This is a genomic window from Leisingera sp. XS_AS12, from assembly GCF_041224635.1.
In the GTDB taxonomy this organism is placed as follows: domain Bacteria; phylum Pseudomonadota; class Alphaproteobacteria; order Rhodobacterales; family Rhodobacteraceae; genus Leisingera.
Map to the genome: position 1 here is coordinate 1 of NZ_JBGFGM010000120.1, position 57,671 is coordinate 57,671.

Below are 57,671 nucleotides of genomic sequence, written 5' to 3' on the forward strand. Positions count from 1 at the left end.
CCGACGCGTAGATCTCGACGCCCAGCGATTTGAGAAACGAATTTGTAGCACACATTGCGAAACGCACTCCCCATCATGAGATGGAGATCACTTCGCAGCCGAAGCCATCAGCAGCAACGTGGGGTCGAGACGCCGCTTACCCTGAACTGCAGACCGGCCCGGCCGCGCGCCGGTTCCGGTCCGGGCGCCGCCGCCTGCAGGTGCGGTTTCAGAACAGGAAGTCATCCGCGCTCAGCTGGTCCGGGCGCAGCTCCTCCAGGAAGATGCGGCCCGATCCGGTGAAAATAAGCGTGCCGCCGTCTTCGGCCTGCAGCTCCAGGTCCCGCCAGTGCCCGGCGGCCGTGCCGCTGAGGTCCAGCAGGTCGCTGCCGGGAGTGAAATCCGCAACCGTGTCCTGGCGGTGGCGCTGGCCGAACACAAAAACATCCGCGCCGGCTCCGCCCTGCAGCCAGTCCGCCCCGCGGCCGCCGTCGAGCCGGTCGCCGCCGCCGTTGCCGCTCAGCGCGTCGCGCCCGCCGCCGCCCTTCAGTGTGTCGCCGCCGCCGCCGCCCTTCAGCGTGTCGCGGCCACTGCCGCCCTTCAGCGTGTCGCGGCCACTGCCGCCCTCCAGCGTGTCGCGGGCCGCGCCGCCGGCCAGACGATCGTGCCCCGCCAGCCCCCAGATGCCGTCACGCCCCTCGGTGCCCACGATCCGGTCGCTGCCTGCACTGCCGTGGAAACTGCCCCCCGGCCGGGTCTCGCCAGAGGCCAGCCGTTGCGGAAAGTCAAAGCGCAGCGCCGCGCCGAACACATCCTCCAGCTCCAGCCGCCCGCCCCCGGCCTGCGCCACCGCGATGCGGATGCCGCCTAGCTCCAGGTCAATCCCGTAGCTGCGCCCCCGGCTCGCAAGCTGGCCGGGCCCATACAGCCCCTCGAACAGCGACAAATCCAGCCGGTCTTCGCCGGGCGTGAAATCGCGCAGCGTGACCGCTCCCGTCCCCGGGCCGACGACAAAGACATCCGCCCCGGCGCCCCCCGCCTGGGTGCCGCCACCGGCCCCCGCCACCAGCACGTCATCACCGGCATGGCCGTAGAGATCCACCCGCGCCGCACCGCCTTCCAGCACGTCATGGCCGCTGCCCCCCTCCAGCCGGTCCTGTGCGGCCGCCGCCTGGCGCAGTACCCCCAGATCGTTCAGCGGCAGGGTGAACTGGCTGATGCCCGCGGTGGTGGCGGAACTGGCAAAAACCTGCACCTGCGCGCCCAGCACCACCGCCTCCAGCGCGGTCACGTTCTGCAGCCCCAGCCCCGGCTGATGCTCGAGGCTGCGCAGGTGGATCAGCGCGCCACCCGGCGTCAGGGTCAGCAGGCTGAGGCCGCCGTCATTGCCCGCCGCCAGCACCAGGAGATGGCCCTGCACCTCCACCACCTCCAGCGCCGAGAGGCCGCCAAAGCGGGTCATCGCGCTGTCCTGCAACTGCGCCTCCAGTGTCAGGCCACCATCGGCCCCGACCCGAAACAGGCACAGGCTGCCGCTGCCCGCCGCCCCCAGCAAAGCCCAGGCGCTGCCGCCGACGGCAAAGCCTTCCAGCACGCTGACGCCGCCCACCGACAGGCCCTGCTCGGCCCCAAGCGTGCCGCCCGCGCGCAGCCCGCCGTCTGCCTCCACCACGAAGCCATGCACCCCCTGGCCATCCGCCGCCAGCAGCACCGCGCCGCCCCCCGGCAGCGCGACCGGTGCCAGCAGCGCCGCGGGCTCCAGCCGATAGGCCTGCTCGCCGCCGCCCAGGGGCAGCGCATCACCGATGCCGCCCGCCGCCTCCAGCCGCCAGCCCCGCAGCTGCCCGCTGCCGCTCTCCACCGCGTAGACCACCGGCTGGCCATCCGCCAGCGCCAGCCCCGCCACCGCGCCAAGCGCCTTGCCCGCGGCAGCGTCCGCCGGGGGCAGACGGTCCTGGGTGCCGGGCGCGCCCGCGGCGTCCAGCCGGTAGACGGTCAGCTCCGGCTGCGCCTGCAGCAGCCGCAGTTCCCCCTCCACCTCGACCAGTTGAAAATCCCCGGTGCGCAGGGTCGCATGGTCATGCAGCTGCCGCCCCGCCAGCTGCGGCAGGCTGCCATCCCCCGCCAGCTGCCAGCGGCTGAGCCCGCCATTTATCCCGTTCATTGCGAACAGCACCGCGGTCCCCCCCTGCACCGCGATTTCCAGATCCCGCAGATCCGGGCCAAAGATCTCGTCCCCGGCCCCGAAACGCCCGCCGAAATCCAGCTCTGCCACCAATGTCATGCCCTGCACTCCCCATGCCGCCACCGACGGTCAGCCTGGCTGCGCCGCCGGGCAGAAGACGGGAAGCAAAACAGGCAAAATCAGGGAGATTGTTTACGAATTGACGACAATTGCGCGAACAAGGCGCGAACAAAGAGGGTGTTGCGCGGGCGGCGTACGCTGCCTTAGCGGCGTCTTGACCTCGCTGTGACAGGCTGGCGCGCAAACCGGACCCCAGCCACAGGAGCCACAGATGAGCAACCAGCCCTCGGCCCAGACTTCCGCCGTTCTTGCCCTGCCCTATCTGATGCCGTCCCAGGCACAGAAACACGTGACCCACAACGAGGCGCTGCAGATACTGGATGCGCTGGTGCAGCTGCGGGTGCAGGCGATCGGCGCCGAGACACCGCCCGCCAGCCCCGCAGAGGGCGAGGCCTATGCGCTGGGGGCCGCCCCGGCCGCGGCCTGGGCAGGCCAGGCGCAACAGATCGCCGTCTGGCAGGGCGAGGGCTGGCTGTTCCTGGCGCCGCGCCCCGGCTGGCGCGCCTGGGACCTGGGCGCGGGTGAGCTGCGGGTCTGGGACGGCAGCGCCTGGCAGCTGCCGCCGGCGCAGACCCAGAACCTCGGCCCGGTCGGCATCGGCACCACCGCCGATGCCGCCAACCCCTTGTCGGTCTGCGGCCTGGCGACGCTGTTCACCCATGCGGGCGCCGGCCATCAGCTCAAGCTGAACAAGGCGGCGGCCTCCGACACCGCCTCGCTTCTGTTCCAGACCGGCTGGAGCGGCCGCGCCGAAATCGGGCTGGCCGGCAATGAGGATGTCTCGGTGAAACTGTCCGCCGACGGCAGCAGCTGGACCACCGCGCTGGCCTTGCAGGCCAATGGCCGTGCCGGCCTCGGCACCGCCAGCCCCACCGCGCATCTGGAGATCCAGGGCGGCAGCGACGACTACCTGCTGGCGGGCAGCGGCAGCGCCGATTTCCGGCTGGGGTCGGATGGCAACGGCAGCTGCTCCGGCGCCTGGAGCGGCGGCGGCGCCGATTACGCCGAATGGTTCGAATGGGCCGACGGCAACCCGGCGGGCGAGGACCGCCGCGGCCTGTCGGTGGTGCTGGACGGCGCCAGGATCCGCCCCGCCCGCCCGGGCGAGCCGCCCCTCGGGGTGATCAGCGGCAACCCGGCAGTGATCGGGGATGGCGACATCGACGGCTGGAAACACCGCTGGCTGCGCGACGACTACGGCAGCCTGCTGCGCGATGCCGATGGCCAGCCACGGCCCAATCCCGCCCATGACCCTGACCGGCCTTACGTGCCGCGCAGCCAGCGCCCGGAATGGGCGCTGGTGGGGCTGCTGGGCAAGCTGCGCCTGCGCCGCGACCAGCCGACAGCGCCGGGCTGGCTCCGCATGCGCAGGATCTCGTCGCAGGTGGAGGAATGGCTGCTGCGCTGAAAGGAGCCCCGAGCGGTCCTAGCCCTTTGCCCCCTGGCCGCGGGCATAGACATCCTCGTAGCGGATGATGTCATCCTCACCCAGGTAGCTGCCGGTCTGTACCTCGATCAGCACCATCGGCACCTTGCCCGGGTTCTCCATGCGATGCACCGCCCCCAGCGGGATGTAGACGGACTGGTTCTCGGTCACCAGCTGCACCTTGTCATCCACCGTGACCTTGGCGGTGCCCTCCACCACGATCCAATGCTCCGAGCGGTGATGGTGGCTTTGCAGGCTCAGCGCGGCGCCGGGATGCACATGGATGCGCTTGACCTGGAAACGGTCGCCGACCGCCAGGCTCTCGAACCAGCCCCAGGGCCGGTGATCCTTGGGGAACTCGGTGGCCTGGCGCGCGCCCTTGGCCTTCAGCGCCGCCACCGCCTGCTTCACGTCCTGGGCGCGGGAGGCATCCGCCACCAGCACCGCATCCGGCATCGCCACGGCGATCACGTCTTTGAGGCCGATGCCAACCACCTCGAGGTTTTCATCCTCCGAGCGCAACAGGCTGTCGGCGCAGTCGATCGCGGTCGCATTGCCGCTGGTGGCGACGCCATCCGCGTCCCGCTCGGTTTCGCGCCACACCGCGTCCCAGCCGCCCAGGTCCGACCAGCCGCCGTCAAAGGGCACCACCGAGAGGTTCTCCGCCTTTTCCATCACCGCGTAGTCGATGGAAATATCCGCCGCCCCCGCCCAGGCCTGCGGATCCAGCCGCAGGAACCCGAGATCCGGCTGCCCCTGCGCCACCGCCTGGCCGACCGGCGCCATCAGCTCCGGCGCATGCTGCCGGAAGGCGGCCAGAATGGCCTGCACCGAGAACAGGAAGATGCCCGCGTTCCACAGGTACTGCCCCGAGGCCAGCATCGCTTCGGCGCTGGCCTGGTCCGGCTTCTCGACAAAGCGGCGCAGCTGCAGCGGCCGGGGCGCGAAATCCTCCGGCGCTTCGGTCAGCTCAAGATAGCCATAGCCGGTCTCCGCCCGCTCCGGCCGGATGCCAAAGGTGACCAGCTGCCCCGCGCGCGCGGCCGCTTCACCCGCCGCCACCGCGGCACGGAAGGCCGCGGCATCGGGCACCACGTGATCCGAGGGCGCCACCAGCATCATGCCGTCGGGATCGGTCTGCTCCAGCCACAGCGCCGCCGCCAGCACCGCAGGCGCCGTGTTGCGCCCCTCCGGCTCGATCAGCACCGCACCGGGATCCAGCCCTGCCCCGGCAAGCTGCTCGGTAACGATGAAGCGGAAGTCGGAGTTGGTCAGCACCAGAGGATTGGCAAACCCCTCCCCCGACAGCCGCCGGGCCGAGGTCTGAAACAGCGTCTCCTCGCCGGTGAGCGGCACGAATTGCTTGGGGTAGCTCTTGCGCGACAGCGGCCACAGCCGGGTGCCGGAGCCGCCGCAGAGAAGAATGGGGGTGATCATAGACATCCTATTTTCTTTTCCTTAGGAACTGTTCTTTGTAAGAAAGTGCCCAATATAACCTGTGCGGACCCCTTCGACGGGCTTCCCTTTGTGCAAGTCAATAAGCGGGCGGCCTTTGTGCTGGTAGAAAACCGCCCAATTGCTACGGTATGCTCCAAACTCCGTGAAAGACAAGCGCTCATAATAACTAAAGCTGTCGTATGCACCCCGTTCGCTATCTCAACAAACGAATGTTCGGCGACCACACTGAAACCGATTACCAGAACAGGACTTGTTTTCCGCTCAAAAAAACCATTCCCACTGTTTATCCCTATGAACGTTCCCATGAAAGCGTTGAGTTTCTCAACTTTCGACCAATTCGAAACTTTTGATATATTCGCTAGCCGTCAGCCGCTTGGGATCCACGCCCAATCGATGCACCATTTTGCAGTGTATGATGTGAATATCATTCCACCGGCCTTGCTTGTATAACTCGTGCAGGATCTTGCATTGGGCGTTCCATTGAGTATTCGATAGAACAGCACGCGGCATTTCGGGAAATGCCTTCAGCGTCTTATTCAGCGCGCTTTGATCGCACAGACGGGACCAATTGCTCGTAGCCGGTGCATTGGCTTGTTCAAGGAATGCGGATACCCAGAAATCATCGACACCATATTCACGAACGGTGTCCCGGAACGCGAAAACGCCAGAATTGAAAAAGTTTGGATTGGACAGCTTCTGCAGCCCCTGTGCTCTCGGCCGGTCGGCGCGCCCCATATTCTCATACTGATCCTTCGGATAGTAGGCGACGGGCTCGTTCGTTAGAACAATCTGCGTATCTCCTGAACGCAGCGTTTCGAACATAGGAAGCAACGTTTTTCGTACGTAGGTATCCGTATCCAGAAACAAAGTGTATTTATAAGGTGAATATTTTAGAGTGTTTATTTTTACGCCGCGGCTACGTTCCATGCCGTCAGCCATATTCAGCCCCGTAGCTTGCACAACTTTGGTTAGGTCAAGGTACTCTATTCCTGAGATGCCCGTCAGGAGCTCCCGTGCCAGTGCCCCTTCCCAGGAATAGGCGACCGTGATCGGAAGATCCGGATGCACTGCGCGAATAGACCGGATGGATGTGCGCATTTCCTTGAAAAATATTTCTCCGGTCGCTGCGTAGATGACACCGCAATCAAGCAAATTGCCTTTCTGCATGACGTTCTTCCTGCTTTGGTTAGATCTAGTTGCGAACCGAGGCCTGCTCGATAAACCACGCGTAAGTGCTGCGGACCCCCTCTTCCAGCCCAATGGAGGCCTCCCAGCCCAGCCGCGCGAGCCGCGAAACGTCCATCAGCTTGCGCGGGGTTCCGTCCGGTTTCGACGGGTCGGTCAGGATTTCCCCTTTGAACCCGGTCACCTCTGCTACCAGCTGCGCCAGTTCCAGGATCGACACATCCTCGCCGCAGCCCACGTTGATATGGCTGAGCATCGGCTCCGTCTCGCGCTGGTAGATGTCCGCGTCCAGGTCCATCACGAAGAGCGAGGCCTCGGCCATGTCGTCCACATGCAGGAATTCGCGCCGTGGCGTACCGCTGCCCCAGATCGTGACCTCCTCCGCTCCATCCCGCGCCGCCTCGTGGAAGCGGCGGATCAGGGCGGGCAGCACGTGGGAGTTCTCCGGGTGGAAATTGTCGCCCGGCCCGTAAAGGTTGGTCGGCATCACCGAGCGGTAGTCGACGCCGTACTGCCGGTTGTAGCTCTCACAGAGCTTGATGCCGGCGATCTTGGCAATGGCATAGGGTTCGTTGGTGGGCTCCAACACGCCAGTCAGCAACGCATCCTCGGCCATCGGCTGAGGGGCCATCTTGGGATAGATGCAAGAAGAGCCAAGCTGCAAGAGCTTGGTAACACCGGCCTCATAGGCCGCGTGGATCACATTGCACTCGATCATCAGGTTTTCGTAGATGAACTGCGCCGGGTAGGAATTGTTGGCAACGATACCGCCCACCCTGGCCGCCGCCAAGATTACCTGATCGGGTTTCTCCGCCTGGAAAAACGCCCGCACCGCAGCTTGGTCGGTCAGGTCCAGCTCGGCGCTGGTGCGGGTCACCAGCTCCAAGTCCTCCCCCGCCGCCTGGCGCGCTTCCAGACGGCGCAGAATCGCACCCCCCACCATGCCGCGGTGGCCTGCCACATAGATCCGGGTCATTGTGTCAGCCTTCCACGCTAACCGGCAGTTCGTAGCCATGCTCTTTCAAAAGCGCATGGCGGCGGGCAGTCTTGAGGTCCTCGGCGACCATCTCGGCGCACATTTCCTGGGTGGTGATTTCCGGCACCCAGCCCAGCTTTTCTTTCGCCTTGGCCGGGTCACCCAAGAGCGTCTCCACCTCGGCCGGGCGGAAGTAGCGCGGGTCGATACGCATGATGACATCGCCCGGCTTCAACGCCGGAGCCTTGTCGCCGTCGATCGCGGCAACAGTGGCGATCTCGTCCACGCCCTTGCCGGAGAACTCCAGATGCACGCCCAGTTCGGCCGCCGACCACTGGATGAACTGGCGCACCGAATACTGCTTGCCAGTGGCGATCACGAAGTCTTCCGCCTCGTCCTGCTGCAGCATCATCCACTGCATCCGCACGTAATCCTTGGCATGGCCCCAGTCGCGCAGCGCGTCGATGTTGCCCATGTAGAGGCAATCCTCCAGACCCTGCGCGATATTGGCCAAGCCACGGGTAATCTTGCGGGTCACAAAGGTCTCACCGCGGCGCGGGCTCTCATGGTTGAACAGGATGCCGTTGCAGGCATACATGCCATAGGCCTCGCGGTAGTTCACGGTGATCCAGTAGCTGTAGAGCTTGGCCACCGCATAAGGCGAGCGCGGGTAGAAGGGGGTGGTCTCCTTCTGCGGCACTTCCTGGACCAAGCCATAGAGCTCCGAAGTCGAGGCCTGGTAGAAGCGGGTTTTCTTTTCCAGCCCCAAAAAGCGGATCGCCTCCAAAAGCCGCAGTGTGCCAATCCCATCCACATCAGCGGTATATTCAGGGCTCTCAAAGGAAACCGCCACATGGGACTGAGCGCCCAGGTTATAGACCTCGTCCGGTTGCACCTCCTGCAGAATGCGGGTCAGGTTCGACGTGTCTGTCAGGTCACCATAATGCAGCTTGAAGCGGGCGCGATCCGTGTGCGGATCCTGATAGATATGGTCAACCCGTTCAGTGTTAAACAACGAGGCTCGGCGCTTAATACCATGCACCTCATAGCCTTTTTCCAAAAGGAACTCTGCCAGATAGGAACCATCCTGACCGGTGACGCCGGTAATAAGAGCTTTTTTCATAACCAACCTATTCTTTTGCCTGCCGCAGACCTACACAGCGACTATCGAGAGAACAACGATAAATATATCAGTCTCGCCCCTCGGTTTCTCAGTTCTGGTGCAGCTCTGCAAGCTTACCCGATGAATCTGCGTCCAGAATACGCGTGACTGCATCATGAAAGAGAGGGGCATGCTCCTCCAGATGAGATGTGATCTTGTCTACCGGCCCTACAAAGGCACTGCTGCGCGGAGTGAATGCCTTCAGCCCGCTCTCTCGAAACCGGTCAAGACGTCGACGCGCTCCCTCATCAAGCTTATCTTCCCAGGGCTGTAAAAGCTCCAGCACGACTTGGGGCATCTCTACATAGTTGACAGTCCGAGTATTGGGCAGACCGCCCCATTTTTGCATGAAGGCCACCATATAAGCCTGTTTCTGCTGCAACCAGGTCCGCAGTGTCCCGCTCGTGGGCATTACTGCATGTTTTTCCAGAATCCTGTATGTCTTCTGGGTCACCGATTTTTCATGCTGATAATAGATCTTTTGAAGAGCAATGCCGTGATCCGATAGAAGTTTCTGATTGAGTTGCAGCAGATGCAACGTCCACCAAGATGTCAGGATAGCCAGAGGATCACGGATCAGCACCAGCCTCTGCATTGCTCCCGCAACCGGGAGAACCGGGTCAGCCATCTCGAAATCATGCGACTTCAGCAAGCGCAAATGAAATCCGCCTGTCTCGGCATAGCTGGTCATGGCACACGGCATGGCGCGACAACATCCCGGCTCATTATACCACTCGCAAAAACTGAACCCTTCGGCCAGAATCCCTCTCAAGGTATTACGCAGATAATGCAGCCCAGAGCGCGGCAGAGACTTGGTCTCGACATAAAGAAATTCCTCTGGCACCCCATCTGTCTCACCGCTGTAATGGCGGAATGCCCGCTCATCAAAGAGTGGGTTCTTCAGCAATTGAACAGGCAGCTCTGGTTTATGCTCCTCCTCCGGGGTAGCGAGATGGGGCTTTTCCTGACTGAGAATGGCAATCCTTTCGGCGATCGCCTGCGGCCAAGCAGGAAGCTCCGGGCTACGGCCCTCCTGCTGGATGGTCGCAAGGTCTTTTTCGACCAGATCTCTGGCCTGCTGCAACATGCCACAGCGGGCCATTTCCCGGATCTGCCGGGTCTTCGCCAACAACCCGGCATCAGCCTTTGCCTCAACCAACGAGACCGCAGACTGAAAAAAACCGAGCGCCTGATCTTCCGCACCCAGCTGCAGCGCAGCCCGCCCCAAACTGTTTTCGACAGAGGATACCATCACTCGCGCAACGATCTCTCGGCTGCACCCCCACTCCAGCGACAGAGCGATGTATTTGGAGGACTGATCCAGGTGCCCCAACTGCCCATGCGCTGCGGCCACCAGAACAGCAATCTTTTCCCGATCCGGGTCTCGACTGATCTCCAACTCGCCAAAGGCCGCCAAAGCGGTCCATTCGCCATGTCGCCATTTGGTCCGGCAGCTCTCCAGCAAACCTGCTGTATCAAAAAGCCCCTTGCCTTGCGGTTGCAACTCTACTGCGGCAGTAGTTTTCGGCGTAGCAGGCTTCACTGCGCCGACCTTTTCCTTCGCCTTAGCCGTCACGACCGCGCCCCATAAAGCAATAGCTCCTTAATCAGGCCAATCTGGCCTTCCGCACGTTTCAGCTCGCCTTGCCCCATACGGGTGCTTTGCTCTAGCTCCGCCACCTGCGCGGCTAACTTCTCCACTTCAGCTTCAGCACGACTGCGGGCGGAGGCAGCCCGCTCCAGCTCCTGCGCCTGCTGCACCGTTTCAGCCTCCAGCTCAGCCACCCGCGCCACCAGGCTTTCAGCTTCGGACCGGGCACTGTCCCGGGCGGTTGCAGCCCGCTCCAGCTCCTGCGCCTGTTGCACCGTTTCAGCCTCCAGCTCAGCCACCCGCGCCACCAGGCTTTCAGCTTCGGACCGGGCACTGTCCCGGACGGTTGCAGCCCGCTCCAGCTCCTGCGCCTGTTGCACCGTTTCAGCCTCCAGCTCAGCCACCCGCGCCACCAGGCTTTCAGCTTCGGACCGGGCACTGTCCCGGGCGGTTGCAGCCCGCTTCAGCTCCTGCGCCTGCTGCACCGTTTCAGCCTCCAGCTCGGCCACCCGCTTCTCCGCATCAGCCCCAGCGCTGCCGCGGTATGCAACAACATACGGGCGATCAGGATCAGCTGCATCTCCCTCTACCCAAGAGTCGTATCCGAAAGCCCTCAGCTGCACGCAGATGGCCGCCAAACCTGACGCACCATCATGGAGCAGTTCCACCCCCTCTTGGATCCGGATCACAGGAAACTGCGTTAACCGTCCCGCTTCCGCCAGCGCAGCAAGAATACCAGTTGTCTCCCCAGGTGCCTCTAACACCAGCAATCCGACGCCATCCTGAGGGAACTGCAATTCATCCAAAAGCTGCAGCGGACTGACCGGTTCTACAGGCTCCTCGGCCAGTATTGTCAGCCCCGGGAACAATTCACGCAATTGATCCGGGCGCGACAAACTGTTCAATTCCGAGAAGTTAGTACGAAAAAGCAACTGAGCGTCCTTACGGGTTGATACTGCAGCCTGCACCACCCGAACCGCCGACAGCCCGCCTGTCCGTGTCTGCAGATGGGCAACAACCTCGGGATCCGCGTCCACCAAGACAACCGGATCCAACCCCGCAGTCGTATACCCGTCGACATCTACACCGCAGCCTGCACCGATATGCAGAACATGGGTCACAGGCACGGAAAGAGTGAATTCCATCACGCGTACCCCTTTAAGCTCATGATCTGCCGCAAACGCCGCAAAGGCGCCGTGATCCGGAAAGACTTCGACGTCTCGAAGCGGCGGATCTGCTCCTGCAAATCTCGCACCTCACAGGCCCGTATCTCGGCCGTGCTCTCCAATTCAGAGATCTTGCCAACAGCCTCCTGAAGCTGAGCTTGTGCATGGGCAAAATCACCCCGCAACTTGTCTCGCTCTGCTCGCACCTCGCAGACCCGAATCTCGGCCGCGCTCTCCAATTCAGAGATCTTGCCAACAGCCTCCTGAAGCTGAGCTTGTGCATGGGTAAAATCGCCCCGCAGCTTGTCCCGCTCTGCTCGCAGAGCATCAACTTGCTCTTGATAGCTATCGAGGCCATTTCGCATCTGCTGAAGCCGCTGCTCAGCTTGCCGCTCCGCCTCCTCCAGCTGTCTTTCCACTGCCAGCCTTTCGGAATAGAGCGTTTCGACCTGCTCATACATGCTACGCTGCTGATCCTGCAGGAGGCGCAATTCCAGCAAAACCTCCTGTTTCTCAAGATAGGCCTCCAGTGCAACATCCGTTTGAATACACTTAGCCAAAGGCACTGTGGAAGCTATGAATTCCCCAGCCAGAGCCCCCAACTCACGGTCCGCCCGGAACCGTTCTGAGGCCAGCGCCAGCAATACCGGATCAAGTTCGCCCAGCTCTGTCGGCCGCCCCTGTTCCACTGCTTGGCCACTGAGGCCGAAATACCTCCCGAAGGTCTCCGGCGCCTGACTGACTTGCCTCACGTCAAAAATATGGACTTGGCGGCGCTTCTTACGCTTCAACGTCAGAACAGACCGTGCCTGCACCTGCCATTCACGCAAGGCCTGCCCGGGTTCCTGCCCCTGTAGCAATAGCTGACACAGAGACTCGGCAGGTGAGCGGCACAGCACCACCACCACCTCATCAGCCGAGATCTGCGGCAATTCCCCGGCAACCTCGACTGCATAGAGGCTATTCAACTGCTTCTGTACTGGCGCGACCAGAGGCTCCCCTTCAGGGCTCCAAAGTATCAGACGTCGGCCCGGTTCAAACGCCGCCTGCACGTTCACACTATCCGTCATAAATACAGCACCTCACAAAATGCATTTACCGCTCAACTAGAGCAATTCAGGATCGAAGGCCCCAACGTACACGCAACCCCTGCGCGCTCTTCGCGCCTCATCTCGATGCATTCTTATGAGCCTCCACTCCCGAATGGCAAGTTGCAAACCCAACGCACACTCTTTTGAGCAGGACAGTGTCCGATGAGCTCTGCTATATCCACCGCTGCGACGGAATGAAACAGCAGGACAGAAAGAGAATGATACGAGTTTTCCGGACGGGCGCGCATGCACACCGCACACCGCTAAGCTATTCAGCACTCGCCCCCCTGTTTTCCGACGAGATCACCCACACCCAACGCCCCGACCAGGCAGATATCTACGTGTTTGCCCACTCCTTGGATATCGAGAACGCACCTCTCGAGCTAGTTGAGGACTGGCGGCAACGGCAACGCCCAATCGTTCTGCTTTCCGAAGAGCCGTTTTGGGATACCATCTGGGGCCGTCAGCCTCTGGCTCGACGCCGCACAATCGACAGCCGCTACGGCTTACTTCCAGTCTACCAGCTCAACCATTGCACTTCATCCATCTTCCGGTTCACAAAGATCCCGTACTATCTGCTGACCAATCATCGTTTCGCCAACGCCTATGCAGCGCGCCTCAAGCGCAACTGCGAATTATCGGAACAGGACTGGCAAAACGCCTTTGCCAGCCGACCTACCCGCCTCTCTTTTATGTTTGAACGTCGCCCCGAACCGTTCCATTCAATCAGCTGGCCCGAAGCAGGACTTGCCGGGCTATGCAATTGGCGCACCAAAGTAGCTGAGCACTGCCGAGCTGGGCCCATCAAATGCTTTGGACGCAGTTGGAACGGCGCTAGCCCAGACCGCCGTCAGCTCTACGACTGGCACTTGGACAAGCTGGCTCTTCTGGACAACCACCAACAAACCCTGATGGCATTTGAAAACACACACCACCCTGAATACATTACTGAAAAGATCTTCGACGCCTTTGCTTGCGGCGCCCTGCCTGCCTATTGGGCTGCACCGGAACACCGACTACACGAATTTGGTCTGCCCGAAGGCTCTTGGCTGAACCTGCATGGTCTCACCCCGACCGAAGCCGCAACGCGGCTCGACGGGCTGGCGTGGGACAGCCCCAGCTGGGTCCGGGATTTTTGCGCGGCTTATACAGCGGCACAGCACCGCCTCGCCGCACTGCTGTGCAATCCCAGCCACTGGCTACACGAGCGCCAACGCCTAAAAACCACTCTTCTAGCTGAGCTTACCGAAATTCTGGATGGGAACTGAACCGCCCCCTTAACGCATCATCAGGATAGTTGACTTTCCACAGCCAACTAGAGGCTAGAGCAGCGCCGGTGAAGTGGTCCCAGAAAACTGGACAACGAGTTAAGGTGTATCCCAAACCTTTGAAGGGATACGAGAATGGCGAAACGCCGGAAGTTTACGGACCAGTTCAAGGCGAAGGTGGCGCTGGAAGCGCTGCGTGGCGACAAGACGATCCAGGAGATCGCGGCGAAGCACCAGGTACATCCGAACCAGGTCAGCACGTGGAAACGCCAAGCGGTCGAGGGGATGGCTGATGTGTTTGCCCGTGGCGGCAAGCCAGAGGGGCCGACCGAGGCCGAGATCAAGGAACTCCATGCCAAGATCGGGAGGCTGGCCGTCGAGAACGATTTTTTGTCCGAAGGGCTGAAGCGGTGAGCCCGGAGAAGAAACGCGCGATGATCAAACGGGAAAACCCTGAACTGAGCATCAGCCAGCAATGCAAGCTGGTCCGGCTCAGCCGGTCTGCGTTCTATTACACGCCTGTCGGCATCGATGCTGACACTCTGGCGATGATGAAAGAGATCGATCGGGTGTTCACCAGATACCCGTTCTTCGGGTCGCGCCAGATCGCGGCCTATCTGCGAAGAGAAGGCACGGTCGTCGGGCGGCACCGCGTCAGGCGGCTGATGGCCAAGATGGGCCTGGAAGCGATCTACAAACGTCCCAGAATCAGCCAGCCGCATCCCCAGCATCCGGTCTATCCGTATCTGCTGAGAAAGATGCAGATCGATCGGCCGAACCAGGTCTGGTGCGCCGACATCACCTTTGTGCCAGTGCGCAACGGCTTCCTGTATCTGGTGGCGATCATGGATTGGGCGTCGCGTAAGGTTCTGAGCTGGCGGCTCTCGAACACGATGCACGCCGACTTCTGCGTCGATGCCCAGAACGAGGCCATCGCCAAACACGGACCGCCCGAGATCATGAATACGGATCAAGGCAGTCAGTTCACCGGTTCGGCCTGGAGCACGACGCTGACCGAGGCGGGTGTGCGCATCTCGATGGACGGTCGAGGCCGCTATCTCGACAACATCTTCATCGAACGGTTGTGGCGGTCATTGAAGCAAGAGGCGATCTATCTCGAGGAGATCAGCGACGGCTTCCAGGCCAGACGTGTCGTTAAGAATTGGATGGCATTTTACAACGCCGAGCGACCCCATTCCGCGCTTTGATCGGCAAACGCCGGACGACGCATATTGGTCCGGCTCGCAAGAGCAAAGAGCAGCGTGAAACCTAAAACCGATACACCTCAGCGAAGCTGCAAAACTGTCCGAAATATTGGGACCACTTCACCGGAGCGCGCCACTTCACGGAACGCTTCAAGATCACTTTCACGCATCACCTTCAGGCAAAATCGCCCACTGCGCTCCCCACGTCGCCATGATTGTACGCTCCTATTTTCAGTGTTAAAGGGGTGCATCATCTTTCCCAGACACGATTTGATTGCTGAGTGCCATGCTTCCCACCATTTCGATCACCACCCCTTGCCTGAACGCAGTCGCGACTCTGGATCAGACCATTCTAAGCGTCATCACCCAAGTTGGCGACTTTTACATTCGATATCATGTACAGGACGGCGGATCTGACGACGGCACTGCTGAACGGCTGGAATGGTGGCAAAAAGAACTGGCTGCAAACCGCATCCCACTAAGCTGCGCCGGCCTAAAATTCAGCTACAGCTCAGAACCAGATGCCGGTATGTACGATGCTCTGTACAAAGGCATCTCTGCGCTGGACGCTTCTAAGAACGATTTCCTAACCTGGATCAACGCAGATGACATGCTGTCGCAAGGCGCACTCGCCTTCATTGCTAGCGTAGCCAACCAGTTTCAGCCCAACGAAGTCTCTTGGGTCGGTGGCGCGGCCACAGTCATGCGCAATAATACACCTCTAGTTCAATTCGACAGCCCAATTCCCACCCGTGCCTTGCGTGACGGGCTTTGTGACGGCCAACATTGGAACTTCCTTCAACAGGAAGGAACTTTTTTCCGCAAATGGCTTTGGGACGCAGCCAAGCCGCAGAAAACAATTTGTCCCATGAAACTAGCTGGAGACTGGAACCTATGGCGACTGTTTGCTCAAAACGCCACTCTGGTGCAAACAAAGTTCAGCCTTGGCATTTTTCGGATTCAAGAGAACCAACTTTCTTCGCGCTTCCGCGATAAATATATGGCGGAAATTGAAACTATCGTGCCTGTGGAAGATCGCCGTCAAGCCTTGCAAAAACTGACCGACAACGGACCGGTCTTTCGGCGCCATCTTAAATTACGTTATGAAGACGGGCTGATGACTGTCATGGAAGACGATCAGGCTGCATTATTCAGCCACAACAACATTAAGGTGTTTGGCGAGGCCCCAAAAACAAAGCCCAAAGCCCCTTCCAAAACAATTTTTACAGGGATTCCAGCGCCAGCACAGAAAATTCAGCCTGCTGCCGATAAGAACCCCATCTCTTTCAAAGATAACATCTTAGCATTTGACAAAGAGTGGCAGTTTCCTGCCATCACCGAGCAACATGCCTTCCATCAGCTGCGCGACCTCGGTGCGGTACCGCAAGGGGTCACATATATTGCATATCCTTGGGCAACCTTGATCGACAAACTGCAAACCAAGGCACCAGACGCGCCGGCCTACTTGCAGAAGTTCCACGACTTCATAAAACGCATTCCAGCAGATACGATCAAGATCACTGTCTGCCAGCATATCAAAATGAAAGAGTATATGGACCTCTTTGAAGAATCTGGAATTTCTCGCATATTCTGGAGTCATTGCACCCATGAGGATTTGAAAAGCGCAGGGGGTCCTGATGTCTGTCCATTCCCTCTGTACCCTGTACAGGTAACTAAAATGACTGAGGAGTATACTCAGTCTGAACGCCCTTTTCTTTTCTCCTTTATTGGAGCCAAGTCCAACAAATATTATTTGACCGAAGCCCGGGCATGGATATTGGAGTTACTATCAGACTGCCCTGAAGGACTGATCATCGGTCGCGACAGCTGGCACTATAACAAGGTAGTCTACGACCATCAGGTTTTTAGAAAGTCAAAAAAGAGCGACGAACTAATCAACCAGTCCGCGTCTGAGCAGTTCAAAGCCTCTCTCGCACAGAGTGTTTTCTCTCTGTGCCCCTCCGGATCCGGCCCCAACTCCATTCGCCTGTGGGAAAGCCTAGGCGCTGGTGCCATCCCAGTGATCTTGGCGGATACTTATGCACCGCCCGGCAACCCGGAGCTTTGGGAACAGGCTGCCGTCTTCTGCCGTGAAACCCCAGAAGACATCCGAAACCTGCCCGCACGTTTGCAAGAGATTGCAAGTGATCCTGAGGCTTTGGCACGAATGCGTCACGCGGGGCGACAGCTATGGGCGCTCTATGGTCCCCATTCATTTATCTACGACCTGCAGAAGTTCATGCTGGAAACTGCAGGCCGACCACAAAAAGAACCTCAAAAAGCAGATAGGCCGACCTTCCTCACGACTTTGCAGGATGACTTGGCACGCAAGCAACAACTAAGCCGGAGCGATGCCGCTTTTCTGTTGACGAACCTCACCACGAATCTACTGCTTGGCGGCCCCGAGGCTCTACTGGCGCATGAACAGAACCCTCGCGCTGCGGATATGGAACAGACCGCTCGTGGCCTACTGTCAGCAGACGCCCCCGAACTGCATCAGCTGGATCGGGTTCAGGAACTGTTGCGGCGGCGCGCGGCCCGCAAATCAATAAGCGCCCCGGCGTTGAGCGCAAGCCGCGGCCTGCGGGTCTGCCTTTTCGGTCGCCACTCCAACCGCACCCCGCTTGCCTATGCGCCCTTCCAGAAGCTGGTACAGGGTAAGGTAGACTTCGTCCAAGCCCCCGATACCGCGGATGTGGTGCTGACAGGTTTCAACTTGGATCTGCGAGAAAATGCGAAGATCTTACAGCAGGCGACTCGTCTAAATCCACAGCTGCGGCTGGCGGTGATCTCGGAAGAACCCTTGTGGGATTCTATCTGGAGCGATGGCTTTGCCGAACGAAAAAGGCTGCTACAGCATGACGGAGCAGAACTTGGCTACAGCTTCTTCAACCATTCGAACTCCGAAATCTTCGATTTCCAAAACATCCCCTATTTCCTGCTAACCCACGAGGATTTTCAGGCTCGCTACGGGTTACTACTGGCTCGCCACACTGACTTGACCCCGCAAGCGCTCTGCCACCACTGGCAAAATGCCGCCGTACCCGCAGCCTTCTATGCCGAGGTGCGCGACAGTGACCCCTACCGCAAATCTTGGCCCGAACAGGGCGTGCATGGCCTCAGCGTGTACCGCACCGAGGTGGCCCAACAAGTAGGGCTGCCAGGCACGATTCGGGTTGGTAAAGGCTGGCGCTCGGACGCACCACGCCAGGCTCTGCCTGACTGGCACCTAGATAAGATCGCCGCCCTAGACATGCAGGCTCGCATCGTCTCGGCCTATGAGAACACCCACCAGAATGCCTATATCTCGGAAAAGATCTTTGACGCCTTCGTCGTCGGCGGCATCCCTACCTACTATGCCGGGTCCCAGCACCGAGTACTGGAACTCGTCCCAAACAGCTGCATGATCAACACCTACGGCCAAGATACTGCAGCGGCAGCCGCCCGGATTGCCGATTTCACACCCGACACGGCCTTTGCAGAAACCTGGCTCGAAACCGCTCGCACTCTGCAAAAGCGGTTTACGAACCTAGAGGCAATCGCCTTCGAAAGACAGCGGGTAGCCGATGCCGTTGTGACGGCATTGGAGGCCTGTATGCAAGCGCCCCCTGCCGCTGCACCAGACATCCAAGAGGCCTCCGCAGCTTGACCAAGTCGCTACATCTTGATCATAACCACATCATGTAACCAAGCCGGAAGCAGAACAGAGCGGGACGGGACTGCACGCATCCAGTAGATGCTGCCGCCCGCCCTGTAATACAAACCAAAGGTTGAATAACACCTTACGCCCCCGGATACCTTCCTATGCCCCCCTCCCTTCCGCTTCCGGAACTGACTCGTTTCCACAACAAAGATAGCGCTGGTACGCTAACGGCGGAGACCACAGAGCTGGCGCCAGGGCTGTTCCTGAATGCCGATCCAAGCTTGGAGTTGTCCGGCCAGTGGCGGTCACCGCCAGGTCGGCTTCTTGAGCTGCAGGTCGAAACCACAGGCCGCGGTGCATGGATGGCGCTACATGTGGCGCTACCGGTGAGCGGACTGCAAGACATCACCTATCTGGGCTATGCTTGCCGCACCGCAAGTACCTCACCTTGGATGATCCGCCCCTGCCTGCGTTCAGGGCTGGAAGACGGTAGCTTCATCGACACGTTCTTCCGAAAGCACATCCTCACCACCGCGCGTCCTGTCAGCCATCTGGATGCGCTCTACCTTGACAGCTGCCAAGAGTTACCACTGACCGCCCTATGGCGTGAGCTGGTATTTTTTTTCCCTTGCGAGGATTTTCGCATTCATCTGCATCATCTTTACATTTTTGCGCTATGAACTGCTTCCATGACGCTTGACCTGACCATTGCTATCCCGGTTCGCAATGACACCAACCACCTGCTTCACCTGCTAGCCAGCCTCGCGGCGCTTGATATCGCACGACAGGTCATCATTGCAGACGACGGCTCGGATCCGCCAGTGGAAGCCTCCGCGCTAGCTGGTGCTACCAGCTTTCCCACAGAACGGCTGACCGTGCTGCGCCTAGACAGCTCCCGCGGCGCCGGAGCCGCTCGCAACTTGGCCCTCCGCGCAGTCCGCACCCGGCACCTATTGTTTCTCGATGCTGATGACCGCCCCACCCGCGAACTGCGCAGCCTCTGCGCCGGACTAGCACATGCTGGGAAATTCGACTTCTGCATATTCCAGCACCATGACAGCCGCCTAGACAAGGACCGCCTATTCGGCCAGATGCCTTTTGACCAAGCGTTCTGGGAGGCAGCAGACCTTGCCCGGGGGGCCTTGCGCCCGGTCACTCGCGAAACCGCGGCAGAGTTGGTGCAAACCGCAAACTACCCCTGGAACAAGATCTACCGGACGGAATTCCTGCACAGCCGAGGCATCACCTGCACCGAGATTTCGGTGCATAACGACGTCGAGCTGCACTGGATGAGCTTCCTCAAGGCCCGCCGCATCCTAGCCAGCGACCACGTCGGGGTGGTCCATTTCGTCGATGCCACCGGACAGCGTCTCACCAACCGTTTCGGCCCGGAACGGCTGCAGGTCTTTCGAGCCTTCGAGGCTGTCGCGCAAGAGATCCGCCGCCAACCCCAGTGCGGCCTCCACTTACCCTTTTATGCTTTTACTCTCGGGTTAATCGCCTGGATACAAGGGCGGATGCAACCCGGCATGCATCCGCGCCTGGCCGCGTCAACTGTCTCATTCCTAGGGCGGAACCTGACCGCTGCGCAGAGGAAAGAACTGCGCAGCCTGCATCCAGAAGCCTACGAGCGGATCCTGCAATTGGTTGCCACCCATGCACCGGCCAATCTGCCCACCCTACGGGCTGCACCTGTCGCGAAGCAGCTCCAAGCTTGACATCTCCCCCGGCTCCCCGCCACGACAAGTCTAGCTGCACATCAGCTTACCCAGTTGCGGTTGAACCACAATCCAACGCCAAATAGCACATAGTGTGACATAATGGGATGAACTGCCTTCCTCGCTTTTTGAACCTAGGCTACGCCCGCATGCCCTCGGCGCATTTCTCGCCCGAAGCAATGACGCTGCGGTCGCTCCAATCTAAAGTCTCTCTCAACCGGGCATGCTGGCAGATCTCTACAACCTGATGGACCTGTCAATTTCCCGCAGCGCCACCCTCAAAGCGGCGCGCTGAAAAACGCGGGCGCCGCCTCGCCCTTCTCCAGACACGCGGTGAAGGCGCGTGCGGCGTCCAGCGCCTCGCGGATGGTCACGTCCATGTCGAGATAGCGGTAGGTCGCCAGACGCCCGACGAAGGTGACGCCGCGGGTCTCTTGTGCCAGCTTGACGTAATCCGCCAGGAGCGCCTTCTCCGCCACCTGGCGGATCGGGTAATAGGGGATGTCGCCCGGCTCGGCGAGGCGCGAGAACTCGCGGTAGAGAACCGAGCCCTCGTGCTCTTCCCAGGGGCTGAAATGCTTGTGCTCGGTGATGCGGGTATAGGGCACCTCTTCCTCGCCGTAGTTCATCACCGCGCAGCCCTGGTAGTCGCCCTGATGGGTGAAGCGCTCGAAATCCAGGGTGCGGTAGCCGAGGCGGCCGAGCTCGTAGCCGAAATAGCCATCCAGCGGCCCGGAATAGAACACGTGGTCATACTCCGCCCCCATCTCCGCGCTGAACTCGGTCTCCAGCTCAACGGTGATGTTCGCATGATCGAGGATCTTCTCGATCATCGCGGTATAGCCGTTCTCCGGCATGCCCTGGAACTGGTGGAAGAAGTAGTTGTCGTCGTAGTTGAAGCGCACCGGCAGCCGCTTCAGGATGCTCGCGGGCAGCTCGGACGGATGCATGCCCCACTGCTTGATGGTGTAGCCCTTGAAAAACGCCTCGTAGAGATCCTTGCCGACAAAGCGCATCGCCTGCTCTTCGAAGGTCTGCGGATCGGTGATCGAGGTATCGGCCTGCTCATTGACGATGAAGTCATGCGCCTCTTCCGGGCGCAGGGTCTTGCGGAAGAACTGGTTGATGGTGTGCAGGTTCACCGGCAGCGAGAACACCTCGCGCTCCCCCGAGAGCCCGCGAGTGGTGGATTTCACCCGGTTCTTGTAGGGTTTGAAGGTCTCGAAGGCGTTGACGTAGTTCCACACTTCTTCGTCGTCGGTGTGGAAGATATGCGGCCCGTAGACATGCACCATGACCCCGGTCTCCGCATCGCGCTCGGTGTGGCAGTTGCCGCCGATGTGGCTGCGGCTGTCGATCACGGTGATCTCATGCCCCGCCTCCGCCAGATGCCGCCCGATGACGGCCCCCGAGAGGCCTGCGCCAACGCATAGAAATTTCATGTTCCCGCCCTGTTCCGTTCCGTTTTAAGATCCCAGCCGAACCTAGGGTCGTTAAACTACATCACCCTTTGTGCCGCAAGGAGAAGCATCTAGACCTCCCCTTGTTCCTCCTCCGCCGCTGGCAAAATTTTCCTGCTCAGGACCTGCGGCTCTTCGAACCGTTTCAGGTTCACGGGATTGAAGTTTCCGGCCGCTATTCTCTTGCCGACCCCCCCACGCACGCCACTTTTGTACAGCTCGCTGCGCCAATCCTGCCGCCGCGGTGGCAGCCCCGGGATATCCCGGATGCCCTTCCAGACCAGTTCCTGTATCTTGACATAATCGGCATGGTGATTTCGTTTGGCCCGGTGGAACTCGGGTTTCAGAACTCCGTGCTCATCCGCCAGAACTGGCGTCAGGTCCCGCCGATCGCAAACGTCGCTGATCAGCTGGTTGATTCGGTTCAGCAGTTGCGCCTGGTAGCGCGCAGGCAGCCCGTGTAGCTGGAAACGCTTACGGAAGTACCGTGCGGGCACCTTGCAAGGCGCGCCAACGGCCACCGTGTAAATATTGCTGAACCCCGCGCCGCGCAGATCCGCAACCAGCATCTTGATCCCTTCGGCCGCCTCCCGGCAAAACCCTTCAGGATCCAGAAAATCCCCACGATCAACGCGGTAGCCCGCATTGAAGACCGCGTCCACCACGCCAAAATGCAGGAAGATGATATCCTGAGGACGGGCGTTCTCCAAACATTTCAGAACATAGCCACGGTTCGCTTCCTTGCGCAGTCCCCGTGCAGACCAGCCTCCGGCCCAATAGCTGCGATAGCGCGGCGTCGCGCCAAAGATATAATCGAAAACCTCCGAGGAAGAGGAGCCGAAGACGTACAACCGCGCCGGAGCCGTTTCTGCTTCGGCTTTCCAGTCGATTTTGCCCGCCAGAGGACGCAGGCCACCCTTCAAAATTTGTAATACCATTGTCAAATTACCTGAACATTTCGAAGCCGGTTTAAAGCTGTTCAAACAGCCTGAGGCAATGCGCCATCACCTGCACAAGTTTCCTGCATTCCGCAACCCGCCAAACTCGCGGTGCCGATTGGTTCCAATTGCACCGCATCTGCCATTCTGCAGCAAGGGACAGGAGGGCGCGCGAAGGGCGAGCAATCCCGGAAAACCGCCGCTTGGTCGGCCGAAGCGATTGTTCCGCCAACCAGAATGCCCTAAAGCAGGCAGGGAGTGTTTTTTCAACGAAGGTCCGCCGCCAAATGCCAAACCGCAAGACGCTTATCTTCCACATTGGCGATCACAAGACGGGATCCACATCGATCCAGCTGGCCTTTGCCAAACGATTGGTTACGATACAGGGCCACAGCGTCTTTTATCCGGCCAAGCTGGCCCGCAACGCGCTGGGGGACCAATGCCTGGCTTATGGCAAGGCCCAAACGCCTGAGACCAGGCAAGCCACGGCCAAACCAATTGCAAAACTGGCGGAACTGATCCGTGACTCAAAAGCAGATTTCACCCTGATCTCAGCGGAAGCCTTTGAAAAAGTTCCAGCTGCACTACTGCGTGAGGTGATTGACACGTTCTTTGCCGGTACCGCCGACGACATCCGGATTTTCGGCTACGTACGCCCACATGCCGCCCGTCTGACTTCCAGCTTTTCCGAACGCACTAAAGCGGGGGTTCCGAAAACGCTGAGGATGAACCTTGACGATTTTACCAAGCTTCGCCAGAAAAAGAGAGAATTCATTTACCTGCCGCGCTTTACCGCTTGGCAGGAGCAGTTTGGAGACGCCTTCACTCTGCGTCCGATGATCCGCAGCCAGCTGCACAAGGGAGATGTGGTCAGCGATTTCGTGCATCATGCCTTTGGCGGCCTCCCCTTCACCATCACCGGGGACAACGCAGCGAATGAATCGCTCTGCTTGGAAGACCTGATGCGGCTGAAGGTGCTGCAGTCACATCTGAAGGTGCTGCCGTCACGCCCAAAGGCTTCCCACGACCTCCGGCTCAAGATCGGCTGGGAATTTTCCCGCCTTACGGGGCAGCTCCCACCGCCGCCGCAACGCACCAAGCTGCAACTGCACAAGAGCTTGGCCGAAGATATCCGCGATACCTACCTGGACGATGCCAAAGCCATGGACCGGGAGTTTTTCGGCGGCGAACCGCTGCTGGAAAACGAGTTGCACGCGGCAGTGGAGAAAGCCCTCGACACCCCGCAATCGGTGGAGCCTGCCGATTACCTCTCTGCAAGCGAGCTGCGCTCGCTGGAGCTGATGTCCGGCATGATTGCAGGCATGCTGGAAGAGCCAACCGTGAACTGGCCGGCCTTTTTCCATGCCAAACGCGTGCGCGACGTGGAACAGGCCCGTAAAGCTCAGAAAAAACAGCCCTCCGCAGCTGCCGAATAGCCCCCCGCGCAAGAAATCCGCACCCGATGAAAGTCATTCTCTACTTTGGCCACCACAAGGTCGGCTCTACCGCGTTGCAGGCCTACCTGGCCCGCAATGCGCTCACGCTTTTAGGACACGGCATTCTCTACCCTGCGGTCGAAAGCGAAGGCATGTCGCATCTGCTGGCGCAGGCCTTGGGCAAACACAAGAAACCGGCCTTGGGCTGCATGAATGTGCGCGAACCCCACAACGCGCTAGCCTTCCGGATGCTGGCAGGCAAAACCGGCGGCAAGCCCCCCCCGTGGCATGGCACCCTGCCGGGGTTGCCCGCGATGCTGAACACGATCCGCCACCAGGTCGAGATCCTGCAACCGCATACTCTCATCCTGTGCTCCGAGGTGTTTTCCAACTTTGGCGCGGGGCATGAAGATCTGATCGCCAAGCTGCACGGTTTATTCCCAGAAGGCGATTGGGAGCTCTATTGCGCCTTGCGGCGGCCCGATGAATATATGACCTCTTGGTTCGGGCAACGGCTGCGCTTCGGCGACAAGCTGAAACCGCTGTCCAGCCCTGGCGGTGTCCAGACCGGCTCGATCCATTTCGACTACCGCCGCATGGTCGAACCCTGGCTGCGAGAATTTTCAGAGGCGCCGCTGCATCTGCGCAACTACAGCGATATCCTCGCTGTTGGCGGATCGGTGCAGGATTTCATCGCCCAGGTGAACTGCGGCTTTCCCAAGGGGCTTTCCCTCAAAGGGCCGTCCAACAAGGGGCTGCCACGGGCAGCCTATGAAATCATCCGGCGCGGCAACCACGACCTGCCGCCTGAGCAAGCGCAGGCTCTGCGGGAATTCTTTCTGACCGCCCCGGACACCCTCAGCCCGGTGCGCAACAGCGACGTCGAATTGTTCGGCGCGGAGCAGAGAGAAGCGCTGGCAGACGCGTTCACCCCGATACATGACTATCTCACGGGGCTAACCGGACAGGCTGCATTTTTCCCGGATATAGAAGAAATGCGCACCCCCCGCCCGATGAACGCAGCTGAAGCCACGGAACAACTGCTCGCCAAGCTTGATCCCACAGCTCTCCCCCGGCCGGAGCTGCGGGACTTTATTGCAGGCCTGCAGCCCTTAAATTGACCGCTATCTCCGCTTTCGAGGAAAGGTACTTCATGTTAACCCTTCAATCTCTGCTCAACCCCGAGCAAGAAATCTGTACCGAGCACAATCTCTACTTTCGCACCGAAGGCGGCTTTGGTTTTTCGCAAAGCAGTGGGCACCTTTTCTTGGACCATAACGCCCTGGCACGCTTTGACACCTACTTCAACTTATTCAGTCTGGAGAAGTGGCATTCCGCGTGCCATCTGGACGGTCTGTTCGCCGAATTCCGTGGCCAAGGCCGCGTTGAGATACGGATCATTCAGGCCTTTGCCAACCGTTCCTGGGAAATCTGCTTCTGTGAGATCACCGAACTCGATCCGCAGTCTCCGTTCGTGGCCGATCTAAGCACCTGCCTGGAAACCGGAGGGAATGGGGTCCTGTTTGCGGAAGTCAAAGCCCTGGACGAAAATGGTGCGACGCTCATGGGTGGCCGTTTCGCCACAAATCTCAGCGCGCTACCGGAAGTGTTACCAAAGTTGGCGGTGTCCATCACAACCTTCAAACGAGAAAGGGAAGTTCAGCACACCGTCGCGCGACTTGAAGACTTCCTGACAGATTTTGCCTATGGCGATCAGATCCGCGTCCAAGTTGTCGACAACGGGCAAAGCGCGGACATTACCGCGACGCCCAACATAATTCCCTACCCGAACCGCAATCTTGGCGGCGCAGGTGGTTTCGCGCGCGGCCTGCTGGAGGCGGAGGAGGATGGCTATAGTCATTGTCTTTTCATGGATGACGATGCCGCCTTCCATATGGAAAACATTGCCCGCGCCTACACCTTCCTGGCATTGGCTCGCGATTCCAGGACCGCCCTGGCGGGGGCGATGATCAACAACAGCCATAAGTGGTGCATGTGGGAAAACGGCGCCCTCTTTGACGGCTCTTGCCACCCTCTTTACAATGGCGCCGACCTACGAGACCCGGCCCAAGTGCGCGGGATTGAATTCTCCTCAACTCATACCGCACCTCCAACGCTCTACGGCGGCTGGTGGTTCTTTGCCTTCCCAATCGCCCATGTCACCCACCACCCTTTCCCCTTCTTCGTGCGTGGCGATGACATCAGCTTTTCTCTGGCCAATGATTTCCGCATTTTCACCCTGAATGGCGTGGTTTCCTTCCAAGATGACTTCACGGAAAAGGAAAGCCCACAAACGCTTTATCTGGATTTGCGGAACCATCTGATCCACCATCTGGTGTTTGACAAGCTCGAGCGCAGCCCGCTTGGCACCGCCAAGATCGCCATACGTTTCATGCTGCGGTCTCTGCTGCGGTTCAAATACGAAAGCGCAGAAGCGCAGTTGCTGGCTTGGCAGGACGTGATGAAAGGCCCCAAATTCTTCGATGAAAACATCGACATGTCGCAGCGTCGGGCCGACATCAAGGCACTGATGAAGGATGAAGTGTGGCAGGATGCCGCCGAGGCCCCCGCCCCCGGACGCGCCCGCTTCAGCAGGCTGCCCCGCCGGTTGCGCCATTATCTGGGGCTGTTCACCCTGAACGGCCACCTGGTTCCGTTCTGGAAGACGATCGGCGACCGGATGCAATTGGATATCGGGGATCGCGGCCTGGTTTTCCCTGCCTTTGGCGGCGCCCGGCTGACTTACTTCAACACCCGTAAGGACAAGGCCTACACCGTGACCCAGTCCAAACGACGCTTCTTCAGCCTCGCGTGGCGCATGACCCAAACCCTGTCCGAGTTTTACCGCAATTACGACAGCCTGAAGCAGGCGTACCGCCAAGGCTATGCGGACATGGCAAACAAGGGGTACTGGGAAAAAACACTGAAGCCGGAGCAGGCGGCCTGACCGCTAGTCCAGCATCGCTTCATGCAGGGCGATGGCCTCTTCCAGGTCGTCGAAATAGCGGATCCGGCCGCCTTCCAGCACCAGGCCCGCATCACAGAACTTGCGCACCTGGTTCATCGAGTGGTTGACCATGATGGCGCTGGAATGCGTCATCCGGTCCGCAAACACCTTCTGGCTCTTGCTGCGGAAGGCGCGGTCGCCCACCGCCGTCACCTCGTCCACCAGGTAGGTGTCGAACTTGATCCCCATCGACGCCCCGAAGGTCAGCCGGGAGCGCATGCCGGAGGAATAGCTGTGCATCGGCATGTGGTAGAACTTGCCCAGCTCGGCAAAATCCTCGACGAAGGCCACCAGGTCGTCGGTGTCCACCCCGTAGATGCGGGCGATGAAGCGGACGTTTTCCGCCCCGGTCAGATCGCGGTGGAAAGAGCCGCCGAGCCCCACCGGCCAGGAGATGGTGCCATCGGACACCACCCGGCCATAATCGGGCCGCAGGGTGCCCGCGATGATCTGCAACAGCGTCGACTTGCCCGCGCCGTTGCGCCCCAGGAGCGCCAGCGACCGCCCCGACGGCAGCGTCAGGTTCAGGTTGTCGATCACCACCTTGCGCTCCCCCCTGAGCCGGAAGCTCTTGGTCAGGTTCTCGAACCGGATCATCGCCCGCCCCTCAGCTGCGGTCGCGGATCGAGTAGTAGACCAGCGCCAGGATCGCCCAGCCCAGCAGCAGGAACAGCCCCACCAGGCCGGACAGCACGAAGCGGCGCGGATATTCCGCCTCCTCGGCCAGGTCGGGCTTGATGTAGGTGGCCAGGTAGCGGCTCTGGCGGGCCGCATCGTCACGCGCCACTTCCAGCGCCGTCAGCGCCGCCCGATAGGCTTCTTCGGCAAACTCGCGGTCCACCGTCAGCCGCTCGAACTCGGCGATCAGCGAGGGGTAATCCTCGCCCACCGCGCCGGTGTCGGTGTTGCTGGAGGCAAAGGTCTGGCGTTCGATGTCGATGCGCTCGCGGATCACCTCGATCTGCTGCTGCGCCTTTTTCAGCCGCACGTCGCCCGGCGCCACGCTGCCGGTGAGCAGGTCATATTCGATCAGCGCCTCGGCGAGCTGCTGTTGCAGGTTGTTCATCACCCCCATGCGGCCCTGGATATCGGCCGCCGGATCGACGATGCGGGTGCGGGTGCGGAACTGGGTCAGTTCTTCACGCGCGGCCTTGAGCCGCTCGACGGCCTCCTCCAGATCGGCCTCGGCATAGCGCATCGCATCGGCGCGGGCCTGGTCGTTCAGCGCGTTGATGCGGATCTGGCTCTCCTCGACGATGGCCTGGGCGATGTCGCGGGCGGTCTGCGGATCAAAGGCGGTGACCTGCACCTCGGTCAGCCCCGAGCCGCTGTCATAGGCGATGCTGACCACCCGGTGCCAGAACCAGACCAGCTCCTCCAGCGTGGCATCGGGCCAGAGCGCGAACACCCAGTCGCCCGGCCAGTGCTGGCTGTAATGGGCGCGCAGATCGATCCGCTTGTTGACCGCCGCGGCCATTTCCTTGCTCTGGATGAATTCATAGAGGATATCGCTGTCGGAGGCGGCGCTGTTGCCGGCGAAATTGGCCAGCCCGCCCAAGAGGTCATTGGCGCCGGAGCTTTCCTGGCTGCGCACGGTGAAACCGGCGGTGGCGGCATATTGGTCTTCGGCCACCGCAAACAGGTAGAACACCGCCAGCGCCAGCGGCAGCAGCACGAGGGCAGTGAAACTGGCGATCAGCCCCCAGTGGCGTTTCTTCATATGCGCGGCGCGGGCCACCGGAAAGGCCGGGGTGTCGGCGAGCTGCGCTTCCAGGCTTTCGGCCTTCGCCTGCAGCGCCGCATGGGCGGCTTCGGCCTTGCGTGCCTTGCGGCGCAGCTTCCTCAGCTTCTTGCCGCTGACCTTGTTGCCGCCTGCCGGGCCGCGCTGACCAGCCTCGCTGCCGGGCAGTTTTTCGACGTTCCCTGCCGCGTCCGGGGTCTCGTCCTGCCGCGGTTCTGCCGCGTCGGTGCCAGCCGGTTTGCGACCAGTGCGAAATTGGGCTGCAGCCTTGCGCCGCGCCGCCGGGCGGTTCTGAGTCATATCTGCTTTTCCCGGCTTGCAGCCGTTTGTAATTGCCTCGTCTTTCTTTCATAGTATCGCCTGCACAGCGCATATTCACAATGGGGATTCATGACCAGAACCACGCCTGCGGCGCCCCCCGCCCTGCCCCCGGCCCAGCTCCCCACTGCCGGGCGCAACCGCCGTTTTGCCAGCCTGCGTACCATCGCAGCACTGGTGCTGCGCGAGATGTCGACCCGCTACGGGCGCACCCCCGGCGGCTACCTCTGGGCCATACTCGAACCGCTGGCCGCGATCCTGTTTCTCAGCCTCGGATTTTCGCTGATGGTCCGCAACCCTTCGCTGGGCACCAGCTTCCTGCTGTTCTATGCCACCGGCTACCTGCCGTTTGATCTCTACAACACGATTGCCAACACCACGGCCCGGGCGGTGAATTTTTCCAAGCCACTGCTCAAGTTCCCGGCCGTGACCTGGCTCGACGCAGTGGCGGCACGCTTTCTGCTCAACAGCCTCACCGGTGCCCTGGTCGCGATCCTGCTGCTCACCGGGGCGCTGGCGGTCATCGACAGTCGCGCGCAACTCGACCTGCCGCCTGCGGTGCTGGCGATGTCGCTGACAATGCTGCTGGGGCTGGGCGTAGGCACAGTCAACTGCGTGCTGATGGGGCTCTATCCCCTGTGGGAGATGGCCTGGTCGATCTTCACCCGGCCCCTGTTTCTCGCCTCAGGCGTGTTCTTCCTTTATGAGGACATGCCCCCCCTGGCGCAGGACATCCTGTGGTACAATCCGCTGATGCATATCACCGGGCTGATGCGCACCGGCTTCTACCCCACCTATACCGCAGCCTATGTGAATGTGCCCTTCGTGCTGTTCACCAGCCTCATCCTGCTGGCCTTGGGGCTGGTGTTGATGGGCCGCTACCACCGCGACATTCTGAACCGCTGAGCCTGAGCAGCCGCGGCAGCATTGGCCTGCCGCCTGTCCTCTCCGGCTGTCAGCCCGTCTCCGCCAGCGCCAGCACCTCGGCGTGGCTGCGGCGGGTGTCGCGGCGCAGGCCATCACAGACCGCATGCCGCCACAGCCGCAGGTAGGCCTGCCGCTCCGCCGCAGCGTAGCGTTTTGCGGTCAGTCGCCATTTCACCGCCACCAGCAAGAACAGCGGCCAAAACAGCAGCGGCCCGGCCGCGGCGCGATACATCATCAGCCCGTTGCGGTAGGCGTAATAGACCTTCCACAAAGGCGAAAACACCCGGCGCCGGTCATTCTGAAAGGTCGAGCAGTCATGCTCGAACCGCAGCGCCGGATCAAACAGGATGGTCTCGCCGCGGCGCCTGAGGCCCAGCGTGTAGATCACGTCATCGCCATAGAGAAACAGCCCCGGATCCGGATAGCCCGCCGCCTCGACCATGCGCCGGGACAGAAACAGCCCGACAAAGGAGGTGAGATCAATCGGCAGCGGCGCCGCGGCATCATAGGCCTCATAAGGAATGTGATAGCCGTCCCGCGCCCGCAGAAGCGTGCGCAGAAACACCCGCGGCTGCCAGAACGGGTTGACCGAGGGGCGGTTCATCTCGCAAATGCGCCCGTCGGGGAAATAGACCGCCGCTGCCAGCGCCGTGTCCAGGGGCCTGGGCTGCGCGTGGAACGCGGCTAGCGCGCCGGGTGCCGGGCGGGCATCGTCATCCATCACCACCAGCCAGTCGGGATCATGCGCCTCCACCGCGCGGCGCATGCCCATTTCAAAACCGCCCGCCCCGCCGCGGTTGGTCCCGCTGCGGCAGACATCGAGCCGCGCATCATCCTGCGCCGCCAGCCAGGCCGCCGTGTCATCGCTGGAGGCATTGTCGGCCACCACCACCGCCGCCAGCTCGCTGGCCGGGCTGTCCAGCAGCCGCGCCAGCGTCACCTTCAGCTGCTCCAGGCGGTTGTGGGTCACCACCACCGCCACCAGCCGCCCTGCCCCCGACGCGCCAACCGCCCCGGCCGCGCCCGCAGAGATGTCTGAATTCGGGGCTGCTGTTGCCTCTGCCGTGGTCACCGCGGGCTGCTCCTTGTTGCCGTCTGTCCTGGCTGCCTGCGGCAGCGGTGGTGAAAGCACATAAATCCCCGCCCCTGTCAAATGCTTTACCGCGCCAAAGCATTTGACAGCGTGGCGGCAAGCCGCCACCTAAGAGCCATGAAAACCGCTCTTGTCACCGGCTCGGCCGGCTTCATCGGATACCACCTCTCCGCCCGGCTGCTGGAAGCGGGCTGGCAGGTCATCGGGCTCGACTGCCTGTCGCCCTATTACGATGTCACCCTGAAGCAGCGCCGTCACGACATGCTGGCGCAGCATGTCGGCTTCACTCCCGTCATCGCCCGGCTGGAAGATCCCGGCCTGGTGATGGACCTGTTCCGCCAGCACCGCCCCGATGCGGTGATCCACCTCGCCGCCCAGGCCGGGGTGCGCCATTCGATCGAAGCGCCGCGCGATTACCTCGAGGCCAATCTGATCGGCGTCTTCGAACTCCTGGAAGCCGCCCGCGCGCATCCGCCCGCGCATATTCTGATGGCCTCCACCTCCTCGGCCTATGGCGCCAATACCGAGATGCCGTTTCACGAGCACCAGCAGGCCGACCACCAGATGTCGTTCTATGCCGCCACCAAGAAGGCCAATGAATCGATGGCGCATTCCTATGCGCATCTTTATCGGCTGCCGGTCACCATGTTCCGCTTCTTCACCGTCTACGGCCCCTGGGGGCGGCCCGACATGGCGCTGTTCAAATTCACCCGTGCGATGCTCGCGGGCGAGGCGATCGAGGTCTACAACCACGGCCGCATGAGCCGCGACTTCACCTATATCGACGACCTGGTCAGCGGCATCACCGGGCTGATCGGGGCGGTGCCGGGGCAGGCGCCGGTCTCCGAGCGCGACAGCCTCAGCCCGGTGGCACCCTACAGGGTGGTCAATATCGGTGCCAGCAAGCCGACCCCGCTGATGGACTATATCGCCGCGCTGGAAGACGCGCTGGGGATCGAGGCGCAGAAGACCATGCTGGAGATGCAGGCCGGCGACGTGCCCGCGACCTGGGCCGATACCAGGCTGCTGACCCAGCTGACCGGCTATCAGCCCAAGGTCGGCGTCGCCGAGGGCGTCGCCCGTTTTGCCGCCTGGTACCAAGACTACTACAGCAGCTGAGCCCGCCGGTCCGCAGGATCATAACGGTCAGCACTATTGACCAAATGTTTCGCGCGCGAAACATTTGGTCCGATCCGGACCTATATTAGGCTGTCTCAAGTTTTCAACAGGCCGGCCGAGACACAATATATTCCACTACTCTCCCAGCCCATATTACTTTACTCAAAGGACCGCAGCAAACAAACTGCCAGAAAAGAATTGAGCAAAAGGGCATCCCATGCGTATTGCAATGATTGGCACCGGCTATGTAGGGCTGGTGTCCGGCGTCTGTTTTTCGGATTTCGGTCACGACGTGATCTGCGTCGACAACGACGCCGCCAAGGTGGCGCGGCTGCAGGCGGGCGAGGTGCCGATCTATGAACCGGGCCTCGACCAGCTGATGGAAAAGAACGTGGCCGCCGGGCGGCTGAGCTTTACTGACGATCTGACGACAGCGGTCGACGGCGCCGAGGCGGTGTTCATCGCCGTCGGCACCCCGACCCGGCGCGGCGACGGCCATGCGGATCTGACCTACGTGATGGCGGCAGCCGAGGAGATCGCTGCGGCGCTGACCGGCTACACGGTGGTGGTGACCAAATCCACCGTGCCCGTGGGCACCAACCGGCAGGTGAAACAGGTGATCGCCAAGGCCAATCCGCAGGCCGACTTCGACGTCGCCTCCAACCCGGAGTTCCTGCGCGAGGGCGCCGCGATCGAGGATTTCATGAAACCCGACCGGGTGGTGGTCGGGGTGCAGACCCCGCGCGCCGCCGAGGTGATGGCCGAGATCTACCGGCCGCTGTACCTGCGCGATTTCCCGATCCTGACCACGGACCTGGAAAGCGCCGAGATGATCAAATACGCCGCCAATGCGTTTCTCGCCGCCAAGATCACCTTCATCAATGAAATCGCCGGGCTGTGCGAGCGGGTCGGGGCGGACGTCAAGGAAGTCTCCCGCGGCATCGGTCTGGACGGGCGCATCGGCAACAAGTTCCTGCACGCAGGTCCCGGCTACGGCGGCTCCTGCTTTCCCAAGGACACCGCGGCGCTGGCGCGGATCGGCCAGGACCACGCCTTTCCGATGCGCATCACCGAGACGGTGATGCGGGTCAATGACGAGGTGAAGGCGCGGATGGTGGAGAAGCTGCGCGACGCCTGCGAGGGCTCCTTCAACGGCAAGACCGTGGCGGTGCTCGGCGTCACCTTCAAACCCAACACCGACGACATGCGCGAGGCTCCCAGCCTGACCATCGTGCCCGCCCTGGTGGGCGGCGGCGCCCGCGTGCGGGTGGTCGACCCGCAGGGCCGCGCCGAGGGCGAGGCGCTGCTGCCCGGCGTCAAATGGGAAGAGGATCCCTACAAGGCGGCGCAGAATGCCGACCTGGTGGTGCTGCTGACCGAGTGGAACGAGTTCCGCGCTTTGGATCTAAAAAGACTTGCTGAAGGAATGGCACAACCACGAATGGCAGACCTGCGCAACATCTACTCCCTTGAGACAGCCAAGCATGCTGGGTTCGAGAAATATACTGCAGTAGGTCGCGGCACCGAAAATTAAGTCCGGACCGGACCAAATGTTTCGCGCGCGAAACATTTGGTCACCCATGCTGACCTAAATGAGAGTCTGATATCTCTCTTTCATGCGGCCCTAAAAAAGGGCTTTTCCGAAGAAAAGCCCTTGGCCTGCGGCGCGAGTATTTGGGGAAAGATGAAGGCCGGCGCGGCCAGATCAGACACTGTTCAGAGCTTTTTCAGCCAGGCCTGCAGCTCTTCCACCAGCGCGGCGCTGACGCCGGGGCCGCTGATCTCGATCTTCTGCTCGCTGGGGATATAGCCGAGGCGCACGCCTTCGGGCGCGGGCAGGGCGATCCGCTCGCCCGGCTGGGCGGCGTCCCAGTCATGCGCGCCGCGCACCCGCGGGCGGCTGACCAGCGGCTCCACCGGCGGCTTGGGGCGCACCGCCTCCGGGGCGGCGTCGGTCGCTGCGCGGGGTGTCGGCGCTGCGGGGTCCAGCAGGCCGGTCAGAATCGCCTGTTCCGCTTCGGGGGTGCTGCGGTCGCCCGCCTGCAGCGCCTGTCTGGCGCGGTCGGCAAAGCCCGCGTCATTCTCGATCGCGCGGGCCAGCGCCAGCCCCAGTTTCTCGCTGATCGCGGTGGGGTGGAACAGCACCGCATCCAGCGCCTCGACCAGGGTGACGAAGCTGCCGATCTTGGAGCGCTTGGCGCGGGTGGCATTGCCGAACAGCGTCTGCAGCGCATCCTTGCGGCGGCTGAACACGCCTTCGCGGCAGGCGCGCACGGCGATGCGGGCCCGCTCGTAATGGCTGAGATTGACCCGGATTTCATTCTCTTCGACCATCGCCACGTAAGACGCCTCGGCGCTGCCGGGGCGGATCACCAGCGCCTTGATTGTGGCATAGGCAGGGTCTGAAGTCTCGGCATAGAGTCTTTTCAGCGCGGTCAGGCGGCGCCAGCCGGAGATGAGACCATGGCTGCGCCCACCGGCCGGGTGCTCCAGCGGCACCACCTCGGCCGGGGTCTGCTGGCCGCGCGCCCGGATCGAGGCGATCAGCGCTTGCAGCTCCTCCTCGTCCTGTTCGATGCGGTCGCGCACCAGGTGGTTCTCGTCGATGACCTCCAGCGGCAGTTCCTGGATCATCAGCCCCTTGGCGCGGGCGGTTTCCACCACTTCCGACAATTCCAGCAAGGCCGCCTGGGCGGAGGCATCCGAGGCCACCTGGGCAATCGGCGCGGCACCCACCGTGCCGGCCCCGCCAAGCGTCGGTCGGCCCGTCGGAGGTGGTGTCAGAAACCCGTCCTGCGCCGGGGAAAGCCGTTTGCGTTTTGCCATTGTCCTGTCCTTTGCCTCTGCCCGCCGCCCCTCTGCGGGGCTGTCATGCTAGCCTTTATTTCCTGCCGCGGCCTTAGCCGGCCGCGCGCTGCTGCGCCTCTGCCTGCAACGCCTCGCGCCGCCACACGCCGATCAGCAGTTTCTTGAAGGCGGCATAGGTCTCGTCAAACGTCTCGCGGCCGCGGGCGTAGGTCTCGCGGTTGAAGTCGCGGTAATCGGCCTCGTAGATGCCCGAAACCTGCTCACCGGCCTGGCCGATGAGAGCGGTGTAATCCTGCTTGTGAGGGCTGAGCACCCGGCCCATGTAGGCCTGCATCAGGGCGGCCAGCTCGCCCTGCTGGGCGCCGTCGTAGCGGGTGATGATGGTGCGCACCGCGTCCCATTCAAAGCTGATGCCGGGCCGCCCCAGCGCTCGGGCGGCGAGGTTCTCGCCCTCCTCGATGGAGGCGAAGGTGGAATGCAGCATGTCAAAGAAGCGCCCGGTCGAGTCGAACTCGAGGAAGGACGCCCCCATCGGCACCAGCAGGATGTCGGCGGCCGACAGCCCGTTGATGGTGAGGTAGCCAAGCGCGGGCGGCGTGTCGATGAAGATCACGTCGTACTGGTCCAGCACACCGTCGGCTTCCAGCCGCTCGGTGAGCGCGTCCCACAGCTTCCACGAGCGCGCCGCCATCCGCCAGACCGGGATCTGGAACTCGGCCCAGTAGAGGTTCAGCTGGGCGCCGATGAGGTCGATGTTGGGCCAGTGGGTGTTCTGGATCACGTCGGCGGCGGTCATCTCCATCGCCGCGTCCAGCGCCGCGTCGAGCGGCTGCGGGGCATCGCCGCGGTCGAGCCGACGCTGGTTCTCCAGCCGCAGATGCTCGCCGTAGTGGCGCGCGAGCAGCGGGAAGGCGGTCTGCCATTCGTCCTCCACCTTGCCGCCGAAGATCGAGGTCATCGAGCCCTGGCTGTCGAGGTCGATCACCAGCACCCTGTAGCCGTCGAGCGCTGCCGACATCGCCAGATGCGCCGCGCTCGAGGTCTTGCCCACGCCCCCTTTAAAATTTGCCACCGCCACCATCTTGGCGGGCAGCCCCTCGGGGCGGTAGGGCAGGTAGTCCTTGGCCTTGGAGCCCTGGGCGGCGAAGAAGGCGCGCAGGCGCAGCACCTCGTCCAGCGTGAACCACTTGGCGCCGCCCTCGGTTTCCGAACGGCCCTGCGGCAGATCCGGGTTGGCCTTCAGCACCCGGCGGAAATGGGCCTGGGCGACGGGGATCAGGTAGCGGGTGATTTCCCAGGTCGAGAACAGCCGCAGCTCCTTGCGGCCCTCCTCGTTGAGGCCGCGGCTGGCGAGGTCGGCGCGCCCCTGGGCACAGGCGGCGGCGATCTCGGCAAAGCCTGCGGTTCTGGTGGGCGCATCCAGATCCGCGAGTGCGCTGTCGGGATCGATGCTGAAATAGGGCGGCAGGGAGCTGCCGGGTTTTGCGCTGTCTTTCCTGTGGATATCGCGTGCCATGAAGATCTGCCTGTTGTGATCGGACCGGGGTCTCTGCGCCCCTGGCTGGTGCTGCGTCCGCGTTGATGTGCTGCCTTTTTCGGATAATACCCAAAAACACCGCACATGGAAGAGATATGCGCACAGGATTCGATTTTTCTAAGCAAATCTGTCGGTTGCAGCCGGGTGTTTTGGGCTGATCTGAGGGGCCTGAAAAAAATCTGCCCTGTTATTTATGAGTTATTTCTAGTTAAGGCAGTCGGGCAGCGGCTGGAAAGCCCTTTTTTCCTTGGCTTTGCGGCGGGGATTTTTCATCGACGTGACTCTGAAACCCCGATGAAATGAATCCAAACCCCCGAGCGGGTGACTCTGATCCCCCGTTGCCCGGGCTTGTGGATAACCTTAGGGTGAGCGTAATCAAAACCACGAAAAATGAGTCGCCCAGGATCGGCAGAAATCCAGCGGCCGGCAGAGCAGATACGGGCAGGCTATAATGGCAGCAGAGCTGACAGCGGACGGGATTCCGCCGGAAGGGCAGGGGGATTTTTTCCTCTGCGACATCTTCGGGGCGATCCCCAAGAACGACCTGGTGTCGATGGAACACCCGCTGTTCTCGCTCAGCACCCGGCCCGACCGGCGCATCCTGAACTACCAGCACAACGGGGCCGAGATCACCGTGACGCCCTCGGTCAAGGGGCTGGCGACGATCCACGACAAGGACATCCTGATCTTCTGCATCAGCCAGCTGATGGCGGCGCTGAATGCCGGGCGGCAGGTCAGCCGGACCTTGCACCTGAAGGCGCATGACCTCCTGGTGGCCTGCAACCGCGAGACCTCGGGCGATGCCTACCGCCGCCTGCGCGAGGCCTTCGAGCGGCTGGCGGGCACCCGCATCACCACCAACATCATGACCGGCGGCCACGAGGTGACGACCGGCTTCGGGCTGATCGAGAAATGGGAGATCGTGCGCAAGGCCCGCGGTGGCAAGATGGTCAGCGTGGCGGTCACCCTGTCGGACTGGCTGTACCGGGCGGTGCTGTCGAAATCGGTGCTGACGCTGAGCCGCGATTACTTCCGGCTGCGCAAACCGCTGGAGCGGCGCATCTACGAGCTGGCGCGCAAGCATTGCGGACGGCAGAACAGCTGGCAGGTCTCGGTCGAGGTGCTGCTGAAGAAATCCGGCTCCGCCTCACCGCGGCGGGTGTTCCGCAAGATGATCCGCGACATGATCGAGGCCCAGCCGCTGCCCGATTACGCGCTGGAGGAGCTGGAGGGCGACGTGATCCGCTTTACCCAGAAGGCGGCGGTCACCGAGGCGGCGCTGAACGCGCCCAGCCTGAAACCCGCCACGCTGGAGGAGGCGCGGGCGCTGATGCCCGGCGCCGATGCCTATGCGCTGGAGGCCGAGTGGCGTGCCATGTGGGCCCGCTCCGGCGCGCCTAGGCTGCGGCGGCCGGATGCGGCCTTTCTTGGCTGGGTCAGGAAACGCCTGGCGCAGTCATAGCCGTCCCGTCCTCTCTCCCGTCCTCGCTCCCGGTCTGACCCGCTGCCCCCGTGGCCCCGTGCCCGCGGGCCGGGCGGCGGGTGTCTGCCGGTCAGCGTGACCCGTCAGCATATGCGCGGAGTGTCCGTAGTTAGGTCAGTCATATTGACCCAATGTTTCGCGCGCGAAACATTGGGTCCGAAGCGGACCTTTTGGGCCGGTTGGAGGCGCCGTGTCATGGACTGTCGGGGAGGGGGCCAAGATCAGGCCCGCCCTGGCCAGTGGCAGCCGGGACGGGCCGGGACAGGCTGCGGCGCTCCCCCCGGGGCCGCGGCCTGGTGGGTAGCGGCTTCCCCCTAGCCGCTGCCTTCCTTCAACGCCTGTGACATGCTGGCCAGAACCGGGCTGATCAGGTAGTCGGCCAGGGTCTGGCGGCCGGTCTCGATCATCGCCTGGGCGGGCATGCCGGGCAGGGCGCGCACATTGGGCAGGGCGGCCAGTTCTGCCTCCGGGATGCGGATATGCACCGGGTAATAGGCCTGGCCGGTATTGGCATCGATACTGCTGCCGGCCGCCACCATCACCACCTCGCCCTTGACCGGCGGGGTGGAGCGGAAGCTGTAGGCGGTGAGCTGCACCCGCGCCTGGCTGCCCATCGCCACCTCGTCGATGTCGGCCACCGCCACGCGGGTTTCGACCAAGAGGCCGGCATCCTCGGGCATCAGCTCCAGCAGGGTCTGGCCCGGTTCCACCACCTGGCCCAGGGTGTTGATGTTCAGCCCCACGACCCGGCCATCGCGCGGCGCGCGGATGGTCTGGCGTTCGGCCACGTCCCAGGTGGCATCCAGCCGCTGGCGCAGGTCGAGCAGGCGTTCCTGCACCTCCTGGCTTTCGGCGGCGATGCGGGCGGCGCGGTCGCGCCCGGCCTGCAGTTGCCGTTCCCGCATCTCGCCGATGCGTTCCAGCACGTTGCCGCGGTCGCTTTCCAGCGTGCCCAGGGTGCCGATCAGCCCGCTCTGCTGCATCTGCCGCTGGCTGATGCGGGTCTTGGGCACCAGCCCCTTCTCGAACAATCCGGTCAGATCGCCCAGTTCCTCCTGCACCAGCGCCAGCTGTTCCTCGGTGGCCTGGATGCGGGCATCGCGGCCCTTGAGCTGGTCATTGAGCTGGGTGATGCGGGTCTGGATGATGTCCATCTGGCCCTGGTGCAGCGCCCGGTTGGAGATCAGCAGGTCCCGCTGCACCGCCACCAGCTGCGCCAGCGCCGGGGTGCGGGCGATCAGCGCCGCCAGTTCCGGATCGGGGGGCAGCTCGGTCTGGTCCGCCTGTTCCGCCGCCAGCCGGGCCTGCTGCGCCAACAGGCTGGCCAGCTGGCCGTTCAGGATGGCCAGCTGCGCCTGCACCCGGCGGCCATCGAGCCGGGCGATCACCTGGCCCTCGCGGACCCGGTCGCCCTCGGCCACGTTCAGCTCGCGCAGGATGCCGCCTTCGTAATGTTGCACCGCCAGCCGGTCACCGACCACGTTGAAGGCCCCCGCCGCCACCACCGCGCTGGTCAGCTCGGCCCGGCTGGCCCAGACCACCAGCCCGCCGAACAGGCCGAAGCCGCAGACCACCAGCCACAGCACCAGCTGGCGCACCCGGGTGGGCGGATGTTTGGGCAGCGCCACCTCGGGCGGGTCGGAGCGGGGCATCAGGTTGCGAAAGCCCGCGGGTGTCGTCGCGGCACCGGTCTCGGGGCGCGCGGCCGGGGTGCGGGTCTCGGGATCGACCAGGCTCATGCGCTGTCTCCTTCTCTGCGGGGGGCGTCCGGGGTCTCCGGGGCCGCCCGCGTGTCGCTGTTGGCCTGCGTGTCGCTGTTGCGGTGGCGGAAGGGGGCGATCTTGGGATCGCCATGGGCGCGGGCCGGGGTCATGGGCTGGGCGGCCGCCTCGATCACCTGGCGGGCCTCGCCGAAGCGCATGATGCGGCCCTCCTGCAACAGCGCCGCATGGCTGACCCGGCGCAAGAGGCTGATCCGGTGGGTCACCGCCACCACCACCGCGCCGCGGGCGCAGGCGGCCTCGATGGCGCGGGCCAGCGCCTCTTCGCCCTCGGGATCGAGATTGGCGTTGGGCTCGTCCAGCACAATGAGCTTGCGGTTGCCGAAGAAGGCGCGCGCGAGGCCGATGCGCTGGCGCTGGCCGGCCGACAGGAACTCGCCGCGCGGGCCCACCTCGGCGTTGTAGCCGCCGGGCAGGGCGAGGATCATCTCATGCACCTGGGCGAGCTTGGCCGCCGCCACCACGTCGGAGGGCCGGGCGTCCGGGTCCATCAGCGCGATGTTCTCCGCCACCGTGCCCTGGAACAGCTCGACCCGCTGCGGCAGGAAGCCGATATACTGGCCGATCTGTGCCGGATCCCAGTCGGTGAGCGCGGCATCGTCGATGCGGATGTGGCCGCGCAGCAGCGGCTGCAGCCCGGCCAGCGCATGGGCCAGCGTGGTCTTGCCCGCACCGGAGGGGCCGATCAGCCCCAGCGACTGGCCCGGCTGCAGCGCCAGGGTGATGTCCAGCAGCACCGGATCGCTCCGCCCCGGCAGCGCCACGGTGGCGCCTTCCACGGACAGGCGGCCTTCCGGGGCAGGCAGGGGCAGCCGTTCGGGCGCCTGGTCGAGATGCGCCAGCAGGGTGTTCAGCCGCCCATGGGCGCCGCGCGCCTTGAGAAAGGCACGCCAGCCGGAGATCGACTGTTCCACCGGCGCCGCGGCGCGGCCCAGCAGGATCGAGGCGGCAATCATCAGCCCCGGCGACAGCTGGTTGTTGATCACCAGCACCACGCCGACGCCCAGCACCGCGATCTGCAGCCCCATGCGCACCGCCTTGGCCAGCGAGGTCATCAGCGCCACCCGGTCGGTGGCCAATGTGTTGAACACCAGCGCCGAGAAGGCCTTGAGCTGCCAGCGCCGGATCATCGGCGCTGTCTTGCCCATGGCATGGATGAGGCCTGCGTTCTGCATCATCTCGGCCACCGCGGCATTGGTCTCGGTGGCCTGTTTCGCGGCCGTGTCCATCGGTTTGCGGGCCATGAGTTCGTTCAGCAGCGCCAGCGTGAACAGCACCGCGATGCCGACCAGCGCCACCAGCCCCAGCACCGGGCTGAACAGGAAGATCAGCGCCAGGAAGACCAGCGACCAGGGCGCGTCCAGCAGCGCCAGGAACACCGGGCTGGTGACGAAGCCCCGCAGGTCCTGGATGTCGCGGATCGGCTCGGAGCGCGCCAGCGCGGGCGGCAGCGGGGTGTCGATCATGCCCTCCAGCACGGCCGGGCTGAGCCGCGCCTCGAGGCGGGATCCGAGCCGCGCCACCAGGCGCTGGCGGATCATGTCGAACAGAAAGAAGAACACCAGCGCGATTGCGGCGCCGGTGGTCAGGGCTATCAAGGTTGGAATGCTGCCCGAGGCCATGACCCGGGCAAACAGTTGCAGCATGTAGAGCGGCGCTGTCAGGACAAGGAGATTTACAAAGATGCTGGCCGTGAAAATGGCGGCAAGCACCCCCCGTTGCCCGTCAAATACCCGTTTTACCTTCATTGTCGTAGCCCCCCGGCTGCACGAAGTGAAGTTGTGAAATCTGGAGAACAGCGCCCTGGTCCAAGGATGCAATCCTTGGCCGGGGACCAAATCGCTGTCCTGAACCAGGGCTGGGCGGGCCCGGGGTTTCCCCCGGATCCGCCGTTCCTATGGCTCAGACGGCTTCCGGACCCCAGATGTTGACGTAGCTGTCGTCAAAGCCGGTGTCCGAGGTCAGCACCCGGATCGCCTCGTAGGATCCGGCATCGCCGGTGGTCACCGCGTTGATGCCCACGCCGCCGATCGGGATCGCGTCCTGGCCGAGCGAGGTGAACGGAGCCTCGCGGCCGGTCAGGCCGAGGATGTTCACCGTGGCGCCGCCTGCGCTGATCAGCGTGTCGGTGCCATTGTCGGTGACGGTGGCGCCGCCGCCGTCCAATGCGGCAAAGGCATCCTGCGCCGAGGTTCCCAGGCCACCGCCCACATTGGTGACACGGAACAGCACCACGTCGTGATCCTGGTCGATATCCATGTCCTTGATGGTGTCGTTGCCATCGGTGGAGGAGAAGCTGCTGCCATCCCAGATCAGGTCGATGATGAAGACATCCTTGCCGTCGCCGCCGGTGAGGCAATCATCGCCTGCGCCGCCTTTCAGCCAGTCATTGTAGTCACCGGCCCCGCCGAACAGCGTGTCGTTGCCGTCGCCGCCATCGAGGAAGTCACCGCCGGTGCCACCGTCGAGGAGGTCATCGCCGTTCTCGCCATAGAGGCAGTCGCGGTCGGCATCGCCGTTCAGCGTGTCATTGCCTTCGCCACCCTGCAGCACGTCCTTGCCGTTGCCGCCATGGACCAGGTCCTCGCCATCGTTGCCGTCGAGGAAGTCGTCGCCATCGTTGCCCTTGACGGTGTCGTTGCCATTGCCGCCGTGACCGACGTCATTGCCATCGCCGCCGCAGAGCTTGTCGCGCCCCTCGCCACCGTACATGGTGTCGTTGCCGTCATTCCCGTACAGCTTGTCCCGGCCGTTCTCGCCGAAGAGCCGGTCATGGTCATCGCCCCCTTTCAGGGTGTCGTTGCCATTGTCGCCATAAAGCGTGTCATTGCCGGCATCGCCCTTGACGCAGTCGTCCCCCTCGTCGCCGTCGAGCACGTCATTGCCCTTGCGGCCGGAGAGCCGGTCGTTGCCGTCGCCGCCATGGCCGTGGTCATGACCGCGCCCGCCGATGATGACGTCATTGCCGCCCTCGCCGAACATGGTGTCATTGCCGGAGCCGCCGCGGATGCGGTCATTGCCGTCCTCGCCGCCATCTTCGGGCGTGTAGCAATCGGGGCAGTCGACCTCTTTCAGACCGGCGGTATCGGCATGCAGCGTCGCTTGCGGGCTGTCCTCGTCGTCGTCGCAGCAATCCCAGTCGATGTTGTAGCCATGGCCATCGTCGCCGAGGTTGGTGCCGCTGTCGCCGAAGATCAGGTCGCCCTGGGCACCGCCTTCGAGCACGTCGTTGTTGGATCCACCGCGCATGGTGTCATGACCGGCGCCACCGTTGACGTCATCGCGGCCTGCGCCGCCATCCATCAGGTCGTCGCCGCGGCCACCCTGCATCAGGTCGTTGTCGGCTTCACCGAACATGGTGTCATTGCCGCCCTGGCCGTCCATGGTGTCGTTGCCGTCACCACCCAGCATGCAGTCGTCGCCGTCGACCTGCTCGTCCTTGTTGCCGGTGCCGCTGTCGGCGCCGAAGTCGAGGTCATCGTTCTGCGACTGGCGCTCGTCACCGAACATCTCGTCGTCACCGCTGCCGCCGATGACCAGGTCATCGCCGAGGCCGCCGGCCATGCGGTCGTTGCCGCCCTGGCCGTTCATGCGGTCATCGCCGCCGCGGCCGTACATGGTGTCGTCGCCGTCCTGCGCGGTTTCGCCGGACTGGCCCATGTCGCCCCACATCCAGTCGTCGCCGCCTTCGCCGTCCATGCAGTCGTCGCCGAGCTCACCATAGAGGTAGTCGCCGCCATCACCGCTGCCGTCGCCGAGGCCGCCTTCGTCGCCGAAAATCACGTCGTCGCCGGTGCCGCCGAACACGCTGTCGATGTTCTCGCCGCCCAGCAGCGTGTCATTGCCGGTCTCGCCGTCGATGTAGTCGCAGCCTTCCTCGCCGTCGATCCAGTCGTCGCCGTCATCGCGGGGATCGGCCGGGTTGCCGATGCCATCGGCGTTGCCGCCGAACAGGTAGTCATTGCCGGAGCCGCCATAGATTTCATCATGGCCGTTCTGGCCTTCGATGTAATCCTGGCCCTCTTCGCCATCGAGGCGGTTGTTGCGCTCGTTGCCGTAGATCGCGTCATCGCCGTGGCCGGCCGAGGCATTGTCGCCGGCGTCGTGATCGTTGAGATCGATCACATTGCCGTCGGTGCCGCCCCATTCGGTGGTGCCGTCGTTGTAGTCGGGATCGAACTTGTTGTCGCTGAACCGGATATCGCAGGTCGGGTCACAGACATCCCAATCGGGGTTAAAGTCCTTCTTACCCATGGTAAACTTCCTCCTCGTTAACTCTGTGGGGCCGGGCTGCGGGCGGCTGCCCGTTCCGTCCCCCGCCTGCGCCGCGACCGCGGACTGCGGCTGGCGCAAAAAGGCGAAACAATGCCTTCCGGTGGTATTGCAGCCCAGATACCGGGTCTGCGCTGCCCCCAAATGGGGACAAATTCAGGGCTTTATCTGGCGCCGTCGCGCCAGATCAGCTGCCCGTCGGCCAGCAGCTGGCCAAGGTCCTGTGCTGCCTCCAGCAGCGGCGCGTGGTACCAGGCGCCGGCCATCAGCGCCGCACCCGCTAGAAGCGCTGCCGCCAGCGCCCCCCGCCAGCGACGGCGCGGTCTCGGCGCCGCCTGCGCCAGCGCCTCGGTGACCGCAGCCTTCAGGACCGGTTCGAATTCGATGCGGAGCGCCCCTTCCATCCGGTTCACCGCCTCTTCCAGCTGGTCGATGCGGGCGCTGAGCGCGCTGCGATCGGCGGCCGCCTTGGCGGCCTGCTGCGTCCCCAGCCCGTCGTTGAGGGTGGTGAACATCTCGGCGATGCGCTTGTGCAGCGCCACCAGGTCGGCCTGGGTGGCCAGCGGCAGGGCGTCGCCGCCGCCCTGGCGCAACGCGGTGCCGATCTGCGCCAGCACCGCGGCGCTGAGCCGCGGCGGCTCGGCGCGGCGCTCCGGCTGCGGCGGCTGGCCCTCCGCCGCGTCGGCCGCGTCGACCGGGCGCTGCGCGCGCGGCTGCTTTGCAGTCGTATCCGGGCTTTGCGCCCGTGCTTGTCCGGTGGTCGTCTCCACGGGCTGCGCCGCGGGCGCGGTGTCGCGGGGCTGCGGTGCGCCGGTCGGGCCGGGCGGGCCTGAGGGCGGGGTGGCCGCAGCCGAGGTGGCGGCGGCGGCAGCGGCGGGGCTTCCGGCCGGGGCCGGCGGGCCCTGCACCGGGGCTTCGAGCGTCAGCTTGTTCATGACGCTCTCCCCAGCGAGGCCTGCCAGGTCAGCCGCTGCGCCATCTCGGCGCGGCCGCCGACCTGCATCTTGGCCAGCACCCGCTTGGCATAGGTGTTGAAGGTCTGCTCCTTGAGGCCGGCGATATGCGCCGCCTCGCGGTTGGTCAGCCCGAGCTGGATCAGCGCCGCCACCCGCGCCTCGCAGGGCGACAGCCCCATCTTCTGGGCCAGCATCTCGATGCGGCGGCGGTCGGGCTGGCGTGGCAGGATCGCCACCACCAGCGGCTGGTCGGCGCCGCCGCAGCGATAGCGGGTCAGCGACACCGGCAGCCGCATGCCGCTGTGGCGGTCCTCGAGGAACAGGATCAGCTCGCGCGGGCCGGTGGCCGGGCCCCGGCGCGAGCGGGCGCATTCGGCCACCGCCGCGTAGAACCCGGCGGTCTCGCCCGGTCTGGCACAGCTGAGCCGCCCGCCGCTGTCGCTGAGCAGATCGCCGGCGTCGAGCATGTCGCGGCCGGATTCATTGCAATGCAGCAGCTGCCCGGCGCCATCCAGCACCAGCACCGCCGCGTCGGTCTTCTTGGAGATGGTCCACAGCAGCGCGCTGGTCACCGCCGCCTGGGTCTCGCCTGCGAGCGCGCGCAGCGTGTCCTCGCGCAGCACCGGCCAGATCGCCTGCAGGATGTCGCCGCAATGGCCGTCATGCGGACCGCCATCCAGGTGCAGCGCGATCAGATCCTCGCTGCCGTCTTCGAAACCATGGGAAAACAGCGCCCAGCCGGGGGCCGTCAGCAGCTGGTCGGCCAGCGCCTGGGGCAGCCGGGTTGCCAGCATATGCGCGGCGCGGCCTCCGGGCTGACGCCGCTGCAACTGTCCGGCGGCACCGGGGTGCAACAGCCGTCGCAGCGCCGCCCCGGCGCTGTCCGGGCAGGCGCCTCCCAGCGGTTCGGCGCTGGTCAGCACCGGGGCCCGCCGGTGGCCGGGCTGCACCAATGCAACCTGTGTTAGAGAAGAGATCTGTCGTTGAAGTGCTTTCGAGTATACCAAACTGCCCGTCTGTGCGACGGTTCCATTCAACACAACCATGTTGCCCCCCGGCATGACATAATGAATATCCCCAAGGTAGCACGGTGGCCCGAAGGGCAAACCGGGCAGAGGGGGTACGCCGAAGGCAGAGGCGGCGGCAGGCAGCCGTGCCGCCGGGCTGGGGGATTACTACCATGGGGGTATTCCGGGGTCGGCAGAGCGCACGATTCTACGCCCTAGAAGTTGTCCGAAACGCAAATAGACTTTGCCTAGAATTGCGAAGATGTCGCCGAAACATTGCGTTTCCACTTTTGCCACAATTGTGCGCTCCGTGGCGGCCCCGCGCGGATTGCCCGTGAAAACAAGGCACTACCCCGGTTCTTGCGCCGGGCCCCGGGCCGAAGGGGGAAAAAGCCCGGCGCCGGGAGGCGAAGTTTCTTAACAATAAAGGATAGATTCGCTAGGGTTTATTCACCGCAATGCGCACCAGAAGTGTTTGAGCACCCATCTGCGCGGCCCGGCCCGTTCTGTTTTTTCCAGGCGTGTTCTTTTTTTGTCACGATCCGGAAACGGCACTGCTCCGGCGGTGCCGGGGCACTGGGCAGCAGCTGGGAAAGGGAGTTCCAGGGAGCGTGGACGCATTGCGCAGAACAGCCGGGCCGCGGGGGCGGGCGGCTGGCATAACAGCGCTCCTGGGGGACGGGCCGGACTGCAGTCCGACCGTGTTACGAGTAAAGGAGTTTTTTTATGCCTGTTCACATCGTGGGGGAAAGCAGGCTTCTCAGGGACATGTTTCTGACCATCTGTGAAGCACATGATTATGACACCGGACAGTGCTGCGGCACCCTGGCGGAGCTGCCACCGCTGCCGCAGCAGGACCTGGTTCTTTTTTACAGCCACGACACCGGCGCCGGGCTGGAGGCGGCGCTGCAGGGGTTTCGCGCCCGCAACGGCGCGGTGCATCTGATCCTGATCACCGGCGATGATTGCCCGCCGCCGGTGCAGGCGGGCTTCAGCCGCTACGCCGAGGCGGTGATCCCGGAACGCAAATCCGCCGATGCGCTGATCGCCGCCGTGCAGGTTGTGCAGGATGGCTATCGCATCGTGCTGCCGGACTGCGCGCTCGAGGACAAGCTCGGCAACTCGGCAGGTAACCCGCAGCCCACCGACACCACCCCCTGTCGCAGCGGCCCGGCGGCCCCGGAGAGAGAGACGAACGGGGCGTCGCGCGGCGGCCATGGGCTGTCGGACCGCGAGCAGCTGGTGCTGGCCAAGCTGACCGAAGGCGCCACCAACAAGAGCATCGCCAACGAGCTGGGCATCTGCGAGGCGACGGTGAAAGTGCACCTGCGCACCTGCTTCCGCAAGATCGGCGCCAAGAACCGCACCCAGGCCGCGCTGTGGGCCTCGGAGCGGCTGTCACCACCAACCACCCATTAGCCCGGACCCGCCCGGAGCGGCAGGCCACCACCGGGAGGCCGGGCCCGGGAAGGGAGAGGCCGCGGGATCCGGCTGCACGCCGGGCACACGACCGCGGCCCGACAGCGGGCCGCGGCATCCTGATGGGCCAGTCTGATGAGCCTGCGCGCAGAGGGGCCTGAGAGCCGCTGCTCGGGCCGCGCAGGCCTAGGTGATCGAGGATCAGTTGATCTTCGAGATCGCCAGGTGGGTGAGCTTGCTGTTGGCCGCCTTTTCCTGGTCGAGGATGGAGGTCAGCAGGTCATGCGCTTCTTCGTGGCCCAGCTCCTTGGCCCATTCGCGCAAGGTCCCGTAGCGGGCGATCTCGTAATGCTCGACCGCCTGGCAGGCGGCGATCAACGCGGCGTTCTTGCCGTCGCCGGTGGCTTCCTTCATCAGCCCTTCGGTTTCCTTGATCAGCCCCTCGATGGCATCGCATTTCTCGCCCGAGGGTTCCTCGCCGAGGGATTTGAACACTTTCTTCAGCGTCTCGACCTGGCCCTTGGTCTCTTCCAGATGCTCGTCGATGGCATCCTTCAGCGGCTTGCCATTGGCCGCTTCCCGAACCTCGGGCAGCGATTTCACGAGCTTGTTTTCGGCGTAGTAGATGTCCTGAAGGGTGTGCAGGAACACGTCGTTCAGCGTCTTCATGAGTTGATCCTCTCTGACAGGTTGCGCCCGTGGGGCGGGGTCGGGGCAGGGGCACCAAACGCTTGTGCGTGACAGGCCGGGGCGGCGCGCGCCGGGGGGCGGGGCAATCCGGCAGGGGTCACGGCGCCGGGGGCTGGACGCGGGGTGCTCCTTTGGTCTGACAACAACGGGCCGTTGCTGGCCCGTGACGGACAAACGCGCCGCCCCCCGCTGCCGTTCCCTGAAATCATCCGCCCGAGGCGCGGGGATCCGCCGCCGCGGGACCCGCGCGCGCCAGTGGTCCGGCGCGCCCACCGGGGCGGTCGCCGGAAATTTCCCCTAGTTAGACCCTGTTGCGCGGCGTTTCCGGTTCGAATCCCGGGGCGCCGTGGCGTGGCCCGGACGGTGATCTGCGGTGCTGCCGGTTAGATCTCGATATGCCGCGCCTGAGGTACGAGTGAATTGATCCGGGCGATATGCTCTGGCAGGCAGCGGCTGAGGAAATCGTATTTTCCCAGCACATGGGCACGGGCATTTGGCCCCAGGTGGGCGTAATCGCCGGGGTTGGCGAGCACATCCGCCACCTGGTCGGCCAGTTTTTCCGGGCTGAAGAAATCCACCAGCAGGCCGGTCTCGCCGTGGCTGATCGCCTCGCGCACCGGGGCCACGTCGGCGCCCACCACCGTCGCCTGCATCGCCATCGCCTCCAGGAGCGACCAGCTCAGCACGAAGGGCATGGTGAGATAGATGTGGCAGGAGCTCAGCTGGATGATGCGGCAGAGATCCGGGTAGGGCACCTTGCCGAGGAAATGCACCCGGCTCCAGTCGACGCTGTCGCCGAGCTCCTCCTCCATCTCGCCGCGCAAGCCCCCGGGGTGCTTGCTTTCGGCGCCATAGGAGGTGTCATTGCCGCCGATCATCAGCACGCGCGCATTGGGGCGCTGCGCCTGAAGGCGCGGCAGCGCGCGCATCATGATGTGAAAGCCGCGGGCGCGTTCCATGTTGCGGGCGATATAGGTGACCACCTCGTCCTCGCCGGTGAGCGCGCGCCCGAGCCGCCCCAGCCCGATGCTGGCCTTGGGGTCGGGGCCGAGCCGGTCGGCGCGGATGCCGTCATGGCAGAGATACATGCGGTCGTGGAAGGAGGCCGGGAAGCGGTCGCGCTGCCAGGCGGTGGGCACATGGCCGAGGTCGACCTGCTCGATGCTGACATAGGGCACCGCGTTGCGGGATTCGGCGAAGAAATAGGCCTGGTCGTTGGCCGGGTTCTCCGGGTCAAACCCCACCAGGCCGCCGCTGGTGCGGTAGAAATATTCAAAGAAGCCGATGATCGGCACATCCGGGTAGGGGTCTTTCATGTACAACAGCTCGCCCCAGCCGGTGTGGCCGATGATGATGTCCGGGGTAAATCCCGCATCCCGCAGCTGCCGCGCCGCCAGCGCCGCCCCCAGCCCTGCGCCCGCCGCCGCCTCCCAGTCGCGGCTGAGGCCGAAGGCGTCCTTGTCCGGGCTGTGAAAGGGTTTGTAGGTGGCGGTCTTGATGCCCGGCAGATGGACATCGTTGCGCTGGGTCAGAAAGACGATCTCATGGCCGCCCTGGGCTGCCAGCCAGGGGGCCAGCTCCCGGTACTGGCCGGGCATGTTCTGGTGCACAAACAGAATTTTCATGGCAGCAGGATTGCCGGGTCGCGCGCTGTTGCGCAAGGGCTGCGCGGCGGCTTGCCGTCACTCTGTTGCGCCGCTGCCTGTGCCGACGTAGGAGTGTGCAAAAGGCAGCTGCCGGAAATTTGGGGCGCAAGCGATGAAGATAGAAGAGACAGGATTGCCGGGGCTGAAGGTGGTGACCCCGGCGCGGTTTGGCGACGAGCGCGGTTTTTTCAGCGAGAGCTGGAGTCGGCGGCGGATGCAGGAGGCCGGGATTGATCTGGATTTCGTGCAGGACAACCACTCGCTGTCGGTGGCGCCGGGCATTTTGCGCGGCCTGCATTTCCAGGCGCCGCCCCATGCCCAGGACAAGCTGGTGCGCTGTGGCCGCGGCGCGCTGTTCGACGTGGCGGTGGACATCCGCAAGGGCTCGCCCAGTTACGGCAACTGGTTCGGCCTCGAGCTGACGCCGGAAAACGGCAAGCAGCTCCTGGTGCCCAAGGGGTTTTTGCATGGGTTCATCACCCGCGCCCCCGACACCGAGATCATCTATAAATGCACCGATTATTACGCGCCCGAATGCGACGGTGCCGTGGCCTGGGACAGCTGCGGCATCGACTGGGGGTTTGCGGGCACGCCGGTGCTGTCGGAGAAGGACGCCGCGGCGCCGCGGCTGGCCGATTTTGACAGCCCCTTCACCTGGGAAGGATAAGAGATGAAGCTTCTTGTGACTGGCGGCGCCGGTTTTATCGGATCGGCGGTGGTGCGGCTGGCGATCCAGCGCGGCCACCAGGTGGTGAACCTGGATGCGCTCACCTATGCCGCCTGCCTCGACAATGTGGCCGAGGTGGCGGACAGCCCGGCGTATGCCTTTGAGCAGGTCGATATCCGCGACCGCGCCGCGTTAGACACTGTTTTTGAGCGCCACCAGCCCGACGCGGTGATGCATCTGGCCGCCGAGAGCCACGTCGACCGCTCGATCGACGGGCCCGGTGATTTCATCGAGACCAATATCACCGGCACCTTTAATATGCTGGAAGCGGCGCGGAAATACTGGGTGCAGGCGGGCAAGCCGGAAGCCTTCCGCTTCCACCATATCTCCACCGATGAGGTTTATGGCAGCCTGCCCGCCGACCCCGCGGTGATGTTCACCGAGGAGACCGCCTACGATCCGCGCTCGCCCTATTCGGCCTCCAAGGCCGCGTCCGACCACCTGGTGCGGGCCTGGCACGAGACCTACGGGCTGCCGGTGGTGCTCACCAACTGTTCCAACAACTACGGCCCCTACCACTTCCCCGAAAAGCTCATCCCGGTGGTGATCCTCAATGCGCTGGCGGGCAAGCCGCTGCCGATCTACGGCGACGGCTCCAACGTGCGCGACTGGCTTTATGTCGAGGATCACGCCGATGCGCTCTTGCTGGTGGTGCAAAAGGGCGCGCTGGGGCGCAGCTACAACATCGGCGGCGAGAACGAGCGCACCAACCTGGAACTGGTGAACACTCTTTGCGAGATTCTCGACCAGAAACGCCGGCGTGCGGATGGCAAATCCTACAAGGAGCAGATCACCTTCGTGACCGACCGCCCGGGCCATGACGCGCGCTACGCGATCGACCCCTCCCGCATCCGCGAGGAGCTGGGCTGGCGGCCGTCCGTGACTGTCGAGGAGGGGCTGGAGAAGACCGTGCAGTGGTATCTCGACAATGAGGCCTGGTGGCGCGCGCTGCAGGACCGCGAGGGCGTTGGCCAGCGGCTGGGCACCGGGACGTGACGGGGCAGAACAGACACCCCCGGGGCGCGCAGCGGCCCGGGATGCACCTGCCCGCCCCGGGCAGGCACATCCCTCTGTCGTGGAAAGGAGCGCAGGCATGACCATTCTCGTATTCGGCAAGACCGGCCAGCTGGCGCGGGAACTGGCGGCGCATCAGGGCGTCGCCTGCCTCGGCCGCGATCAGGCGGATCTGAGCCACCCGGCGGCCTGCGCCGCCGCGATCCGCGCGGCGCAGCCGCAGATGGTGATCAATGCCGCCGCCTACACGGCCGTGGACCGCGCCGAGGAAGAAGAGGCGCTGGCCCAGGTGGTCAACGGCGCCGCCCCCGGTGCGATGGCGGTGGCCTGCGCGGAACTGGGCATTCCCTTTGTCACCGTCTCCACCGACTACGTGTTCGACGGCAGCGGTGAAGCGCCGTGGCAGCCCGGGGATGCGCCCGGCCCCCTGAACGCCTATGGCCGCTCGAAACTGGCGGGCGAGGACGCGGTGCGCGCGGCGGGCGGGGTGCATGCGATCCTGCGCACCTCCTGGGTGGTCTCGGCCCATGGCAATAATTTCGTGAAAACCATGCTGCGGCTGGGGCGGGACCGCGAGCGGCTGACCATCGTGGCGGATCAGACCGGCGCGCCGACACCGGCGCGCGCCATTGCCGCCGCCTGCCTGGAGATCGCCCGGCAGCTGGCGCAGGATCCGGCAAAATCCGGCACCTACCACCTGGCCGGCGCGCCGCAGACCAGCTGGGCGGATTTCGCCCGCGAGATCTTTGCCCAGGCGGGCGTGGACTGCGCGGTGGAGGATATTCCCACCACCGCCTATCCCACCCCGGCGGCACGGCCGCTGAATTCCCGGCTCGATTGCACCACGTTAGAGACTGTTTTCGGCCTGTCGCAGCCTGACTGGCGGCTGGGCCTCAAGGATATTCTGAAAGATCTGGGAGAGATCGCATGACAGAGAGCAAGCCCGGCGCAGGACCGGTTTCCGGCAGAAAAGGCATCATCCTGGCGGGCGGATCGGGTACCCGGCTCTATCCGATCACCATGGCGGTCTCCAAGCAGCTCTTGCCGCTCTATGACAAGCCGATGATCTATTACCCGCTGTCCGTGCTGATGCTGGCGGGGATCCGCGAGATCTGCATCATCACCACGCCGCAGGACCAGGAGCAGTTCATCCGCCTGCTGGGTGACGGCAGCCAGTGGGGGATCTCGCTCACCTATGTGGTGCAGCCCTCGCCGGACGGGCTGGCGCAGGCCTTCATCCTGGCCGAGGACTTTTTGGACGGCAGCCCTTCGGCGCTGGTGCTGGGCGACAACATCTTCTTTGGCCACGGGCTGCCCAAGCTGCTGGCGGCGGCGGATGCGCAGGCCGCGGGCGGCACCGTCTTCGGCTACCACGTGGCCGACCCGGAACGCTACGGGGTGGTGGATTTCAACGCCGACGGCACCGCCCGCGAGATCATCGAGAAGCCGGCCGTGCCGCCCTCGAACTACGCGGTGACGGGGCTGTATTTCCTCGATGGGTCGGCACCGCAGCGCGCCCGCAAGGTGCAGCCCAGCCCGCGCGGCGAGCTGGAGATCACCGATCTTTTGCAAAGCTACCTGAACGACGGCAGCCTGCGGGTCGAGACCATGGGCCGCGGCTATGCCTGGCTGGACACCGGCACCCATGGCTCCTTGTTGGACGCGGGCAATTTCGTGCGCACCCTGCAGGAACGCCAGGGGCTGCAGACCGGCTGCCCCGAGGAAATCGCCCATGAGCAGGGCTGGATCGATGACGGCCAGCTGCAGGCGCGGGCAGAGAAATTCGCCAAGAACGCCTATGGTGCCTACCTCGAGCGGCGGCTGAAGTAGCCCCTTGCGGTTTGGCATGGCAGCTATGCGCTGGTGCTGGTGGAACACGGATTGCCTGCGGAGGGTTTTGCGGATTATCAGCGGCCGTCCGTGATCCTTTCAACCTGACGTATTCCCATGGTAAAAAGCCTGCTTCCCCTGACCGCCCTGCTGCTGGGTTCTGCCTTCCTGCTGTTTGCAGGCGGGGTGAACAGCCTGATCCTGCCGATCCGCGGCGAGGCCGAGGGCTTCAGCGCGGCGGCGCTTGGCCTGCTGGGCACCGGCTGGGCGGTGGGCTATGTGATCGGCTGCCTGCGCACCCCGGCGATGGTGGCACGGGTCGGCCACATCCGCGCCTTTGGCGCGATGTGCGCGATCGCCGCCATCGCGGTGCTGCTGTCGCTGCTGATGATGACGCCCTGGGTCTGGATCCCGGTGCGGGCGGCGTCCGGCTTCTGCTTTGCGGGCGCGGCGATGATCGTCGAGAGCTGGCTGAACGAGCGCTCCGACGCCGCCTCGCGGGGGCGGGTCTTCGGCATCTACACGATGGTCAACCTGGCGGCGACCACGGCCGGGCAGATGGTGCTGACGCTGGGCGATGCCAGCGGCTTTTTCTTCTTCGTGCTGGCGGCGATGGTCTATTGCCTGGCGCTGCTGCCGACCGCGATCAGCGCCACCTCAACGCCGCGGCCGCTGACCCGGGTGTCGCTGGACCTGCCGCAGCTGTGGCGCAACTCGCCGATCGCGGTGTTCGCGGTGCTGATGGTGGGGATTTCCAATGCCGCCTTCGGCACGCTGGCGGCGGTCTATGCGGCGCGGATCGGCATGGAGCTGGAGGCGATCGCGTTGTTTGCAAGCCTGCCGATCCTGGCCGGCGCCGCCAGCCAGATCCCGGTCGGCATCGCCTCCGACAGGTTCGACCGGCGCAAGGTGCTGCTGGCGATCACCGCGGCGGCGGTGGTGGCCGATGCGCTGTTCCTGCTGGCCGGGGTGACGCAGCCGCAGCTGGCGCTGCTGCTGTCGGCGCTGTTCGGCGCGGCGGTGTTCTCGATGTATCCGGTGATCGCCGCCCATGCCAATGACCACGCCGAGCCGGGATCCTTCATCCAGGTCAGCGGCGGGCTGCTGCTGGTGTTCGGCATCGGCTCCATCATCGGCCCGGCGGCGGCCGGTTTCGCGATGAGCGCGCTGGGGGCGGCGGCGCTGTTTGCGGTGACCGGGGCGGCGCATGTGACGCTCATCCTGTTCGGCCTGCTGCGGCTGTGGATCGCGCCGCCGGTGGCGGCAGCGGACAAGATCGCCTTCCAGGCCAAGCCGCTGGCCCGCGCCTCGACCCCGGAGACCGCGGCGCTGGCCGCCGCGCCGTCGGAGGTGTCGCCGCCTTCCGCCGACACTTGACGGGGCGGTGGCGGCTCAGGCGGATGTGCAGGCGGGGACTCCCATGCTGATCAGCTGACTGCCTTTGACCTTGTAGACCCCGGAGAGCCGGTTGCGGCCTTCGGACAGGAACCACTCTCGCAAAGGGTGGGGGTAATATTGCGCCATCACCTGGCTGAAATAGTCGAAATCCTTCTGCGCCAGGCGTCGGCCACTTTGCGAGGGGCCATGGAAGCCGAAAGTGGTGTTGGGGTCCACGCAGGCCCCCGGCAGGCCGAGGAACATGGTGCAGGTGGAGTAGCAGACCCGGCCGCGAATCTCGACCTGCACGTTGTCCCGCTGCAGCTTGTTCAGCTCGACCAGTCGGTCATGCAGGTAGCCACCGCGGTCGCTGCCCACCACATAGGCCTGCCCGGCATGTGACGTGGCGGGAAGTAGCGCCAGGCCAAGCAAGGCTGCGGTGCGCGCCATCGGAAAACGAAGCGGGCGGCGGGGGTTCCAGAGAGTTGCTGCGGCTGATGCGATTTTCTGTGCCAGCATGGGCGGACCTCCAAAGCGTTAACAGGCGTTGAAGGTGGGTTAAGAAAGTCTTGCGCAGACGGCTGGCAGAGGATGTGGCGAAATTTCGCCCTTTGCCGAACATTTGTGAAAAATCCCCGGCAAGGGCAGGGCGCGACGCCGCACCGGGGCTGCGCTGCGGGCGTGGAACCCGCCGCACAAGCCCGGCTGAGGCGTGCCTTATTCGATGATCCCGGCGCGGCTGAAGACGCCGAAAAAGTTGCCGAAGATGTTGGAGATCGTCAGCGCGTCGTTGATCGGCGATTCTGTCGCCATGACCAGGTCGCCGGGGTTGATCTGGAACTGGCGCGCCGAGAACAGCCCGTCGGCGGAGGTGAGATCCAGCGAGAACACCACCCGCTGCTGGCGCGGCCCGCGCTGGCCCGGTGCGATCGCCGAGGCCGGGTATTCGCGCAGGATCAACAGCCCCTTCGGGTCGGCCTTGCCGTCCTGGAAGCCGCCAGCCACTGACATCGCGTCCATCGCCGACATCTCGTCCTTGGTGAAGATATGCAGATCTTCCTTGCCGGTGGCGCCGAAGGACAGGAAATAGCGCGAGTCCTCCTCGACGAAGACCCGGTCGCCGCCGCGCAGCAGCGTGTCCAGGCGCGGGTTGTCCAGCAGCCGCTCGACCGAGGTGCCATAGATGTTCTGGCCACGCACCAGCCGGATCTGCGGGTTGTTGAGGGTCGGGCTGATGCCGCCGCCGGCCGCGATCAGCCCCATCACCGTGTAGTTGCGGTCGGGCATCGGGTAGGTGCCGGGATTGGCAACACCGGAGACCAGGTCCACCGAATTGCCGCGCCCCTCGGCCATCGCCAGCTGCACCTGGGCGGATGGCACCACCGGCTCCAGGGCTTCCTGCAGCTTGCGCCGCGCCAGGTCCGGCGTCAGGCCGCGCACGTTCACATCGCCGACATAGGGCATGAAGATGGTGCCGTTGGAGGCCACTTTCATGTCCTGAAGCTGCACCATCTTCTGCTCGCCGGTGGTGAGCAGCGAATTGTCGTTGCTGTCCCAGATGCTGAGGGTCAGCTGGTCGCCGGGCTGGATGATCTGGGTCTTTGCGCCCTGGTGCCCCGGCAGCCAGCGCAGCCGCTCCTGCTTGCCGGTGCCGGGCCAGGTCGCGACCACCGGCAACAGCGCCCGGTTCACCCGGTAGAAGGCGAAATCGGCATCCGCCTCGCCGGATTGCTTCAGGATTTCCTCGCTGGCGGGGGCGCCTCCGGGCAGGCGGGAACAGGCTGCGGGCAGAAGGGTCAGGCTGGCAGCAGCAGCGAACCAGAAAAGAAATTTCAGCATCGGGAGCCTGTCATTGAAAGCCCGGCACGGGGTCCGGGGCAGGGCTGGCGCGCCTCGGGAAGCGCTTTGATTTTTGTTGGCGCAAAGGATACTGGGCTGGAGCAGAGGGTCAACAGGAACGGGCAGCGTGAGATGACAAAACCCGCGGTTTTGGTTCTGGGGGCAACAGGGCGGATCGGGCAGCTGTTGCAGCTGTGCCCGCCAGAGGGGATGGCGCTGCGCCTGCAGCGCCGCCGCGCGCCGCAGGCGCAGGGCGCGACGGCGGACACCTGGGCGGACAGCTGGCATGTGCTGGACCCGCTGGCAGAGCCTGCCGCGCTCAGCCGTGCGGCCCGCGGGGCGACCACGATCCTGTGCCTGGCCGGGCCGGTGCCGGGACGCGGAAGTGAACCGATGCAGGCGCATGTCGCGCTGGCCCTCGCGGCGGTGCGCGCCGCGGCGGCGGCGCAGGCGCGGGTACTGCTGGCTTCCTCGGCGGCGGTCTACGGTGCCCAAGGCGGGCTGTTGGCAGAAACGGCTACGCTGCGTCCCGCCAATGCCTATGGCGCGGCCAAGGCGGAGATGGAGACGCGCGCCGCGGCGCTGGCGGCGGAGCTGGGCGTGGCGGTGACGATGCTGCGGATCGGCAATATTGCCGGTTTCGATGCCATTCTGGGCGGCTGGCGGCCGGGCTTTGCGCTGGATCGCCTGGCCGATGGGCGCAGCCCGCGGCGCAGCTACATCGGCCCGCGCAGCCTGGCGCGGGTGCTGGCGGCCTTGCTGGCGGCGCCGGACCTGCCACCGGTGCTGAACCTGGCGCAGCCCGGCCCGGTGGAGATGGCCGCCCTGCTGCGCGCGGCCGGGCACCCTTTTGCCTGGCAGCAGGCCGCTGCCGGGGCCATTGCCGAAGTGGCGCTGGACTGCCGCCTGCTTGCGGCGTATCTGCCCTTTGCGCTGGAGACGGCCGATCCGGCGCAGATGGTCGCCGAATGGGGCGACCTGGCCCCGCATTTCACCGAGGAGAGCCGCCGCTGATGACTTGGCGCAAACGTATTTTCGATCTGTTCTTTGCCAGTCTTCTGATTGTCTTTCTT

45 protein-coding genes and 1 pseudogene (1 of these 46 running past the window's edge) are annotated in these 57,671 nt (G+C 63.7%); 22 read left to right on the forward strand and 24 right to left on the reverse strand.

Annotation, left to right across the window (positions count from 1 at the left end):
* Positions 1-208 precede the first annotated feature (208 nt).
* Entirely contained in the window at positions 209-2,263 is a 2,055-nt protein-coding gene (locus AB9K35_RS19085; protein WP_369928555.1) for a hypothetical protein, read from the reverse strand.
* Between the two features lie 232 nt (positions 2,264-2,495).
* Here AB9K35_RS19085 and AB9K35_RS19090 point away from each other — a divergent pair, with 232 nt between their 5' ends.
* Entirely contained in the window at positions 2,496-3,692 is a 1,197-nt protein-coding gene (locus AB9K35_RS19090) for a peptidase G2 autoproteolytic cleavage domain-containing protein (protein ID WP_369928557.1), read from the forward strand.
* 18 nt (positions 3,693-3,710) lie between these two features.
* On the opposite strand, the gene AB9K35_RS19095 is transcribed toward AB9K35_RS19090, so the two are convergent.
* The 7 genes from AB9K35_RS19095 to AB9K35_RS19125 form a co-directional block, all read right to left on the reverse strand.
* Positions 3,711-5,147, reverse strand: a complete 1,437-nt coding sequence (locus AB9K35_RS19095) for a mannose-1-phosphate guanylyltransferase/mannose-6-phosphate isomerase (protein ID WP_369928649.1) — start codon at positions 5,145-5,147, stop codon at positions 3,711-3,713.
* 342 nt (positions 5,148-5,489) lie between these two features.
* Positions 5,490-6,335, reverse strand: a complete 846-nt coding sequence (locus AB9K35_RS19100) for a hypothetical protein (RefSeq protein ID WP_369928559.1) — start codon at positions 6,333-6,335, stop codon at positions 5,490-5,492.
* Between the two features lie 25 nt (positions 6,336-6,360).
* Positions 6,361-7,329: a GDP-L-fucose synthase family protein gene (locus AB9K35_RS19105; protein WP_369928561.1), complete on the reverse strand. Its 969-nt coding sequence runs from the start codon at positions 7,327-7,329 to the stop codon at positions 6,361-6,363.
* 4 nt (positions 7,330-7,333) lie between these two features.
* On the reverse strand, positions 7,334-8,452 hold the full coding sequence (gene gmd / locus AB9K35_RS19110; protein WP_369928563.1) for a GDP-mannose 4,6-dehydratase: 1,119 nt from the start codon (positions 8,450-8,452) through the stop codon (positions 7,334-7,336).
* 88 nt (positions 8,453-8,540) lie between these two features.
* Positions 8,541-10,067, reverse strand: a complete 1,527-nt coding sequence (locus tag AB9K35_RS19115) for a hypothetical protein (RefSeq protein ID WP_369928565.1) — start codon at positions 10,065-10,067, stop codon at positions 8,541-8,543.
* Positions 10,064-11,227 carry a hypothetical protein gene (locus AB9K35_RS19120; protein WP_369928567.1) on the reverse strand — a complete coding sequence of 388 codons (1,164 nt, stop codon included), beginning with the start codon at positions 11,225-11,227 and terminating at the stop codon, positions 10,064-10,066. Before AB9K35_RS19120 ends, AB9K35_RS19115 begins: the two co-directional genes overlap by 4 nt.
* Entirely contained in the window at positions 11,227-12,318 is a 1,092-nt protein-coding gene (locus AB9K35_RS19125) for a hypothetical protein (RefSeq protein WP_369928569.1), read from the reverse strand. The genes AB9K35_RS19120 and AB9K35_RS19125 overlap by 1 nt, the downstream gene beginning before the upstream one ends.
* Positions 12,319-12,494: 176 nt before the next feature.
* Here AB9K35_RS19125 and AB9K35_RS19130 point away from each other — a divergent pair, with 176 nt between their 5' ends.
* The 5 genes and pseudogenes from AB9K35_RS19130 to AB9K35_RS19150 all read left to right on the forward strand — a co-directional run bounded on the left by AB9K35_RS19130 (position 12,495) and on the right by AB9K35_RS19150 (position 20,173).
* Complete coding sequence (locus AB9K35_RS19130; RefSeq protein WP_369928571.1) at positions 12,495-13,607, forward strand: glycosyltransferase family 10 domain-containing protein; 1,113 nt, start codon at positions 12,495-12,497, stop codon at positions 13,605-13,607.
* 135 nt (positions 13,608-13,742) lie between these two features.
* Positions 13,743-14,873 (forward strand): annotated as a pseudogene (locus AB9K35_RS19135) (IS3 family transposase).
* Positions 14,874-15,098: 225 nt separating this feature from the next.
* Entirely contained in the window at positions 15,099-18,461 is a 3,363-nt protein-coding gene (locus AB9K35_RS19140; protein WP_369928573.1) for an exostosin family protein, read from the forward strand.
* Positions 18,462-18,616: 155 nt separating this feature from the next.
* Positions 18,617-19,135, forward strand: coding sequence for a hypothetical protein (locus AB9K35_RS19145; protein WP_369928575.1), 519 nt, complete (start codon positions 18,617-18,619; stop codon positions 19,133-19,135).
* 9 nt (positions 19,136-19,144) lie between these two features.
* On the forward strand, positions 19,145-20,173 hold the full coding sequence (locus tag AB9K35_RS19150) for a glycosyltransferase family 2 protein (protein ID WP_369928577.1): 1,029 nt from the start codon (positions 19,145-19,147) through the stop codon (positions 20,171-20,173).
* 278 nt (positions 20,174-20,451) lie between these two features.
* On the opposite strand, the gene glf is transcribed toward AB9K35_RS19150, so the two are convergent.
* Together glf and AB9K35_RS19160 are read right to left on the reverse strand one after the other, a co-directional pair.
* Positions 20,452-21,615, reverse strand: a complete 1,164-nt coding sequence (gene glf / locus AB9K35_RS19155) for a UDP-galactopyranose mutase (protein ID WP_369928579.1) — start codon at positions 21,613-21,615, stop codon at positions 20,452-20,454.
* Between the two features lie 89 nt (positions 21,616-21,704).
* The gene (locus tag AB9K35_RS19160) at positions 21,705-22,571 is read right to left on the reverse strand and encodes a hypothetical protein (protein WP_369928581.1); all 867 of its coding nucleotides are present in this window, start codon (positions 22,569-22,571) and stop codon (positions 21,705-21,707) included.
* 287 nt (positions 22,572-22,858) lie between these two features.
* Here AB9K35_RS19160 and AB9K35_RS19165 point away from each other — a divergent pair, with 287 nt between their 5' ends.
* The 3 genes from AB9K35_RS19165 to AB9K35_RS19175 are packed head-to-tail and all read left to right on the forward strand — an operon-like array spanning position 22,859 to position 26,954.
* Positions 22,859-24,007, forward strand: coding sequence for a hypothetical protein (locus AB9K35_RS19165; protein ID WP_369928583.1), 1,149 nt, complete (start codon positions 22,859-22,861; stop codon positions 24,005-24,007).
* 26 nt (positions 24,008-24,033) lie between these two features.
* A complete protein-coding gene (locus tag AB9K35_RS19170; protein ID WP_369928584.1) occupies positions 24,034-25,128 on the forward strand; it encodes a hypothetical protein in 1,095 nt (364 codons plus the stop codon).
* Between the two features lie 32 nt (positions 25,129-25,160).
* Positions 25,161-26,954 (forward strand): hypothetical protein, encoded by a 1,794-nt coding sequence (locus AB9K35_RS19175; protein WP_369928586.1) that lies wholly within the window; start codon positions 25,161-25,163, stop codon positions 26,952-26,954.
* Positions 26,955-26,957: 3 nt separating this feature from the next.
* On the opposite strand, the gene AB9K35_RS19180 is transcribed toward AB9K35_RS19175, so the two are convergent.
* Together AB9K35_RS19180 and AB9K35_RS19185 are read right to left on the reverse strand one after the other, a co-directional pair.
* Positions 26,958-27,611 carry an ABC transporter ATP-binding protein gene (locus AB9K35_RS19180; protein WP_369928588.1) on the reverse strand — a complete coding sequence of 218 codons (654 nt, stop codon included), beginning with the start codon at positions 27,609-27,611 and terminating at the stop codon, positions 26,958-26,960.
* Positions 27,612-27,621: 10 nt separating this feature from the next.
* Entirely contained in the window at positions 27,622-29,055 is a 1,434-nt protein-coding gene (locus tag AB9K35_RS19185) for a sugar transporter (protein WP_369928590.1), read from the reverse strand.
* 90 nt (positions 29,056-29,145) lie between these two features.
* Here AB9K35_RS19185 and AB9K35_RS19190 point away from each other — a divergent pair, with 90 nt between their 5' ends.
* The gene (locus AB9K35_RS19190) at positions 29,146-29,979 is read left to right on the forward strand and encodes an ABC transporter permease (RefSeq protein WP_369928592.1); all 834 of its coding nucleotides are present in this window, start codon (positions 29,146-29,148) and stop codon (positions 29,977-29,979) included.
* A 49-nt stretch (positions 29,980-30,028) separates the two neighbouring features.
* Here AB9K35_RS19190 and AB9K35_RS19195 read toward each other — a convergent pair whose 3' ends face one another.
* A complete protein-coding gene (locus AB9K35_RS19195) occupies positions 30,029-31,072 on the reverse strand; it encodes a glycosyltransferase (RefSeq protein ID WP_369928594.1) in 1,044 nt (347 codons plus the stop codon).
* A gap of 138 nt (positions 31,073-31,210) precedes the next feature.
* Between AB9K35_RS19195 and AB9K35_RS19200 the strand changes: the two genes are divergently transcribed.
* Positions 31,211-32,212, forward strand: coding sequence for an NAD-dependent epimerase/dehydratase family protein (locus tag AB9K35_RS19200; RefSeq protein ID WP_369928596.1), 1,002 nt, complete (start codon positions 31,211-31,213; stop codon positions 32,210-32,212).
* Between the two features lie 217 nt (positions 32,213-32,429).
* Entirely contained in the window at positions 32,430-33,746 is a 1,317-nt protein-coding gene (locus AB9K35_RS19205; protein ID WP_369928598.1) for a UDP-glucose/GDP-mannose dehydrogenase family protein, read from the forward strand.
* Between the two features lie 182 nt (positions 33,747-33,928).
* Here AB9K35_RS19205 and AB9K35_RS19210 read toward each other — a convergent pair whose 3' ends face one another.
* Positions 33,929-35,038, reverse strand: coding sequence for a ParB/RepB/Spo0J family partition protein (locus AB9K35_RS19210; RefSeq protein WP_369928600.1), 1,110 nt, complete (start codon positions 35,036-35,038; stop codon positions 33,929-33,931).
* A 73-nt stretch (positions 35,039-35,111) separates the two neighbouring features.
* Positions 35,112-36,536 carry an AAA family ATPase gene (locus AB9K35_RS19215; RefSeq protein WP_369928602.1) on the reverse strand — a complete coding sequence of 475 codons (1,425 nt, stop codon included), beginning with the start codon at positions 36,534-36,536 and terminating at the stop codon, positions 35,112-35,114.
* A 105-nt stretch (positions 36,537-36,641) separates the two neighbouring features.
* Here AB9K35_RS19215 and AB9K35_RS19220 point away from each other — a divergent pair, with 105 nt between their 5' ends.
* Both AB9K35_RS19220 and AB9K35_RS19225 read left to right on the forward strand, forming a co-directional pair.
* Positions 36,642-36,860 (forward strand): hypothetical protein, encoded by a 219-nt coding sequence (locus tag AB9K35_RS19220; protein WP_369928603.1) that lies wholly within the window; start codon positions 36,642-36,644, stop codon positions 36,858-36,860.
* 148 nt (positions 36,861-37,008) lie between these two features.
* Entirely contained in the window at positions 37,009-38,019 is a 1,011-nt protein-coding gene (locus tag AB9K35_RS19225; protein ID WP_369928605.1) for a replication initiator protein A, read from the forward strand.
* 335 nt (positions 38,020-38,354) lie between these two features.
* Here AB9K35_RS19225 and AB9K35_RS19230 read toward each other — a convergent pair whose 3' ends face one another.
* The 5 genes from AB9K35_RS19230 to AB9K35_RS19250 all read right to left on the reverse strand — a co-directional run bounded on the left by AB9K35_RS19230 (position 38,355) and on the right by AB9K35_RS19250 (position 45,999).
* Positions 38,355-39,779, reverse strand: a complete 1,425-nt coding sequence (locus AB9K35_RS19230; protein ID WP_369928607.1) for an HlyD family type I secretion periplasmic adaptor subunit — start codon at positions 39,777-39,779, stop codon at positions 38,355-38,357.
* Positions 39,776-41,569 (reverse strand): type I secretion system permease/ATPase, encoded by a 1,794-nt coding sequence (locus AB9K35_RS19235; RefSeq protein WP_369928608.1) that lies wholly within the window; start codon positions 41,567-41,569, stop codon positions 39,776-39,778. The genes AB9K35_RS19230 and AB9K35_RS19235 overlap by 4 nt, the downstream gene beginning before the upstream one ends.
* Before the next feature lie 154 nt (positions 41,570-41,723).
* Positions 41,724-44,075, reverse strand: a complete 2,352-nt coding sequence (locus tag AB9K35_RS19240; protein WP_369928610.1) for a calcium-binding protein — start codon at positions 44,073-44,075, stop codon at positions 41,724-41,726.
* A gap of 182 nt (positions 44,076-44,257) precedes the next feature.
* Positions 44,258-45,028: a hypothetical protein gene (locus AB9K35_RS19245; protein WP_369928612.1), complete on the reverse strand. Its 771-nt coding sequence runs from the start codon at positions 45,026-45,028 to the stop codon at positions 44,258-44,260.
* Positions 45,025-45,999 (reverse strand): helix-turn-helix transcriptional regulator, encoded by a 975-nt coding sequence (locus AB9K35_RS19250; protein WP_369928614.1) that lies wholly within the window; start codon positions 45,997-45,999, stop codon positions 45,025-45,027. The genes AB9K35_RS19245 and AB9K35_RS19250 overlap by 4 nt, the downstream gene beginning before the upstream one ends.
* A gap of 783 nt (positions 46,000-46,782) precedes the next feature.
* On the opposite strand from AB9K35_RS19250, the gene AB9K35_RS19255 reads away from it, so the two are divergent.
* Entirely contained in the window at positions 46,783-47,475 is a 693-nt protein-coding gene (locus AB9K35_RS19255) for a LuxR C-terminal-related transcriptional regulator (protein WP_369928616.1), read from the forward strand.
* A 201-nt stretch (positions 47,476-47,676) separates the two neighbouring features.
* Here the strand turns inward: AB9K35_RS19255 and AB9K35_RS19260 are convergent, their stop codons facing one another.
* The gene (locus AB9K35_RS19260; RefSeq protein WP_369928618.1) at positions 47,677-48,144 is read right to left on the reverse strand and encodes a ferritin-like domain-containing protein; all 468 of its coding nucleotides are present in this window, start codon (positions 48,142-48,144) and stop codon (positions 47,677-47,679) included.
* A 404-nt stretch (positions 48,145-48,548) separates the two neighbouring features.
* On the reverse strand, positions 48,549-49,790 hold the full coding sequence (locus tag AB9K35_RS19265; RefSeq protein ID WP_369928619.1) for a glycosyltransferase family 4 protein: 1,242 nt from the start codon (positions 49,788-49,790) through the stop codon (positions 48,549-48,551).
* Positions 49,791-49,923: 133 nt separating this feature from the next.
* On the opposite strand from AB9K35_RS19265, the gene rfbC reads away from it, so the two are divergent.
* The 5 genes from rfbC (at position 49,924) to AB9K35_RS19290 (ending at position 54,759) form a co-directional block, all read left to right on the forward strand.
* Complete coding sequence (rfbC, locus tag AB9K35_RS19270; protein ID WP_369928621.1) at positions 49,924-50,478, forward strand: dTDP-4-dehydrorhamnose 3,5-epimerase; 555 nt, start codon at positions 49,924-49,926, stop codon at positions 50,476-50,478.
* A 3-nt stretch (positions 50,479-50,481) separates the two neighbouring features.
* A complete protein-coding gene (gene rfbB, locus AB9K35_RS19275) occupies positions 50,482-51,534 on the forward strand; it encodes a dTDP-glucose 4,6-dehydratase (protein WP_369928623.1) in 1,053 nt (350 codons plus the stop codon).
* Positions 51,535-51,631: 97 nt separating this feature from the next.
* Positions 51,632-52,483, forward strand: coding sequence for a dTDP-4-dehydrorhamnose reductase (rfbD, locus tag AB9K35_RS19280; RefSeq protein ID WP_369928625.1), 852 nt, complete (start codon positions 51,632-51,634; stop codon positions 52,481-52,483).
* Positions 52,480-53,382, forward strand: coding sequence for a glucose-1-phosphate thymidylyltransferase RfbA (gene rfbA / locus AB9K35_RS19285; RefSeq protein ID WP_369928627.1), 903 nt, complete (start codon positions 52,480-52,482; stop codon positions 53,380-53,382). Before rfbD ends, rfbA begins: the two co-directional genes overlap by 4 nt.
* A gap of 117 nt (positions 53,383-53,499) precedes the next feature.
* Entirely contained in the window at positions 53,500-54,759 is a 1,260-nt protein-coding gene (locus AB9K35_RS19290; RefSeq protein ID WP_369928629.1) for an MFS transporter, read from the forward strand.
* A gap of 15 nt (positions 54,760-54,774) precedes the next feature.
* Here the strand turns inward: AB9K35_RS19290 and AB9K35_RS19295 are convergent, their stop codons facing one another.
* Positions 54,775-55,278: a hypothetical protein gene (locus AB9K35_RS19295; protein ID WP_369928631.1), complete on the reverse strand. Its 504-nt coding sequence runs from the start codon at positions 55,276-55,278 to the stop codon at positions 54,775-54,777.
* Between the two features lie 198 nt (positions 55,279-55,476).
* Positions 55,477-56,598, reverse strand: a complete 1,122-nt coding sequence (locus tag AB9K35_RS19300; RefSeq protein WP_369928633.1) for a polysaccharide biosynthesis/export family protein — start codon at positions 56,596-56,598, stop codon at positions 55,477-55,479.
* A 132-nt stretch (positions 56,599-56,730) separates the two neighbouring features.
* Between AB9K35_RS19300 and AB9K35_RS19305 the strand changes: the two genes are divergently transcribed.
* Positions 56,731-57,612: an NAD-dependent epimerase/dehydratase family protein gene (locus AB9K35_RS19305; protein WP_369928635.1), complete on the forward strand. Its 882-nt coding sequence runs from the start codon at positions 56,731-56,733 to the stop codon at positions 57,610-57,612.
* Positions 57,612-57,671: the start of a sugar transferase gene (locus AB9K35_RS19310; protein ID WP_369928637.1), read on the forward strand. The gene runs 555 nt beyond the window's last position; the window shows 60 of its 615 coding nt (coding positions 1-60); it begins with the start codon at positions 57,612-57,614; its stop codon lies beyond the right edge, outside the window. Before AB9K35_RS19305 ends, AB9K35_RS19310 begins: the two co-directional genes overlap by 1 nt.

What these genes read in the sequence shown, in the direction of transcription:
- AB9K35_RS19140 (WP_369928573.1), top strand. Translation starts at nt 15,099, where the DNA reads ATGCTTCCCACCATTTCGATCACCACCCCTTGCCTGAACGCAGTCGCG.
- AB9K35_RS19180 (WP_369928588.1), bottom strand. Translation starts at nt 27,611, where the DNA reads ATGATCCGGTTCGAGAACCTGACCAAGAGCTTCCGGCTCAGGGGGGAG.
- AB9K35_RS19120 (WP_369928567.1), bottom strand. Translation starts at nt 11,227, where the DNA reads ATGGAATTCACTCTTTCCGTGCCTGTGACCCATGTTCTGCATATCGGT.
- AB9K35_RS19205 (WP_369928598.1), top strand. Translation starts at nt 32,430, where the DNA reads ATGCGTATTGCAATGATTGGCACCGGCTATGTAGGGCTGGTGTCCGGC.
- rfbA (WP_369928627.1), top strand. Translation starts at nt 52,480, where the DNA reads ATGACAGAGAGCAAGCCCGGCGCAGGACCGGTTTCCGGCAGAAAAGGC.
- AB9K35_RS19190 (WP_369928592.1), top strand. Translation starts at nt 29,146, where the DNA reads ATGACCAGAACCACGCCTGCGGCGCCCCCCGCCCTGCCCCCGGCCCAG.
- AB9K35_RS19265 (WP_369928619.1), bottom strand. Translation starts at nt 49,790, where the DNA reads ATGAAAATTCTGTTTGTGCACCAGAACATGCCCGGCCAGTACCGGGAG.
- AB9K35_RS19090 (WP_369928557.1), top strand. Translation starts at nt 2,496, where the DNA reads ATGAGCAACCAGCCCTCGGCCCAGACTTCCGCCGTTCTTGCCCTGCCC.
- AB9K35_RS19295 (WP_369928631.1), bottom strand. Translation starts at nt 55,278, where the DNA reads ATGCTGGCACAGAAAATCGCATCAGCCGCAGCAACTCTCTGGAACCCC.
- rfbC (WP_369928621.1), top strand. Translation starts at nt 49,924, where the DNA reads ATGAAGATAGAAGAGACAGGATTGCCGGGGCTGAAGGTGGTGACCCCG.
- AB9K35_RS19200 (WP_369928596.1), top strand. Translation starts at nt 31,211, where the DNA reads ATGAAAACCGCTCTTGTCACCGGCTCGGCCGGCTTCATCGGATACCAC.
- AB9K35_RS19235 (WP_369928608.1), bottom strand. Translation starts at nt 41,569, where the DNA reads ATGAAGGTAAAACGGGTATTTGACGGGCAACGGGGGGTGCTTGCCGCC.
- AB9K35_RS19125 (WP_369928569.1), bottom strand. Translation starts at nt 12,318, where the DNA reads ATGACGGATAGTGTGAACGTGCAGGCGGCGTTTGAACCGGGCCGACGT.
- gmd (WP_369928563.1), bottom strand. Translation starts at nt 8,452, where the DNA reads ATGAAAAAAGCTCTTATTACCGGCGTCACCGGTCAGGATGGTTCCTAT.
- AB9K35_RS19150 (WP_369928577.1), top strand. Translation starts at nt 19,145, where the DNA reads ATGACGCTTGACCTGACCATTGCTATCCCGGTTCGCAATGACACCAAC.
- AB9K35_RS19165 (WP_369928583.1), top strand. Translation starts at nt 22,859, where the DNA reads ATGCCAAACCGCAAGACGCTTATCTTCCACATTGGCGATCACAAGACG.
- AB9K35_RS19230 (WP_369928607.1), bottom strand. Translation starts at nt 39,779, where the DNA reads ATGAGCCTGGTCGATCCCGAGACCCGCACCCCGGCCGCGCGCCCCGAG.
- AB9K35_RS19260 (WP_369928618.1), bottom strand. Translation starts at nt 48,144, where the DNA reads ATGAAGACGCTGAACGACGTGTTCCTGCACACCCTTCAGGACATCTAC.
- AB9K35_RS19170 (WP_369928584.1), top strand. Translation starts at nt 24,034, where the DNA reads ATGAAAGTCATTCTCTACTTTGGCCACCACAAGGTCGGCTCTACCGCG.
- AB9K35_RS19215 (WP_369928602.1), bottom strand. Translation starts at nt 36,536, where the DNA reads ATGGCACGCGATATCCACAGGAAAGACAGCGCAAAACCCGGCAGCTCC.
- AB9K35_RS19100 (WP_369928559.1), bottom strand. Translation starts at nt 6,335, where the DNA reads ATGCAGAAAGGCAATTTGCTTGATTGCGGTGTCATCTACGCAGCGACC.
- rfbB (WP_369928623.1), top strand. Translation starts at nt 50,482, where the DNA reads ATGAAGCTTCTTGTGACTGGCGGCGCCGGTTTTATCGGATCGGCGGTG.
- AB9K35_RS19220 (WP_369928603.1), top strand. Translation starts at nt 36,642, where the DNA reads ATGGAAGAGATATGCGCACAGGATTCGATTTTTCTAAGCAAATCTGTC.
- AB9K35_RS19175 (WP_369928586.1), top strand. Translation starts at nt 25,161, where the DNA reads ATGTTAACCCTTCAATCTCTGCTCAACCCCGAGCAAGAAATCTGTACC.
- AB9K35_RS19240 (WP_369928610.1), bottom strand. Translation starts at nt 44,075, where the DNA reads ATGGGTAAGAAGGACTTTAACCCCGATTGGGATGTCTGTGACCCGACC.
- AB9K35_RS19300 (WP_369928633.1), bottom strand. Translation starts at nt 56,598, where the DNA reads ATGCTGAAATTTCTTTTCTGGTTCGCTGCTGCTGCCAGCCTGACCCTT.
- AB9K35_RS19225 (WP_369928605.1), top strand. Translation starts at nt 37,009, where the DNA reads ATGGCAGCAGAGCTGACAGCGGACGGGATTCCGCCGGAAGGGCAGGGG.
- AB9K35_RS19210 (WP_369928600.1), bottom strand. Translation starts at nt 35,038, where the DNA reads ATGGCAAAACGCAAACGGCTTTCCCCGGCGCAGGACGGGTTTCTGACA.
- AB9K35_RS19160 (WP_369928581.1), bottom strand. Translation starts at nt 22,571, where the DNA reads ATGGTATTACAAATTTTGAAGGGTGGCCTGCGTCCTCTGGCGGGCAAA.
- AB9K35_RS19085 (WP_369928555.1), bottom strand. Translation starts at nt 2,263, where the DNA reads ATGACATTGGTGGCAGAGCTGGATTTCGGCGGGCGTTTCGGGGCCGGG.
- AB9K35_RS19185 (WP_369928590.1), bottom strand. Translation starts at nt 29,055, where the DNA reads ATGACTCAGAACCGCCCGGCGGCGCGGCGCAAGGCTGCAGCCCAATTT.
- AB9K35_RS19305 (WP_369928635.1), top strand. Translation starts at nt 56,731, where the DNA reads ATGACAAAACCCGCGGTTTTGGTTCTGGGGGCAACAGGGCGGATCGGG.
- AB9K35_RS19255 (WP_369928616.1), top strand. Translation starts at nt 46,783, where the DNA reads ATGCCTGTTCACATCGTGGGGGAAAGCAGGCTTCTCAGGGACATGTTT.
- rfbD (WP_369928625.1), top strand. Translation starts at nt 51,632, where the DNA reads ATGACCATTCTCGTATTCGGCAAGACCGGCCAGCTGGCGCGGGAACTG.
- AB9K35_RS19105 (WP_369928561.1), bottom strand. Translation starts at nt 7,329, where the DNA reads ATGACCCGGATCTATGTGGCAGGCCACCGCGGCATGGTGGGGGGTGCG.
- AB9K35_RS19095 (WP_369928649.1), bottom strand. Translation starts at nt 5,147, where the DNA reads ATGATCACCCCCATTCTTCTCTGCGGCGGCTCCGGCACCCGGCTGTGG.
- AB9K35_RS19290 (WP_369928629.1), top strand. Translation starts at nt 53,500, where the DNA reads ATGGTAAAAAGCCTGCTTCCCCTGACCGCCCTGCTGCTGGGTTCTGCC.
- glf (WP_369928579.1), bottom strand. Translation starts at nt 21,615, where the DNA reads ATGAAATTTCTATGCGTTGGCGCAGGCCTCTCGGGGGCCGTCATCGGG.
- AB9K35_RS19245 (WP_369928612.1), bottom strand. Translation starts at nt 45,028, where the DNA reads ATGAACAAGCTGACGCTCGAAGCCCCGGTGCAGGGCCCGCCGGCCCCG.
- AB9K35_RS19145 (WP_369928575.1), top strand. Translation starts at nt 18,617, where the DNA reads ATGCCCCCCTCCCTTCCGCTTCCGGAACTGACTCGTTTCCACAACAAA.